The 57,671-nt window shown below is 41.4% G+C and carries 53 protein-coding genes (1 of these 53 running past the window's edge); 25 read left to right on the top strand and 28 right to left on the bottom strand.

Annotated elements, in window-relative coordinates; translation table 11 throughout:
* Window positions 1-553, top strand: the 3' portion of a protein-coding gene (locus tag ACTHN6_RS03275; RefSeq protein WP_440434281.1) for a hypothetical protein. Its footprint begins 257 nt before the window's first position; only the last 553 of its 810 coding nucleotides appear in the window; its start codon lies off the left edge, out of view; it ends in the stop codon at window positions 551-553.
* A gap of 234 nt (window positions 554-787) precedes the next feature.
* On the opposite strand, the gene ACTHN6_RS03270 is transcribed toward ACTHN6_RS03275, so the two are convergent.
* Together ACTHN6_RS03270 and ACTHN6_RS03265 are read right to left on the bottom strand one after the other, a co-directional pair.
* The gene (locus ACTHN6_RS03270; RefSeq protein ID WP_440434280.1) at window positions 788-1,675 is read right to left on the bottom strand and encodes a DNA cytosine methyltransferase; all 888 of its coding nucleotides are present in this window, start codon (window positions 1,673-1,675) and stop codon (window positions 788-790) included.
* Window positions 1,676-2,227: 552 nt separating this feature from the next.
* Window positions 2,228-3,001 (bottom strand): HNH endonuclease, encoded by a 774-nt coding sequence (locus tag ACTHN6_RS03265; protein ID WP_440434279.1) that lies wholly within the window; start codon window positions 2,999-3,001, stop codon window positions 2,228-2,230.
* A gap of 498 nt (window positions 3,002-3,499) precedes the next feature.
* On the opposite strand from ACTHN6_RS03265, the gene ACTHN6_RS03260 reads away from it, so the two are divergent.
* Genes ACTHN6_RS03260 through ACTHN6_RS03250 form a run of 3 tightly spaced genes read left to right on the top strand, consistent with a single transcriptional unit; the run spans window position 3,500 to window position 5,306 of the window.
* Window positions 3,500-4,399, top strand: coding sequence for a hypothetical protein (locus ACTHN6_RS03260; RefSeq protein ID WP_440434278.1), 900 nt, complete (start codon window positions 3,500-3,502; stop codon window positions 4,397-4,399).
* 59 nt (window positions 4,400-4,458) lie between these two features.
* Window positions 4,459-4,851: a VOC family protein gene (locus ACTHN6_RS03255; protein ID WP_440434277.1), complete on the top strand. Its 393-nt coding sequence runs from the start codon at window positions 4,459-4,461 to the stop codon at window positions 4,849-4,851.
* Between the two features lie 41 nt (window positions 4,852-4,892).
* Window positions 4,893-5,306: an N-acetyltransferase family protein gene (locus ACTHN6_RS03250; protein WP_440434276.1), complete on the top strand. Its 414-nt coding sequence runs from the start codon at window positions 4,893-4,895 to the stop codon at window positions 5,304-5,306.
* 203 nt (window positions 5,307-5,509) lie between these two features.
* On the opposite strand, the gene ACTHN6_RS03245 is transcribed toward ACTHN6_RS03250, so the two are convergent.
* Window positions 5,510-5,617 carry an ORF6N domain-containing protein gene (locus ACTHN6_RS03245; RefSeq protein WP_440434275.1) on the bottom strand — a complete coding sequence of 36 codons (108 nt, stop codon included), beginning with the start codon at window positions 5,615-5,617 and terminating at the stop codon, window positions 5,510-5,512.
* 218 nt (window positions 5,618-5,835) lie between these two features.
* Here ACTHN6_RS03245 and ACTHN6_RS03240 point away from each other — a divergent pair, with 218 nt between their 5' ends.
* From ACTHN6_RS03240 to ACTHN6_RS03220, 5 genes are read left to right on the top strand one after another with little or no spacing between them, the layout of a single operon-like run.
* Window positions 5,836-6,162 carry a hypothetical protein gene (locus ACTHN6_RS03240; RefSeq protein ID WP_440434274.1) on the top strand — a complete coding sequence of 109 codons (327 nt, stop codon included), beginning with the start codon at window positions 5,836-5,838 and terminating at the stop codon, window positions 6,160-6,162.
* A gap of 4 nt (window positions 6,163-6,166) precedes the next feature.
* On the top strand, window positions 6,167-6,817 hold the full coding sequence (locus ACTHN6_RS03235; protein ID WP_440434273.1) for a hypothetical protein: 651 nt from the start codon (window positions 6,167-6,169) through the stop codon (window positions 6,815-6,817).
* Window positions 6,778-7,533: a sensor histidine kinase gene (locus ACTHN6_RS03230; protein WP_440434272.1), complete on the top strand. Its 756-nt coding sequence runs from the start codon at window positions 6,778-6,780 to the stop codon at window positions 7,531-7,533. The genes ACTHN6_RS03235 and ACTHN6_RS03230 overlap by 40 nt, the downstream gene beginning before the upstream one ends.
* Window positions 7,520-8,200 carry a response regulator gene (locus tag ACTHN6_RS03225; RefSeq protein ID WP_440434271.1) on the top strand — a complete coding sequence of 227 codons (681 nt, stop codon included), beginning with the start codon at window positions 7,520-7,522 and terminating at the stop codon, window positions 8,198-8,200. Before ACTHN6_RS03230 ends, ACTHN6_RS03225 begins: the two co-directional genes overlap by 14 nt.
* Window positions 8,201-8,245: 45 nt before the next feature.
* A complete protein-coding gene (locus ACTHN6_RS03220; RefSeq protein ID WP_440434270.1) occupies window positions 8,246-9,325 on the top strand; it encodes a hypothetical protein in 1,080 nt (359 codons plus the stop codon).
* A 55-nt stretch (window positions 9,326-9,380) separates the two neighbouring features.
* Here ACTHN6_RS03220 and ACTHN6_RS03215 read toward each other — a convergent pair whose 3' ends face one another.
* Window positions 9,381-12,275: a T9SS type B sorting domain-containing protein gene (locus tag ACTHN6_RS03215; protein ID WP_440434269.1), complete on the bottom strand. Its 2,895-nt coding sequence runs from the start codon at window positions 12,273-12,275 to the stop codon at window positions 9,381-9,383.
* Between the two features lie 422 nt (window positions 12,276-12,697).
* Between ACTHN6_RS03215 and ACTHN6_RS03210 the strand changes: the two genes are divergently transcribed.
* Window positions 12,698-13,453 carry a hypothetical protein gene (locus tag ACTHN6_RS03210; RefSeq protein ID WP_440434268.1) on the top strand — a complete coding sequence of 252 codons (756 nt, stop codon included), beginning with the start codon at window positions 12,698-12,700 and terminating at the stop codon, window positions 13,451-13,453.
* A 10-nt stretch (window positions 13,454-13,463) separates the two neighbouring features.
* The gene (locus ACTHN6_RS03205; RefSeq protein ID WP_440434267.1) at window positions 13,464-13,706 is read left to right on the top strand and encodes a hypothetical protein; all 243 of its coding nucleotides are present in this window, start codon (window positions 13,464-13,466) and stop codon (window positions 13,704-13,706) included.
* 199 nt (window positions 13,707-13,905) lie between these two features.
* On the opposite strand, the gene ACTHN6_RS03200 is transcribed toward ACTHN6_RS03205, so the two are convergent.
* The 4 genes from ACTHN6_RS03200 to ACTHN6_RS03185 form a co-directional block, all read right to left on the bottom strand.
* Window positions 13,906-14,442, bottom strand: a complete 537-nt coding sequence (locus tag ACTHN6_RS03200; RefSeq protein WP_440434266.1) for an ORF6N domain-containing protein — start codon at window positions 14,440-14,442, stop codon at window positions 13,906-13,908.
* Window positions 14,443-14,693: 251 nt separating this feature from the next.
* A complete protein-coding gene (locus ACTHN6_RS03195; protein ID WP_440434265.1) occupies window positions 14,694-15,509 on the bottom strand; it encodes a helix-turn-helix domain-containing protein in 816 nt (271 codons plus the stop codon).
* 138 nt (window positions 15,510-15,647) lie between these two features.
* Window positions 15,648-16,610 (bottom strand): aldo/keto reductase, encoded by a 963-nt coding sequence (locus ACTHN6_RS03190; RefSeq protein ID WP_440434264.1) that lies wholly within the window; start codon window positions 16,608-16,610, stop codon window positions 15,648-15,650.
* Between the two features lie 217 nt (window positions 16,611-16,827).
* A complete protein-coding gene (locus ACTHN6_RS03185; protein WP_440434263.1) occupies window positions 16,828-18,069 on the bottom strand; it encodes a multidrug effflux MFS transporter in 1,242 nt (413 codons plus the stop codon).
* Between the two features lie 678 nt (window positions 18,070-18,747).
* Here ACTHN6_RS03185 and ACTHN6_RS03180 point away from each other — a divergent pair.
* A complete protein-coding gene (locus ACTHN6_RS03180; protein ID WP_440434354.1) occupies window positions 18,748-19,023 on the top strand; it encodes a CPBP family intramembrane glutamic endopeptidase in 276 nt (91 codons plus the stop codon).
* 141 nt (window positions 19,024-19,164) lie between these two features.
* Here the strand turns inward: ACTHN6_RS03180 and ACTHN6_RS03175 are convergent, their stop codons facing one another.
* The gene (locus tag ACTHN6_RS03175) at window positions 19,165-19,536 is read right to left on the bottom strand and encodes a DoxX family protein (RefSeq protein WP_440434262.1); all 372 of its coding nucleotides are present in this window, start codon (window positions 19,534-19,536) and stop codon (window positions 19,165-19,167) included.
* A 125-nt stretch (window positions 19,537-19,661) separates the two neighbouring features.
* On the opposite strand from ACTHN6_RS03175, the gene ACTHN6_RS03170 reads away from it, so the two are divergent.
* The 3 genes from ACTHN6_RS03170 to ACTHN6_RS03160 all read left to right on the top strand — a co-directional run bounded on the left by ACTHN6_RS03170 (window position 19,662) and on the right by ACTHN6_RS03160 (window position 21,682).
* Window positions 19,662-20,021 (top strand): winged helix-turn-helix transcriptional regulator, encoded by a 360-nt coding sequence (locus ACTHN6_RS03170; RefSeq protein ID WP_440434261.1) that lies wholly within the window; start codon window positions 19,662-19,664, stop codon window positions 20,019-20,021.
* Between the two features lie 94 nt (window positions 20,022-20,115).
* A complete protein-coding gene (locus tag ACTHN6_RS03165; protein ID WP_440434260.1) occupies window positions 20,116-21,018 on the top strand; it encodes a bifunctional 5,10-methylenetetrahydrofolate dehydrogenase/5,10-methenyltetrahydrofolate cyclohydrolase in 903 nt (300 codons plus the stop codon).
* A gap of 61 nt (window positions 21,019-21,079) precedes the next feature.
* Complete coding sequence (locus tag ACTHN6_RS03160) at window positions 21,080-21,682, top strand: 7-carboxy-7-deazaguanine synthase QueE (RefSeq protein WP_440434353.1); 603 nt, start codon at window positions 21,080-21,082, stop codon at window positions 21,680-21,682.
* A 20-nt stretch (window positions 21,683-21,702) separates the two neighbouring features.
* Here the strand turns inward: ACTHN6_RS03160 and ACTHN6_RS03155 are convergent, their stop codons facing one another.
* The 7 genes from ACTHN6_RS03155 to ACTHN6_RS03125 form a co-directional block, all read right to left on the bottom strand.
* On the bottom strand, window positions 21,703-22,389 hold the full coding sequence (locus ACTHN6_RS03155) for a Type 1 glutamine amidotransferase-like domain-containing protein (RefSeq protein ID WP_440434259.1): 687 nt from the start codon (window positions 22,387-22,389) through the stop codon (window positions 21,703-21,705).
* A gap of 136 nt (window positions 22,390-22,525) precedes the next feature.
* Window positions 22,526-22,774: a DUF4342 domain-containing protein gene (locus ACTHN6_RS03150; RefSeq protein WP_440434258.1), complete on the bottom strand. Its 249-nt coding sequence runs from the start codon at window positions 22,772-22,774 to the stop codon at window positions 22,526-22,528.
* A gap of 95 nt (window positions 22,775-22,869) precedes the next feature.
* Window positions 22,870-23,565 (bottom strand): toll/interleukin-1 receptor domain-containing protein, encoded by a 696-nt coding sequence (locus ACTHN6_RS03145; protein ID WP_440434257.1) that lies wholly within the window; start codon window positions 23,563-23,565, stop codon window positions 22,870-22,872.
* Window positions 23,566-23,662: 97 nt separating this feature from the next.
* On the bottom strand, window positions 23,663-24,550 hold the full coding sequence (gene dapA / locus ACTHN6_RS03140) for a 4-hydroxy-tetrahydrodipicolinate synthase (protein WP_440434256.1): 888 nt from the start codon (window positions 24,548-24,550) through the stop codon (window positions 23,663-23,665).
* A 111-nt stretch (window positions 24,551-24,661) separates the two neighbouring features.
* Window positions 24,662-25,384, bottom strand: a complete 723-nt coding sequence (locus ACTHN6_RS03135; protein WP_440434255.1) for a YebC/PmpR family DNA-binding transcriptional regulator — start codon at window positions 25,382-25,384, stop codon at window positions 24,662-24,664.
* 165 nt (window positions 25,385-25,549) lie between these two features.
* The gene (gene rlmN, locus ACTHN6_RS03130) at window positions 25,550-26,626 is read right to left on the bottom strand and encodes a 23S rRNA (adenine(2503)-C(2))-methyltransferase RlmN (RefSeq protein WP_440434254.1); all 1,077 of its coding nucleotides are present in this window, start codon (window positions 26,624-26,626) and stop codon (window positions 25,550-25,552) included.
* A gap of 227 nt (window positions 26,627-26,853) precedes the next feature.
* Window positions 26,854-27,363, bottom strand: a complete 510-nt coding sequence (locus ACTHN6_RS03125; RefSeq protein WP_440434253.1) for a DUF4968 domain-containing protein — start codon at window positions 27,361-27,363, stop codon at window positions 26,854-26,856.
* Window positions 27,364-27,492: 129 nt separating this feature from the next.
* Between ACTHN6_RS03125 and ACTHN6_RS03120 the strand changes: the two genes are divergently transcribed.
* The 7 genes from ACTHN6_RS03120 to uvrC all read left to right on the top strand — a co-directional run bounded on the left by ACTHN6_RS03120 (window position 27,493) and on the right by uvrC (window position 38,462).
* On the top strand, window positions 27,493-28,686 hold the full coding sequence (locus ACTHN6_RS03120; protein ID WP_440434252.1) for a thiolase family protein: 1,194 nt from the start codon (window positions 27,493-27,495) through the stop codon (window positions 28,684-28,686).
* A gap of 168 nt (window positions 28,687-28,854) precedes the next feature.
* On the top strand, window positions 28,855-31,245 hold the full coding sequence (lon, locus tag ACTHN6_RS03115; RefSeq protein ID WP_440434251.1) for an endopeptidase La: 2,391 nt from the start codon (window positions 28,855-28,857) through the stop codon (window positions 31,243-31,245).
* 282 nt (window positions 31,246-31,527) lie between these two features.
* The gene (locus ACTHN6_RS03110; protein ID WP_440434250.1) at window positions 31,528-32,115 is read left to right on the top strand and encodes a hypothetical protein; all 588 of its coding nucleotides are present in this window, start codon (window positions 31,528-31,530) and stop codon (window positions 32,113-32,115) included.
* Between the two features lie 249 nt (window positions 32,116-32,364).
* Window positions 32,365-34,176, top strand: a complete 1,812-nt coding sequence (locus tag ACTHN6_RS03105) for an ABC transporter ATP-binding protein (RefSeq protein ID WP_440434249.1) — start codon at window positions 32,365-32,367, stop codon at window positions 34,174-34,176.
* A gap of 291 nt (window positions 34,177-34,467) precedes the next feature.
* Complete coding sequence (locus ACTHN6_RS03100; protein ID WP_440434248.1) at window positions 34,468-35,043, top strand: RNA polymerase sigma factor; 576 nt, start codon at window positions 34,468-34,470, stop codon at window positions 35,041-35,043.
* Between the two features lie 23 nt (window positions 35,044-35,066).
* Window positions 35,067-36,560, top strand: a complete 1,494-nt coding sequence (locus ACTHN6_RS03095) for a hypothetical protein (protein ID WP_440434247.1) — start codon at window positions 35,067-35,069, stop codon at window positions 36,558-36,560.
* A gap of 105 nt (window positions 36,561-36,665) precedes the next feature.
* Window positions 36,666-38,462 carry an excinuclease ABC subunit UvrC gene (uvrC, locus tag ACTHN6_RS03090; protein WP_440434246.1) on the top strand — a complete coding sequence of 599 codons (1,797 nt, stop codon included), beginning with the start codon at window positions 36,666-36,668 and terminating at the stop codon, window positions 38,460-38,462.
* 123 nt (window positions 38,463-38,585) lie between these two features.
* On the opposite strand, the gene gldN is transcribed toward uvrC, so the two are convergent.
* The 7 genes from gldN to ACTHN6_RS03055 all read right to left on the bottom strand — a co-directional run bounded on the left by gldN (window position 38,586) and on the right by ACTHN6_RS03055 (window position 47,663).
* A complete protein-coding gene (gldN, locus tag ACTHN6_RS03085) occupies window positions 38,586-39,656 on the bottom strand; it encodes a type IX secretion system protein PorN/GldN (protein ID WP_440434245.1) in 1,071 nt (356 codons plus the stop codon).
* Between the two features lie 27 nt (window positions 39,657-39,683).
* A complete protein-coding gene (gene gldM, locus ACTHN6_RS03080; protein ID WP_440434244.1) occupies window positions 39,684-41,216 on the bottom strand; it encodes a type IX secretion system protein PorM/GldM in 1,533 nt (510 codons plus the stop codon).
* Window positions 41,217-41,255: 39 nt separating this feature from the next.
* The gene (gldL, locus tag ACTHN6_RS03075) at window positions 41,256-42,032 is read right to left on the bottom strand and encodes a T9SS inner membrane protein PorL/GldL (protein WP_440434243.1); all 777 of its coding nucleotides are present in this window, start codon (window positions 42,030-42,032) and stop codon (window positions 41,256-41,258) included.
* A 52-nt stretch (window positions 42,033-42,084) separates the two neighbouring features.
* The gene (locus tag ACTHN6_RS03070; protein WP_440434242.1) at window positions 42,085-43,365 is read right to left on the bottom strand and encodes an SUMF1/EgtB/PvdO family nonheme iron enzyme; all 1,281 of its coding nucleotides are present in this window, start codon (window positions 43,363-43,365) and stop codon (window positions 42,085-42,087) included.
* 132 nt (window positions 43,366-43,497) lie between these two features.
* Complete coding sequence (locus ACTHN6_RS03065) at window positions 43,498-45,552, bottom strand: thioredoxin domain-containing protein (protein WP_440434241.1); 2,055 nt, start codon at window positions 45,550-45,552, stop codon at window positions 43,498-43,500.
* Window positions 45,553-45,726: 174 nt separating this feature from the next.
* Window positions 45,727-46,521 (bottom strand): uroporphyrinogen-III synthase, encoded by a 795-nt coding sequence (locus ACTHN6_RS03060; RefSeq protein ID WP_440434240.1) that lies wholly within the window; start codon window positions 46,519-46,521, stop codon window positions 45,727-45,729.
* 26 nt (window positions 46,522-46,547) lie between these two features.
* Window positions 46,548-47,663 (bottom strand): DUF4271 domain-containing protein, encoded by a 1,116-nt coding sequence (locus ACTHN6_RS03055; protein WP_440434239.1) that lies wholly within the window; start codon window positions 47,661-47,663, stop codon window positions 46,548-46,550.
* Window positions 47,664-47,785: 122 nt separating this feature from the next.
* Here ACTHN6_RS03055 and hemW point away from each other — a divergent pair, with 122 nt between their 5' ends.
* Window positions 47,786-48,907, top strand: a complete 1,122-nt coding sequence (gene hemW / locus ACTHN6_RS03050; protein WP_440434238.1) for a radical SAM family heme chaperone HemW — start codon at window positions 47,786-47,788, stop codon at window positions 48,905-48,907.
* A 5-nt stretch (window positions 48,908-48,912) separates the two neighbouring features.
* On the opposite strand, the gene ACTHN6_RS03045 is transcribed toward hemW, so the two are convergent.
* Both ACTHN6_RS03045 and ACTHN6_RS03040 read right to left on the bottom strand, forming a co-directional pair.
* Window positions 48,913-50,043 (bottom strand): acyloxyacyl hydrolase, encoded by a 1,131-nt coding sequence (locus ACTHN6_RS03045; protein ID WP_440434237.1) that lies wholly within the window; start codon window positions 50,041-50,043, stop codon window positions 48,913-48,915.
* A 29-nt stretch (window positions 50,044-50,072) separates the two neighbouring features.
* A complete protein-coding gene (locus ACTHN6_RS03040; RefSeq protein ID WP_440434236.1) occupies window positions 50,073-50,816 on the bottom strand; it encodes a menaquinone biosynthetic enzyme MqnA/MqnD family protein in 744 nt (247 codons plus the stop codon).
* 112 nt (window positions 50,817-50,928) lie between these two features.
* Here ACTHN6_RS03040 and purB point away from each other — a divergent pair, with 112 nt between their 5' ends.
* Entirely contained in the window at window positions 50,929-52,260 is a 1,332-nt protein-coding gene (purB, locus tag ACTHN6_RS03035) for an adenylosuccinate lyase (RefSeq protein WP_440434235.1), read from the top strand.
* 25 nt (window positions 52,261-52,285) lie between these two features.
* On the opposite strand, the gene ACTHN6_RS03030 is transcribed toward purB, so the two are convergent.
* The 3 genes from ACTHN6_RS03030 to ACTHN6_RS03020 form a co-directional block, all read right to left on the bottom strand.
* A complete protein-coding gene (locus tag ACTHN6_RS03030; RefSeq protein WP_440434234.1) occupies window positions 52,286-52,504 on the bottom strand; it encodes a hypothetical protein in 219 nt (72 codons plus the stop codon).
* 406 nt (window positions 52,505-52,910) lie between these two features.
* Window positions 52,911-55,547, bottom strand: coding sequence for a DNA translocase FtsK (locus tag ACTHN6_RS03025; RefSeq protein WP_440434233.1), 2,637 nt, complete (start codon window positions 55,545-55,547; stop codon window positions 52,911-52,913).
* Between the two features lie 169 nt (window positions 55,548-55,716).
* The gene (locus ACTHN6_RS03020; RefSeq protein WP_440434232.1) at window positions 55,717-57,132 is read right to left on the bottom strand and encodes an undecaprenyl-phosphate glucose phosphotransferase; all 1,416 of its coding nucleotides are present in this window, start codon (window positions 57,130-57,132) and stop codon (window positions 55,717-55,719) included.
* A 335-nt stretch (window positions 57,133-57,467) separates the two neighbouring features.
* On the opposite strand from ACTHN6_RS03020, the gene ACTHN6_RS03015 reads away from it, so the two are divergent.
* On the top strand, window positions 57,468-57,671 hold a 204-nt coding region (locus ACTHN6_RS03015), incomplete at its 3' end, for a GDP-mannose 4,6-dehydratase (protein WP_440434231.1).

The raw sequence follows: 57,671 nt of genomic DNA, 5'->3' as shown, positions 1-57,671 counted from the left end.
GGCAATCCAGACTAAACTAAAGGCCGAAACCGTCATTTTTGTTCCTGACACATATGTCTCTTTACAAAGTTCAGAAGCTATAACTAATGCATGCGGTGACTTCATGGAAGCATTAGGTTTTGAACTAGAGACGGAAGACGAACCTGTTTTTGGGTCGTTTTTCAAAAAACTTAAATATATTTTTTCGTCAACGATTGGCGAAGAAGATTTAACGAAGTTATACGAAAAAGGCAAAAAAGCACTTGAACTAAAACACATTGATCTTCCTACAGCAGAGCAAACAGAAAAACTTGCAAATGCAGCTGACAAGTTAGTATCCTCTTTGAATGGCATTGACGAAGGGGTAATACGATGCGGAGCATTAATTGTGCTTAAAAAGATCATAAATGGAAAACCCAGATTGATTATTCAACAATTGTCTTCAGAAATGATTGTCCTTTTAGATAAATATCCCAAGTTAATATTTAATGTAAATACCATTTACGAACTACTTACTGGAGATGTGAAAAATGATATTGATGATTCAGATTCCGAGGTCATAAAAATTGCATAACAAAATGTTCCCCCTCAAGACGCTCATTCGGACCTAATGGTGTAGGGCTTAAGTTATCTAATTTCCTAGCGCTTGATCCGTCCTATAAAGGAAAGGGTATGCAAGCTTATTCAAATTTGGATGCAGCCTCATTTGACAAATATTCTAATAATATTCCTCTATTGAAAGAGGATGCGCTTAAGATAAAAAGAGCGTTGAAAGCAAAATAAGATCAAGATTTATTTTGCTGTTAGATCAATTAAAATACCGCACCACCACTTCACCCACCCATTTGCCCATCTGCACCGGTACGGCATTGCCAATAAGCTTATAAGAAGAACGTTTCTTCTCAAAATAGAAATCATCGGGAAAGCCTTGCAGTCTTGCATATTCGCGGATGGAAAACGGTCTTACACCATATTGCGCCTGTTTATCTTTTACCAATCTTGTACTGAGGTCTTTGGCATAATGTGCTACACAGGTTGGTGCAAAAGCATTAGGATTATCGGCATCTATAATTATTGGCAAATCCCTGTATTTTCCCGTAATCCTTTTTATAACATAAGCAGGCATTTCAACCTGCGGGTTCCTTTCCAAGATATCTTTTATTCTTGGGCGGTTATTGATCGCTTTTGGCTCACTAATATTAAAAGGCTTTCTTGTTCCAATCAGTATTAAACGTTTTCTTCTTTGGGGTAACCAATTCAATGCATCTACCGGGCAAAATACATGCACATAATAATCCGGCAGCTTGGTCATAGCTTCCATTACCACCTTAAACTTCTTCATGCCCGGCACGTTTTCCACTATATACATTTCAGGTTTTTCAATAGCTATATGCCGAAAGAAATGCAGGAACAAATCATCTCCGGTACGGGTACCATGTATATCGGCAATAGGTGAATACTTAGTGCAAGGGTACGTACCGATGATGATATCGGAACGGGGTTGTTCCAATACTGTTTTATCTTTTATATCGGCAGTGAGAATGGTATGGCCGAAATAGTGTTGGTTGGCCTGCATGCACGCGGTAGCTTCCGCATCTAAATCGAGCGATTGTATAATGCTGACGCCGGCTTGCTGCATGCCAAGTTCCATGCCGCCGCAACCGGAAAAATAGCCTTTAGCTGTGGGTTGGTACATGAGTAAGGTTTATTTCATTTTAATTTTAAATAAATTGATATTTAACGTGAGTTCGGGATAAGAATTGAAGATGTTTGCGAATTGAACAGGGACTTGCATCGTCATGTCGAGGTAACGAGACATCTCTTGAAATTCAGGCTGGTTGAATGCTAAGAGATTTCTCCTGTCGTCGAAATGACGTTCGAAGCGTACTATATTTTGCAATCAGTTTTCAATTTCATAACATAACACCTCACATACGCTTATCCCGAACTCATGTTATTTACTTTTTCGCTTGATGAAAAAAGTAACAAAAAGATCAAGCAAGGATGATATTGCGGCAATTATCTCGGGCATATCTTTTTTAATTGCCGCGATGAATGCTTCGCATTTCGTGCACACGCCTTGATATAGCTATAGTTGTAATGCCTTTGCAACAGTTGAGTCTTGATGCTTAAGTCCCGGCTGGTTACTTAAGTCTTTAATCCCTCAACATTTTATTTCTCAAGCATCTTGTCATTCTTTGGCATAAATCCCCGAGGGTTTTAAAAACCCTCGGGGATTTTTAAAACATCATCCTTTAAAAATCTCATCCATGTGGTATTGAAGAAACTTTATACCAGGTTGATATTTTTTAGGCATTACAATTTTTGAACCTTGCAGCGAAGCAAAATGCATTTGATGATAGCCTTCATTTTGTTTCTTCTTTAATTCATTTGATAAAACAATCTCATATTTTTCAGTAATGCCAATATAGCCTTTATCGTAAGCTTTATCGTACAAAGGCGAAAGACAAATCCCATTTTCGGGGTTCAACCTTTCTTTTTCATTTTTTGACCAAGGCAATATATGGCTGGCTAACAAAAGATCGGGGATATCAATACCTGTAATGGCGCAGCGGCCATTATAGTTGGCAAGAACTATCTGCCGGAAAACATTTTGGTTTATCCTTGTTTTAACTTCCCTAAGCTTATATTCACCTTTTAAATGGCTGATATCCTTTAAGTCTGGGGAATATTTATTTTCTATTGATGTATGTTCTTTTTCAGCCAATATCTTTTCGCTTTCAAATAGCAGTTCGTCTTTGTTATCCATGAACTCATTCCAAATTGGTTCCACTTGCTTTATGCCGCCGGTTAAACCAACAATACCGCGTTGCCGGTGATAAGGGTCAACCGCCGCAAAGTTATTTAAGCGCATAGCTACTGCGCTTGCTGTTCTTTCAATAAGATTGGCCAAGTGAATTATTTCCGGCGTTTTGGAATGCAGCTTTCCAAATGGCAGTTTAAGATAAAGATTTAAGGCAAGTACCAGTTCATCCCTTGTCCAAAGTTTTCGTTCAGCCATCTTTAATGGGTTTTAAACAAAGCTAATTTTATGGTTGGATTTTCTTGTGTACTATGAGTCACGTTGCATAAGATGTGGATAGTTGGCAGGTAGCGAATGAGATATAAAAGGTAAACGGCAGGGCATGGATGCTTGCCGATAGCTCACGGCTGATAGCTGACAGCTCATGGTTCTTGAAACCTTATAGGTTTTACCGGTGATAATGCACCAGCATTTCAGGCTTTGTGTTTTTGCGTTGATGACAACCATCCGCCACGGCGGGCAAGTTGTTTTTACCACGTATTACTTTGCTATGCGCACCGGCCATTTTGCGAAGATAACGGTGCGGCTTTAGCTATTAGCTGCAGGCGGGTTTAAGGGATTTTAAATTCACTGGTTATTGGATTAGATTATTTAAGAATGAAACTGTTTATTATAGAAATAATTATATATAAATTGCGGATACCACGCCTTCAGCAATGCTGTAACGTTTGTGCGTAAACTTTATCAAACCTGAATATGTATAGTTCTAAAAGATGCATAGTAGACAATTGGTCGCTGGAACAGGCAGGAAGTCTTTTAAACGGAGACTTTGAACAATACACCTTTACAGATGAACTCTTTATAGAAAGTTTAGGCGGTCTGTCAAATTATATTAATGCCATTCTTTTATATGATGAAGCAAAATTCATAGCCAACGGCCTTCAGACAAATTGGTATAGATTTTCCTGGTTTCTTAAAAATACCCGTCTATACTTTGAACCATTTTTACCTACAGGTAATTTAGTTGACTGGAATAGTCATATTAGTTTACCTGACCTTGGCGCACAAAACTATTTACTTACTTCAAAATATTTAGACGCAGATTTGTTTATTAGCCCGGAAAGGGCAGGAAAAATCATTGAAAAAGGAAGTCCAAAGATGGATGATAATTTCATTGCTACATTAAAGAAAATTGATGAGGAAATAATGTCAGGAAAAGAAAGCTCCTGGTATAACAATGTGAAGATTGGTATTGAGCATAACTTTTCTTTTCCATCGCTTACGCATTATGTTTTAGCGGAAGCTACGAACACAAATGACCTGTTAACCGTTATTATGCAGTTAAAAGCTTCAGGAGAAATTAAAAAAATTAAAGAGGAGATAAATGAATTGACAAAAACAACCAAAGGTGCTTATAAATTGAAAAATCAAACACAAAATATTATAAATAGTTACTTCCACAACAGCAGTTTAGGCGACAATTCCTGGTCTGTAAATCTGAATATTTTATTTCTGACAATAACTAAAACGTTTAGCCTCGGCATTCCAGCTAGAAAAAGCTATTTTACCTTCCTTAAAGATGTTATTGCTTGCAGGGCGGAAGCATTTAGCTTAAAAAACCAGGTTGAAAGAGTTTTTAAAAGAAAGGTTACTTAAGAGAAAAAGCTGCAGGTGCATTTGCAATACCTAAACTTTAAGTTTAAAAGTTACCAAAAATGGCAAATACCATACCTCCAAATTTCCGCATAGAAAATGTAGCTCCTGTTCTGTATGTGAAAGACATGGCTCTTACCTTATCATTTTACGTTGACATCCTGGGCTTTAAAAATGCTGATTGGGGAGATGACAACTTCACAAGTATCAATCGCGACAATACAGGTCTTTATTTATGCAGGGGTGGGCAAGGGCTTCCCGGTACATGGGTCTGGATAGGTTTTGATGGAGACATTTTTTCGTTACACGAAAACCTGAAAGAAAAAGGAGTAATAATTAAGCTGCCGCCAACTAATTTTTCCTGGGCGTATGAAATGCAAATTGAAGACCCAAATGGGCACGTTTTGAGATTTGGAACTGATCCGCGCAACAGTGAAGCTTTTGCTGACAGATAAAATGAATTGGTTACCGGGAACATACCAACAAAGCGTATAGAATGAATATATTCAGTGCGAATGAAGCTGACATCGAAGAACTGACACAAGTAGAGATTGAAAGCAAGCGACAATCTATCCCGGAATGTGTAGAAGACTATGAGATTGATGTTGATTCCAGGCGTCAACGTTGGCAAACATATTTTAAAGGGCAGTCTCCACAAACTTCAAAACCACAAAGGATAGTGCTTAAAGCTGTAACTAATGGAAAAATAGCAGGCTACCTCGCTGGGCATCTTACAACACGCTATAATTTCGGTGCAGAAATTCAGTCGTTTTATATCCTGAAATCAGCTCAAAACAAAAAGATAGGAACAGAACTGTTGATCTCCTTTGTACACTGGTTAACCGGACGGATGCAAAAAGTTTATGTGTTGGTATTAATCCGGAAAATAGATACAAAAGGTTCTATTTAAAATATGGTGGAGAATATTTTAATGCGCATTGGATTTACTGGAATGATCTGACTCGGCTGTTGCAAAGATTAACCCAAGAGAAGACTTAAACAAAAACATGACTGCAGCCAACATGGCATCCTTTATGTCGTGCATCGTCTCGCAGGGCGGACGATGCATTTAATCAGCATTCACCTTCTTATACGCAAGATGTTCCCCGGCGGTTAACTGTAACATAAAATCGGCGGAAACCGCTTAAGATTTCTTTTTACCTGTTCATTTAACCGCTTTGTGAAAACACCATATAAAGCAGCAATACCCTTGTCTCCCACAGTTCATAGCTCAAAGCTCGCCGCTTGAGGCTTGTAGCTTGCCGCTTGCAGCCTTCTTCCACATCCTCGTCAATAGCTGCCCTTGCTCACAGCTCAAAGCTCACAGCCATAGCAGACAGCTCTCCGCTCCCCCCAAAAATGGCATCAATACCATCCACTTCTGGTATCAGTACCATTGCCTGCATAAACAGCCCTGCCTATTTTGCAAATAAAAATTTATGCCCACCACACACGAAATCACACTGCAGCAGGCCGTTGACCTAACCACCCGCTACCGCAACAACAAACCCTCCAATTTACCCCTGAGCGAAACATTTGAAGTGGCAGCCATTACCAGGCTGCTCTCCACAGCAGGCTGCAGCTACCTGCGCATTTATTACGGTATGAAAGAAGATGGGAATACTGTTGCTATATTAGTGGCTGCAAATGAGGAAAATGAGGACATGCTGCCTGCAGGTACTGCCTTAACCGGTGATGCCGTTATTGTGGAAGAAGGTATTATCTGCCCGCCTATATGCCCGCCACCCTCGCCCCTGAATACTTAAACCCATGAATATATTCAATATAAGCATTGTTTTAAGCTTTTCGGTTTTCCTGCCGGTATGCGCCGTTATTTACAGGTGGAACTATATAGAAAAAGTGTTCCGGCCATTTACATGGCTGTTATGGCTTGGCCTGCTCAACGATACACTTAGTCTTGTTTTTGCCTATACCCTCAAAACCACGGCCATCAACACCAATATTTATGTGCTGCTGGAGTATTTGCTGGTATTATACCAGTTTGGCCGCTGGAATAATGCAGCTATAAAAGCCTGCATCTCCTTTGCGGCACTGGGCTTAATCGTATGGAGCGCAGATAACCTGCTAATGCACCCCCTCGATAACCGTAATGGGGCATTCAGAATATTTTATTCCTTCATTATCATTTTTTTTAGCATAAATGAAGTAAATAAACTCATCGTGTACGAGCGGAGAAGCCTTTTAAAAAACCCGGTATTTTTAATTTGTTTTACATTTTTGGCTTATTACAGCTATAAGGCATTTGTAGAGGTATTTATTGCATTCGGTCTCAACCTGGGCAACAGCTTTACCCAGCATGTTTTTATGGTGCTTATTATTACGAATTTTATTTCCAATATTTTATACACAATTGCCGTTTTATGCATTCCCCCGAAACTCGAGTTTACACTGCCATACTAACCGGCCTTGCCGCATTGGCGGTTATACTGATTTTTTTCCTGGTTACCATTATTCGTTTCCAGCGTAAGAAAACCAGCCTTTACCGCAACCGGCTTGCTGCTGAGATCGCCACCATAGAACAGGAACGATCACGTATTGCCAGGGACCTGCACGATGACCTTGGCTCTGCACTTGCCGCCATAAAACTGAAACTGCATTGCCTTGAACCCGAACGGCACGAAAATATGGCCATTGCCGAACAGTCGGGCGCCTTTGTAGATGAGGCTATGCGGAGGCTCAGGTCTATATCTTTCAATATCATGCCCGGGGTGCTGCAGCGCAATGGCCTTAAACCCGCACTGGACGAACTGTTTAAAACCATGCAGTCCGGCAAAATTAAAATAAATGCCAGCTTTGATATTCCCCTGCCCGGAAGCAGCCGTGATATTCACATCTACCGCATTATACAGGAAATTATAACCAACAGCCTTAAGCATGCAAATGCCACTTTAATAACCCTCACAATGAAAAGGCATAATGGCTTTTTGCTCCTGCACATAACCGACAACGGTACCGGTTTTAATCAAAGGAAAGTGTTGAAACAAGGCAGGGGGCAGGGGCTGCAGAATATTATATCAAGGGCCGGCCTGCTGGATGCAGCTGTTTTTTTAACCGCCGGGCCGGGCAAAGGAGTTGATTATGAAATTAAAATACCAGAATACCATGAACAACTGTAATAAAATAACCGTAGTAATTGCCGACGACCAGGATATATACCTCGAGGGGCTCGCCGGTTTATTAAACAGGGAACCCGGTATTAAATTGCTGGGCGGGGCAGCCGGTGGAAAAGAATTGGTGCGGCTTGTGGAGCAATTAAAACCCGACGTGGTGCTTACCGACCTTAAAATGCCGGGGATGGATGGCGTGCAGGCTATAAAAGAAATTAAAGCTTCAAATGCCTCAACACAGTGCATCGTACTTTCTGTTTTCGACAGCGACCAGCTTATAATAGAAGCGCTGGAGGCAGGGGCTATGGGATATATCGTAAAAAATGCAGCAAAAGGTGAAATAGTGGAAGCCGTGCATACGGTGTACAGGCAACGCCCTTACTATTGCGGAACCACCACCATGGCACTGGCCCGGAAAATCTCCGGCAGCAGCCATAATCCTTATCCCAGGACCGCCCCGGAGCCTGTTTTTGATGAAAGGGAGATAAATATAATAAACGGGCTTTGCCGCGAATTAACCAGTGAGGAAATTGCCAGGGAACTCTTCTTAAGCAGGAAAGTGGTTGATGTTACCCGCAGCAAAATATTACAGAAATTAGATGTGAAAACAACTATAGGAATTGTATTGTATGCCATGAAGCATGGCATTTGCAGCGAAGAAAACAGGAGCCGGTAACGCAGCTCCGGCAATATATTTCTAATACCCCAAACCATTCTGAAAATGCAAACCGAAATGAAAAAACTGGTGGTGCTGGCAGAGCTTGCACTGCATAAAAACACCTTGATACCCGTTACCCAAACAGAATTCCTGCACACCTTGAACCGGCTGGAAACAGCCCTCGACAAACAACCCTTTTCCAATATCAGCCCCCGGGCCGTCAAAAACAACCTGTTGTACACCTCAGAGGTATTGGCCGGGCTGGTATATAACCTCAGCCATCATGCATGCTGCAATTACTGCGGCAAACCGGGTATGGTTATAACGAGGGCAACAATGCTGCAGAAGAAGATCGATAATGCACTTGAATGGTATTGTTATCATCACCACAACCATCTTAATCTCTTACCTGTAAAAGCCCTCACAAAGGCCTTGCTGGAAGCAGAAATACGCCTGGAACAAAACACGCAGCTGGCAGGCCTGTACGCCGTAATTAAACCCGAAATAACAAACCTCAAAAGCACCAGGATCTGGCCTTATCACCGGTGGCTTTGGTGGTCCCGGTTTTTAACAGCACTGCCCGGTATGCCGGAGGCAGACACAGCCAGCCTCGAAAACCTCCTGGTGTGTTTAAACTTTAATATTCCCGGCTTCATCAGCAGGCTTTGTGTAAACCTGCAGCAGGCCATAGATAACAGTGAAACACAGGAGGCAAAAATAAGGCTGGTTACCGCCGAGCTTTCAAAATACAGCCTGATGGCTGCAACCGCCCATACCTATGTACCTGCTGAAAAACCGGTAAAACAAATAATGCTTACCCTGCTGCGGCAACATGCTTTTTATTTAAGTCACGCGCCTGCTGCCGGTGGCGCCGGCAAACAGCAGCCAGCTTGCAGGCTCAGTACCACGCTGTCAGTTCCCCAACTGGCGCTTTTCGTCCGCCTGCTTACAGATGCCCGGATCATCAGTGAAACAAACCAGTCGGCTTTATTAAAGAATGTTGCAGCCATTGTTTCCACTGCCAGAACCGCATCCATCTCACCCGAAAGCCTGCGCGTAAATTATTATACACCCGGCCTCGCTGCCAAAAACATTGTAAAAGATCACCTCATTAATATGATCAATCTCCTGCGGAAATATTAGCAGGGATGACTTGTAATGTTGCATGGGGATACCTTTTTTAAAGGGCGGTTTATTGCTAATGTAAAAGCAATATGGTGCCGCGTATGGTAAGCGGCTCACCGGTTTGCAACTGGTAGCTGCAGGTAAAAACATAGGTACCTGTATTTTGGGGCTGCCCCTTTACCAGCCCGTCCCAACCCCCGGCCGCATTGGCCGACGAAAACACCAGTTGGCCAAAACGGTTGTAAATGGCCAGCCTGTAATAGCGCAGGCTGCCGTAAACCTTTGGTCTGAATACATCATTAAGCCCGTCGCTGTTAGGCGTAAATGCGGCCGGGAAGTACAGCGCATTGTAACATTGCTTTTCAGTTACTGTGGTGTATTCCTTATTGATGCACCCGTTATCATCTGTCACTTCCAGCCAGTAGCTGCCCGCATTCGTCACATTGACTGTAGCTGAGGCGGCGCCTGTTGACCAGGCATAACTGTTATAGGGATAATTACTTTTCAGTAAAACCGTATCATAGCTGCATTTTTCAACGCCGGGTTGCAGGAAACCCGATGGCAAAGCGGCAATTTTTGTAATGACTGTTGAATCTGTATTGGAACATCCATGATTGTCTGTTACCATTACCCGGTAAATATCAACCGTATCTGCCATTATTGCCTGCGCTGTACTGCCGGTATTCCAGCCATAGGAGGTATAACCCGGCCCTGCATCCAGTTTTAGCTGCCCTCCCGAACAAATAACAGCTTTCTCCGGCAGGTTTAATACCGGGAGTGCGAAAACATCTGTAACCCGTAAACTGTCTGTGGAAACACAACCGTTTTGTGCTGTAGCCCTGAGTATATACAGGCCCGGCTTTGTAACCGCTACCTCCGGGACGCTGCTGCCGGTATTCCAGTTATAATATTCAAATCCGCTAACCGTAAGAATAACGCTGTCTCCATTGCAAAAACTGGTATCGTTACCAATGAATAATGGTAAGGGCATTTTAACGGCAACTTCAACGGTATCTTTTACCAGGCATCCGTAAGGAGTTAGCGCCTGGATAAAATAAACCGAACCTGCAGCTGGCTTCACTGTAAGCGTGTTTTGCGTTGAAAGCACCGCCGGGCTGCCGGGCATTGTCCACCTGTAACTGGTTAGCCCGTTGCCTGCTGCCAGTTGCAAAGAATCGCCCTCGCAAACCGAAGTATCGCTGCCGGCAGAAAAACTATAATCAGGGCTGGCAGATACCCCTATCGTATCAGCATACTGGTTATTACAGTAATCTGTAACCATAACATAGTACCTGCCCGGCTTTGTTACCGTATAATTTGAATCAGTTGATCCGTCTTGCCATTGATAGGCCTTAAATTGGCTACCGGCGTGAACAGTAAGCGGCTGGTTATTGCACAAAAAAGCATCATCGCCAATGTTAAGTGCGGCCCTGATATTTACATGAACAGCCAGGCTGTCTTTTAATTCGCCGCAGCCCGTGGCAATGGAAGTATAAACCACATAATTTCCGCTTTTGGTGAATGTTATAGCGGCAACACTATCATTTACAATACTGATGGCATTATCCCCGTGTGGCGATACGGACCAGTTTAGCCGGCTGCTGCATTCTTTATTTTTATGTCCTGTAAACTTCACCGGATGGTTATTGCATACAATGGTGTCCCCGGTAAGCAAAACACTGTTGCAGGTGGCTGTGCTTTCACAGGTTTTATTCACTTCCGGCGGGAATCTTTCAATAGTGGTAACGCATGGGCCCGTAGTGGCAGTTACCGGTATTATGGAATAAACATTATTTTTCTTTTCCTTAAAAACATAATCTGAAGTTTTTAGCTGTTTTAACGGCTGGCGTTCGCAATGCTGGTTACCGTTCAGGTCGCATTTCTCAATAAATATTTGACCATAGTCAGTGTTTGTGGCAACGCCGGTAAAATTAGAAGCGCCGGTTATGTATACGCCGTCATTATCTTCCTTTATATCCGATGGTCCGTCATAAAGATTGGGCATATCCTTCATCCATAATATAGTATCATCTTTATCCACCAGGCCAAGGCTGAGGTCAAAGGAAAGGCCGGCGGCAATATAAAATGAGCCGTCTTCATGGGGCGATAAAACAAAACTATAATTCCAGATACCTACCTGATAGCCTTTTATTCTTTTTGTTACCAGCAGGTTAAGTTCCTTATCAAACCGCATATATACATTTCTTCCGGCATCAGGATCAGCATAATTCAGGTAACCAAGCGCAATATAACCGTTGCCGCATTTATAAAGTTTGGTAATAGTACTCTCAGTTTCTTTGGTTGTATAACATCTTAATTGCAGAAGGTTGCCGGTAGCAGCATCAATACGGCAGATAAATGGATTGTTGCTGAAGATATATTCAGGGCTGAAACTGCCGGAAAGAATGATAGCATTATCGTCTGTAACAATGTTTGAAAAATAGGCATTGGAGAGGTTGATTTGTTGGGCCCATGTCACGCTGGAGAAATCGCTGCTGTACCTTGCCAGCAACCCGTTATCAAATCCTTCACTGAAGAATACCACGATATCATTGTTTGCCAGCAATGCCATATCACGGGGGAAAAAATTATCCACCTTTATAAGCCTGGATGATAAAATATTGCCGCCTGTGTCAAGCTTCATAAGGCTTTCGTTCATTAAAGCAATAATTTCATTTTTTTGATTAAGCATGACTTTACAGATACTGTTGCCATCAGTATCCGGCGTTTTATATACTTTATTCCATACAGTATCGCCATTGCTGTTCAGTTTAAGTAAAGTGCTGCCGTAATTGGTCTTGCTCATAATCATAATACTTCCTCCGGGCAGCAACAACAATTGTGCAGCACCATTGTTTCCTTCGTGCAAAAAGCTTGACTGGTAATATTTTACCGGCGGACAGCTTACCTGTCCTGTACTGCGGAGGCATATAAGTAAAAAAAGAATAACGAGGGTTGTGAGGCGCATATAAAAAAGCTGTGGAATAAATTATTCTGATTCCGGTAAGCAAACACCCTGTACCGGCAGCATTAAATAACTTATACAGTTAGTAATTTGTTTGGCAAATATATACACACAATCTCCCGGAACAATAATTTAAAACAGGCCACGCCCGAAACATTTTCGGGAGGTCACCCACAAAGCAATGAACGGCGCGGACCGCTCTCATTTCCTCCCGTCATCTCTCCCTGTTATCTGTCAACTATCATCTTTCTCGCGTCATCCGCCATCTATGATTAACTCCCCACTCTTTAATAATCAATCTCTTACACAGGATACCGCTACCCCTGCTACCCTTTTCGCCTGCCGGGCTGCAGTAAGTTGCACCCGGTTGCCAGGCATGCAGGCAATCATTCAATTGTATTAAATCACATTTAAAATTTTAAATCATGGCAAAGCAAAAAGGCCCTTCACCCATCCAGGGCACCATCGGCAATCTTACTTTCTTTAAATCACAGGATGGCTTTATGGTAAAAACCAAAAGTGAGGTATCAAGGTCAAAGATCCTCTCCGATCCCAAATTCCAGCGTACCCGCGAAAACATGGCCGAATTTGGCAGGGCGGGCAAGGCAGGCAAAATACTGCGTACCGCATTCAACAGCGTGTTGCAGCAATCTGCAGACAACCGTATGGTAAGCCGCCTGGCAGCACAAATGCTTAAGGTAATTCAATCTGATACGGTCGGTAAAAGAGGTCAGCGTTCCGTAACCAATGGCAATATAGCATTGCTCAGCGGTTTCGATTTCAATAACAAGGGCATTCTGAGCACCACCTTAATAAGCCCTTACGATATCGTTTATACAAGAACTTCCGGCGATCTCACCCTCAACCTGCCTTCCTTTATTCCGGCGCAGGGTATTGTGGCGCCACAGGGTGCCACGCATTACCAGTTGCAGCTGGCAGCGGCGCCGCTTGATTTCACCATTACAAAAAATATGGCGCTATCCACAGCATCTTCTGTTTTACCCTGGGATAATGTAGCCACAACGGCATTAACATTAACGCTGTCTCTGCCGGCAGCATCCGTGTTACCGGTGTTTGTTTTATTGCAGGTACAGTTTTTCATCCGGGTAAATGCAGACGATTACCCGCTTAATAATGGCGCTTATAATGCCTGCGCAATAATCGATATCAGCACACCATAAAATAAATACCATGGAACAGTTTAAAAACCGGCTACCCGGCATTGGGCGGTATTGTATTAAGCTTCATCGGCATCAGCAGTCAGGATATTGCAAAAACGATTGTTTTAGGAATTATTGGTACGGTGGTGAGCTTTTCGGTGTCGGCATTACTGGCCCGGTGGGCCGGCCGAAAGCGATAGCTCTTTATCAAAGAGGCTGTTTTCAGGAAACAGAACAGCCTCATTTTAATATCCCCTTGCTGGCGCAGGTATAAGTAGCATAGCTTTGAACATAGCTACTTGTGCCTTGCAACTTAAAACAGAAAAACGCCCCTCGCTTAGCGTAGCCTCCACGGCCACATCTGCATTATCAATTGCTGGCTTAAATCCTTCTCCTAAAACAACTAACGCCCCCACTCGTGGCTCAAAGCCCACAACTCATGGCTGGCACCTCATACCTCATACCCGTTCCGTTTACTCCCCCTGCTGTTTAAACCCGATCTGCCGGCGGGGCGGCTGCGGCGGATTAAGCAGTTCTTTAAGATGATCGAAGATGAGGGCGATATCATCGTCGTGGCGGGTGAGCTGGCGCTCTATTTTTTCAAGCTGGAGGAGCATATCTTTATGGGTGGAGAGCATGTCGCGCATCTTCACAAATATTTCAATAATGCGTATGCTCACATTCATGGCTGCCTGGGTTTTCAGTACATTGGCCAGCATCAGCACACCATGTTCCGTGAAGGCATACGGCAGTGCGCCACCCAGGTGCCGGCGGGATGGTATCGCATTTTGCGATACCATGGTTTCCACCTCCTCTTCCGTAAGCTGAAACATAAAGTTTGCCGGGAAACGGCCGTTGTTTCTTTTCACCTGCTCCCGCAGGCGTATGGGTTTTACACCATACAGGGCAGCGAGGTCGCGGTCAAGCATTATTTTCTGGCTGCGGAGCAAATAGATTTTGCACATAATAAGCTCATCCTGAACGGCAGGCGTTTTAGCAATTTTTGGCATAGCTTAAGATTGAACAGGGAAGATAAGATTGTTACAGGGAATTTAAAAAGAAAACCATGGCAGGAACTATGAGCTGGAGCAGAGCTCTGGTTTTAAATCTTCCCCAATGGTCTGCTCACAGCTCAAAGCTCGAAGCTTGAGGCTTGCAGCTTGCAGCCTTCTTCACCCGCCATTGTTTATGGCCTGTTGTGTGTTGACCTTTCTTCTGTCATCTGCCCACAGTCCCGCTTTAAAACTTTATGAGCATCTCCTTAATCCAGCCATTCGGTTGGCGCCTTGCCATACTTCTTTTTAAAGGAACGGGAGAAATGTGCAAGGCTTTCAAAACCCAGGTCAAGATAGATGGCAGAGGGTTTCTGTTTGCCTTTTTCAATCAGGCGGCGGGCTTCCGATAACCTTTTCTCCTGCAGCCAGTGCCTTGGTGGCATATCGAATGTTTTTTGAAAATCCCGTTTAAACCCGGCCAGGCTCCTGCCTGTAAGCTGTGCAAACTTTTCAACAGGGAGGTTATAATGAAAGTGGCTGAGCATGAACGCCTGCAGGTCGGTTTTATGGGGTTCTGAAAAGTCAAACAGGAGGCTTTCGAGCTGCGGCATCGCCTGCAGTATAAGCTTTACCGCCTCCTTAACTTTCAGCAGGCCCATACCGGCGGATATATCCGCCTGCGGGTTGCGCACATACGGCACAATAGACTGAAAATACCCTTTGAGAAAATCTCCGGGCGGAAGGAGTACGTTCAGCGGGCCGGTATATTTTTGTTTGATTTCAATATGTTCTTCGAGGGCAATCTCCCGCAACAGGTGTTCCTGTAAAGAAATAACGATGGTTTCATACATTTCTTCGCCCGGCAGCGGGGTTTTGGTAATGGTGCCTAACTGGTTTTTACCAATCAGCAGCATTTGCCCTTTTGTCATGGAAATTTCCCCGGCTGCCGTTTCCAGCCTGAAATGACCCGACACCTGGAGCACCAGGGTATTATGTTTCAGGAAGCCCACCTTATCTTTCCTGGTAGCCGACAGGTAAGCATAAAAAATAACGCCCGGTATTATTTCTGCAGGATTTGTCACTGTGTAAAGATATTATATGAACCCGCCGGCAGCGTGAACTGTGTGTATAAAAATTGTGTATATGCGGTTACGAACAGGCGGGGCCTGTTCCATCGTTACATGCGGGCGGCGCTCCGCAGGCATGCTTTATTGGTTTAGTTACCGTTGCAGGTAAGTGCTGCCCAGTATGGCCCCGGGTGCAAACGTGGTATTGAGTGTTTGCATTTCGGCAGGTGTAAAATGCATGGCCATGGCCTGCATGTTCTCCGGCAGTCTTTGCCTGCTGCTCATGCTCACCAGCGGCATTATGTGTTCATCCTGCGCATTCACCCAGGCAATAGCCAGTTGTGCCGGCGTACAGTCTTTGGTTGCTGCCATTTGCTTTAACACTTCCACCTTTTCCAGGTTCTTTATAAAGTTCTCTCCCTGGAAACGCGTAAAATGATACCGGTAATCACCGGCGGCGAGGGGCGGCTTTATATTACCGGTAAGCAACCCTTCGGCCGTGTTGGCAAAAGCCACCACGCCTATACCCAGCTCTTTTGCGGCCGGCAACAGGTTGGCCTCTATCTGCCGGTCGGCCAGCGAATAACCAATTTCCAGCGCCGTTACCGGGTAAATGCTGTTGGCTGCACGCAGTTGCTCCGCCGTTATTTCAGATACGCCAAGGTACCTTACCTTACCTTCCTGAATAAGGTCTGCAATGGTGCCGATAACGTCTTCTGTGGGTACGCTGCCGTCGAGCCTGCAGGGCTGGTAGAGGTCAATGGTATCTGTGCCCAGGCGCACGAGGGAATAATTGATGAAGTTTTTGATGGAAGTGGGGCGAAGGTCGAGGCCAAGCAATTGGCCCTTGTAAAATATGGCGCCGAATTTTACACTGATGAATGCATCATCCCGCCTGCCTTTGATGGCCTTGCCCACGAGTAATTCATTATGGCCGGCGCCATAAAAATCGCCGGTGTTCAGGAAGTTAATGCCATTATCCAGCGCTGCCTGTATAGTAGCAATGCTTTCACTTTCATCTCTTGCCGGGCCACCCCAAACAGGCGACATGCGCATGCAGCCAAGTCCCAGTTTAGATACCAGCGGGCCATTATGGCCAAGGTTTACTTTTGTCATTTTAATTGTTGTTATTTAATGAGCTGCAAAGATGCTGCACAACCCGGCATTCCCTTTGCCTGTACAGCTCAATTTACTTGCCTGTATGGCTCGCCCGGCATAGCTTCCGCCACGCCGCCGTATTATCAAACACTTGTTAGAATTGTCCAACGCTCACCGCTCAAAGCCCGAAGCTCACAGCTTGCCGCTTGCGGCTCATACCTTGCAGCTTTCCTGTTCAGTGAAAAACATTGGCATCCGCTTCAGCTTCCACGGTATTGCTTACGCGGCCTGCTGTTGCCAGTAAAATAACGGCTGCAATAACCGAAGTAATAAGGATGAGCAGTGATGCAGGGAAGCTGCCTTTTATTTTTATAAGCCCCACAGCAGAGGATAACAGCCCGCCAATGCCCATTTGTATAAACCCAAGCAAAGCCGAAGCACTGCCTGCATTGTCTGCAAACGGCGCCAGTGCCACCGCAGCCGCATTCGGATAACTTAGCCCTGCACAGCCTAAAATGATAAACAGGAATACAAGTGTTGCCGCAAGGCCATACCAGTTATTGATAACCCCAATAAAAAACAGGGCAGCCGTCATAATTTGTACAACGATAACCGCCCTGAAAATCTTCTGGCTTTTATACCGCCGGGTTAATGCATGGTTGAGCTGGCTGGCGCCAATAAAACCTACCGACAATAAAGCAAAGATGCCGCCGTATATTTTTGCGCTTACCTTAAAGCCATCCATAAAGATGCCGGGCGAACCGGCCACATATACAAATAAAGCCGCAAAGGAAAATGTTCCGGCCAGGGTATAAACATAAAACTGCGGCCGCGATAAAATGTTTTTAAAATTGATGATAATCGGTTTTGGCCGGAGCGATATGGAAACATCCGGCGGTCTTGACTGTGGAAGAAAGATGAATACGAGGAGCATAACAATGAATGCAATGGATGCCAGGGTAATAAAAATGGAGCGCCATCCAAAAGCGGCTGCCACAAAACTTCCGGCGCTGGGTGCCAGCATAGGCGACAGGCTTATGATCAGAATAAGGAATGAGATGATAGAGGCGCTTTTTCCGGGCGGGTAAAAATCACGCACCATGGCCAGTGCCGCCACCGCGCCCACACTGCCGCTTAATGCCTGCAGGAAACGCATGCTGAGAAACACGGCAACGGAGCCGGATAAGCCGCAGGCAACCGTTGTAATGATGTAAGCGGCAAGGCCAATGTATAAAGGTTTTTTCCGGCCAAACCTGTCGAGCAGCGGCCCATACAATATCTGCCCTGCTGCAAACCCAAGGAAATAGGTGGACACAGACAGGGAAATGGTTTGAATGTTGGTATGCAGTTCACCGGCTATTTCGGGAAATGCAGGCAGGTACATGTCAATGGAAAAAGGCCCGATGGTATTCAATAAGCCAATTATAAAAATGAGGAAGAATTCCTGTAATTTACTACGGTTGTCAGCAGGTATCATGTACTATATTAATTAAAAGCTTTATTTTTTTTAAAAATGATAAACATAAGCAATAATAAAAAATGCAGGTACAGATGTATTACAGCCGGCCGGTAATATCATTGACAGCGGGCGCCGTAAACCTTGTCATTAAAAATCACCCTTTAACAAGAGAGCCTGTATCGCAATCCTTATGGGGAGCTTAAGGCGTTTGAGGTTATAACGCGGCAAGATAATTATAAATAGCTTACCCCGGTGTATATTTGAACTGCAACCACGGGTTTTTACTGACTCTCATTGCATATTGAAAAACCACGCCATGCACAAAACAGGTTATTTAAGAACAATAGCAGATAGCCTTGTAATCGCCTTCCTTATTTTGTTCCCGCATTTTGTGGCCCTGCCGTTTTATTCTTATGCTGTTGTTTGCTTTGCGTTAATACTGTTATATAAGTCAAAATAAAAAACTTGCTGACCTTGGGCTTAAACGCAAAGGTTTATCAGTTCACACTTTTATCGTTGGACTTCTTTCAGCAATGCTTTGGATGGCCTTTATCAAATTTCTTTACTTTCCTTTTATCAATCATTTCTTTAAAAATTATATCCGTGCCTATACGGAATATGATTTTATAAAAAACAATATCAGGAACCTGCTTATTATAACCACAGCAGCCTGGATAGTGGGAGGTTTATGAAGAAATCGTTTTCAGGGGTTTTATTCAAAGGATTATACAAAAATGGTTTTCAAAGTATAAGCCTTCCTTCCGGATAGCAGGGGTTTTTACAAGTTTACTATTTGGTTTATATCATTGGCAACAAGGTATTTTTGGTGTAATACCTGCTGCGCCTGGTGGTTTCTACCGGACACGCCTGCTTAAACAATACAATGGAAACCTGTGGTATCCTGTTGTATCCCACGCTTTCTATGATACGATAGCTTTGACGATGATTTATTTAAGCAGGCTAAACAACTAAGAACAACTGCGCCTGCAACGGGTTTCATAAAACTTAACGCTCTCCTTTCGGGAAGTTTCTCTTATCTAATTTAATAAACCAGCATTTCGCCATCTGAGAATAGTCACAGCTATAATATTGGATTTATATTCATGACCGTAATCAGCTCTTTTCAGAAAACAGGACCCAGGCAACAACCAACGACAAAACAAATGCAATAACAATCATTGGCAATACCTTATACTCCTGCTTATTGAAATGAATTATAAATGCGCCAATCATTACTATGGCAAAGCACACTGCTGTAATTGGGGTTAAAACAGGGAGCAGGCCTGTAAGACGAGGAACAATAATGCCAACAATTCCTAATAATTCCAGAAAACCCAGAACCCTGATTGGAACCGGGTTTCCATCGGGTGGCAATTGTTTTGCCGCTATCATCTTTTCTTTTGAAATGGTGAGTTTCATGTAGGCAGGCATCATAAACCATAATGCCAGGAGAATTTGAAAAACCCAGATTATTTTGTAGTCCATTTTAATTTTTTAGCTTTTTACAAAAATTTGTTTGACGATGCAAACCTATCTACATTTGCTTTCCAAAGTATAGTACTATCCTGATGTATAGCACTATACCATAATATAGTATAGCCACCAATACAATGACAAAAAAGAAAGCAGAAGCGCACGATCATCAAACCTGCATGGCCACTATCCGCGCCGTTGCGGACGCTTTGGAAATTTTGAACGGTAAATGGAAGCTGCCCATCCTGATTTCGCTCCTTGCAGGCAAAAAGCGTTTTAAACAAATTGCCAAAGAGGTAAACGGCATAACAGATAAGATGCTTTCCAAGGAATTAAAGGACCTGGAAGTAAACCAGTTGGTAAAGCGGGAAGTTTATGACAGTTTTCCGCCGGCAGTTGAATACTCTGTTACAGCGCATGGAAAGACGCTTCAGAAAGTAATCGCGGAATTAAGAGACTGGGGAATGATGCACAGAAGAAAGATAATCGGGAAATAATGAAACAGCCGCTGATACCCATACCCGTTAACCTGTAAGCTTATAAGCTTCTTAAATTCATACCGGTTATCCTGCAATTGAATATTTTTGCAGCATGATACTACTCGAGGGCAAGCCCGCAGCCGCAGCCATTAAAGCTGGTTTACAGAAACAGGTAAGCGTACTCACTCAAAAAAACATGCGTGCCCCACACCTGGTAGCCATACTAATTGGCAATAACGGCGCCAGTGAAACCTATGTGGCGAGCAAAATAAAAAACTGTGAAGAAATTGGTTTCATATCTTCTCTCATACGATTTGAGACATCTGTGCCGGAAGACGTTTTACTGCAAAAGCTGGAAGAACTGAATAATGACGATACGGTTGACGGCATCCTGGTACAGCTTCCTCTTCCAAAGCATATCAGCGAGGAAAAGGTGATTAATGCAATCACGCCCGGCAAAGATGTGGATGGTTTTCACCCGGTAAACCTTGGCAAACTGGCCCAGGGCACGCCTACCTTTATTCCTGCAACGCCTTATGGCATCATCCTGCTCATGCAGCATTTTGGCATAAGCGCCAAGGGAAAACATGCCGTGGTTATTGGCCGCAGCAATATCGTGGGCCGGCCGGTGAGCATTCTTTTAAGTAGCAACCAGCCTTATGGCAATGCCACGGTAACCATCTGCCATTCCCACACACCCATTTTAAAAGAACTAAGTTTGCAGGCCGATATCCTGGTGGCCGCCCTCGGTAAACCGGGTTTTGTAAAAGCTGATATGGTAAAGGAAGGCGCCGTGGTAATTGATGTGGGCATTACAAGGGTGGAAGATCCCTCAGCCAAAAAAGGCTTCCGCATAAAGGGCGATGTAAGTTTTGATGAGGTTGCCGCAAAAACATCTTACATAACACCGGTTCCGGGCGGGGTGGGCTTAATGACCATTGCTGCCTTATTAAAAAATACCATGACCGCCTATTTAAAACGGCATGGTTTAAGCGAATCCATTTTTAGTGAATAGTTTTCAAACCACATATAAACCTGTTTTAAACGGTGAAAGCAATACCGCAACGCTGCCCGTTATGGAAGCTTTTTATACTTTACAGGGAGAAGGCTTTCACCAGGGAAAGGCTGCCTATTTTATCCGCTTAGGCGGCTGCGATGTGGGTTGCTTCTGGTGCGATGTAAAGGAAAGCTGGGACGCAGCTGTACATCCGCAAAAAACAGTAGCGCAGCTTATTGCAGAAGCCAAGGCGGCAATCGGCTTTCAGCCTGCAGCAGTTAGCCCCATTTTTGTTATCACCGGCGGCGAGCCTTTACTGCACAACCTCGATGAGCTTACCCTCAGCTTAAAAAAGGAAGGTTTTAAAACCAATATAGAAACTTCCGGCTCCTCATCGCTTTCAGGCTATTGGGACTGGATTTGCCTTTCGCCTAAAAAATTTAAAAAACCTTTACCGGAAGTGTTTGCCGCCGCCAATGAACTGAAAGTGGTGGTATATAATAAATCAGACTTTAAATGGGCGGAAGAAAATGCGGCACAGGTTTCGGCAGGTTGTAAACTTTACCTGCAGCCCGAGTGGAGCAAAGCCGCAGCAATAACACCGTTAATAATAGATTATATCAAACAACATCCCCGGTGGCAGCTAAGCCTGCAGGTGCATAAATACCTCAACATTCCATAAGGGCCAGGCAACCGGTTTCTTTACAATACCTGCTCATGAATTGGCGGGATAAACAATTTCCAATTCCCTTCGGATATCACTTCTATATTACCATCAACAACCTGAATCGCTGTCTGGTCATCAATCAGGTAAGACGGAACAGGTAAAGTTTGTGCTAATTTTTCCAGGTTTGTCAAAGAATTACCGGGAAACTGTTCATGATCAAGATGCGGGTGTATGGCAAAATCAACCATTCCCAAACACTTGTCAGTATTCTTTGGTAAAGTATGATGGCCATAAGTGGTTCCAAAGCGTGTCATAATCATACTTCCGGCGCTTAAACCCACATAAACAATTTTGTGCAGCAGGGAAGGCAACATTGCTGCCAGCCCGGATTGCTGCATCCAGTAACAGAGATACTGGCAATCGCCACCGCCCACAAGCAATGCATCTGTCTTCTCAAGCACTGGCACCCAAAGTTCTCTTTTCATGGTAGGCAGCGCCGTAAGCTCCAGCAACCCTAAAGATTTCCAGCCAGCTTCGCAAAAAGGGTCGCCCAAAGTCCCGCAAATTACTTTTCTTATAATTTCGGCGCCGCCGGGTATACCGTAAATAGCCGTAGGAATAAAGAGCGCTGTTGATGCTTCAATGGGCTTGCCCAGCAGGCCGGCCAGTGCGTTGCGGATGCTTTGATTACTTATACCGGCAGAAGTGAGCAGCAGCTTCATACGCTTTTGTTTGTTATCATCATGACCTTCCAATGAAAATATTGTTAAGCCGGCGAATGCAATAGTTATAATGGCTGCAATATAATCAGCATATTTTTATGCGGGATCGTAATAGCAACCGGCAGCCGGGCATGTGCTATTCTTTTGCTTCATCCCTTTCCACCTTTATGGTGCATTCGCCCACCAATGCTGCAACGGCGCCGATAGCCGCCAGCACAGGCGCCACCAGGGCGCCCACTACGCCAATCGTTAATGGAAAGCTCATTAACTCTTTACCATCTTTATCAATAATGGTGATCTTTCTTATGTTGCCCTCTTCTATTAATTCCTTCACTTTTTTAAGCAGGTTTTCGCCATGTACTTTAAAGGATTCCTGGAAACTCATGGTATTTGTTTTATAGGTTATTAAATAATATTAGCCGATAATGAAATTAATACAAATGTTCAGCTTTTAGAAGTAAGCCTATGCGGGCTTAACTCTTAATGGCTTATATGGACCTTTTTTACAAAGGCAAGCTCTTTTGTATTCCACAGGTACAGCATAACGAAAATGGTAAAATGATATTTGGTCTCAAATTCCACGGCAAATTTCTTCTTTAGATTGCTTTTGGTGCAGTTAACTGTAATAAGGCTTGCATCAGGCGACCACCCGTAATCAAACCTGTACTCTGCCATTTGTATTTTTTCTAAAAACTGTTCAGGCGCTTCAATCCATATTTTGCCTTTGTACCAGTATTCATCTTCCAGCATAATCTCATATTCTACGTTGTAAAAGGAATTCTCGGCAAGAACGCCCTGCATCAGCCTGAAAAAATCTATGGTGAAATTATCAGTGCTGTCAAGAATCTGGTAGCTGGCTATTTCCGGTATTATCCCGGCATAGTTAAGCCGGTAAACAATCAGCTTGCGCATGCCGCTTTTTAGCTCAGATTCGCTTATCCATTTAAGCTCCTCTTTTACGTAAGGGGAATTGATTGAATTTTTGGAATGAATAAGTATGAAGAAATCGCAGCTTTTTATTTTGCGCTGTAATTCTGTTTTCCAGTTGGCGCCAACATGTATGGATTTTATATCGAGGAAAACATCATGGCCTGCATCAAGCTTGTAAATATGATTGCGGATGTTGTCTGCTACCGCAGCATCTTTTCGTGAGTAGGAAATAAAGAAGTTAGCCATAAATCGTATATGAATTTAAGCTAACATTTCTGAATTATAGCTGAAATGTTGACGCGATCTGATTAATGGAAACACACCCTTCTTACTTTTCAACCAATCAACCTTTAGAAAGAAATGCTTTCACCAGCATCTGGTATTTTTCGCTCAACGGAACCACCGGCAGGCGCAGGTAGTTTTCTATCAATCCCATTTCTGCCAGAAATGCTTTTACACCGGCAGGATTGTTTTCGGCAAACATTAATTCATATGCACCGGCCAGTTTATCGTTAATGGATTTTGCCGTTTTAAAATCATGCTTTAAGCTACTTCTTACCATTTCAGAAAATTCTTTTGGGAAAGCATTTCCCGCAACGCTGATAACGCCCTGCATACCGCAGGCAATTTGCGGCATACCCAAAGCATCATCGCCGCTTACCACCAAAAAGTCTTCCGGAGCATCCCGCAATACCTTTACGCATTGCGCAAAATCGCCGCCGGCTTCTTTAATGCCTTTAATATTTTCAACTTCCCGGGCAAGCCTGATGATCGTATCAGCTTCTACATTTTTAGATGTTCTGCCAGGCACATTATACAAGAGAATTGGTTTAGGCGATGCTTCCGCCAGGGTTTTATAATGCTGGTAAATGCCTTCCTGCGATGGTTTGCTGTAATACGGGGAAGCGCTTAAAACAGCAATTGATTCTTCCAGCGGAAATGTTTCCAGGTCGTGCACCAGTTCGGCTGTATTGTTGCCGCCGATACCTACTACTACAGGAACACGGTTTTTTACAACATCGTAAGAAAACTTAATGATGTCTTTCTTTTCTGCTGTATTTAAAGTGGGGGCTTCGCCGGTGGTACCCAATACAACAATATATTCCACATTGCCCTCAATTACATAATCAATCATTTTTTTGAAGGCATCGTAATCAATATCAAAATTTTTTTTGAAAGGAGTAACCAGCGCCACACCGGTACCGGTTAATGTATCTTTTAAAGAAGCCATGTTGCTTGTTTGTGAATTGTTGATATGTAGAAAGATTGATTGGTTAATGGTTGAAAAAGTTACCGGGGCGTTTTCCCAATCAACTTATCAACTGATGAACCCGTCAACCCCCTAACCCATATTATGAAATACTTTACTCACATCATCATCCTGTTCCAGGCGTTCGATGAGTTTACTCACATCTTCCGCCTGTTCTTCGGTAACAGGAACGGTGGTTGTTGGAATCCATTCCAGCTCCGCGCTTAAAGGCGTAATGCCCTTATCTTCCAAAGCCTTTTGGAGGTTGCCGAAATCAGTATAGGCAGAACGTAAAACAATTATATCGTTTCCGTTTTCATCCGTGCTTTCACCCATTTCTTCCAGGCCAAAATCGATGAGTTCCAATTCCAGTTCCTCCACATTCAGGCCTTCCGGCTTTAATTTAAAAACGCCCATTTTCTTAAACTGGAAACTCACGCTGCCATTATTGCCCAGCGTGCCGCCACCTTTATTAAAATGACTTTTTACGTTGGCCACTGTACGCACATGGTTATCAGTTGCTGTTTCTACCAGCAATGCCACACCGTGCGGCGCATACCCTTCGTATAAAATCTCCTCATAGTTATCCATTTCCTTGCCCATGGCCCGCTTTATGGCAGCTTCCACGCGGTCTTTCGGCATGTTTACACTCTTTGCATTCTGCATGCAGCGGCGCAATGCCGGGTTCGTGGCAGCATCCGGCCCGCCTGCCTTTACGGCAATGGCAATTTCCCTTCCTATGCGTGTAAACTGTTTAGCCATCCTGTCCCAGCGGGCAAACATGGTGGCTTTTCTAACTTCAAAAATTCTACCCATAACACTTTATATAAAAACTGAACTTTTCTTTAAGGGGCGTAAAGTAAATAAAACTTTGGCGGAGTTTTTTTATATCAGCAAAATTTCTGTTGTGCAAACAGGGAACTTTATCATAAGAAATGAAACGTAAGGAAATAATTACTGGTGAAGCTGTAACCCGAAATGCTAAAAACTATCCTTATTCGCCAGTTGCCCGCAGGCGGCATCAATATCTTTACCGCGGCTGCGGCGCAGCCTTGCATTTACACGATGGCTGTCAAGATAATGCATAAAAGCCCCTATTGTTTCTTCATCAGGCTTGGCAAAAGCGGCGCCGTCTATGGGATTATATTCAATTATATTCACGAGGTCGGCAGGCACCTGCCTGTAAATCTTTACCAATTCTTCTGCATCCTGCTGCGAGTCATTAAAATTCCTGAATAAGATATACTCAAACGTTACTTCATTCTTGGTTTGCTTATAGAAATAATTAAGCGCTTCAATGAGTGACTTTATATTGTTTGAATCGTTAATCGGCATTATTTCATGGCGCTTTTTATCGTTGGCCGCATGCAGCGATAAAGCCAGCTTAAAACGTACTTTATCATCGCCCAGCTTCCTGATCATCTTCGCAACGCCGGCAGTTGAAACCGTTATGCGGCGCGGGCTCATACCCAGGCCATCTTCTGCGGAAATTTTATCGATGGCTTTCAGCACATTATTATAATTGAGCAATGGTTCGCCCATGCCCATAAAAACAATATTGCTTAACCGCTTGTTGTATATCCTTTCTGTTTGTTCATTTATCAGCGCTACCTGGTCGAAAATTTCATCGAAGGTTAAGTTGCGCTCCCGCTCCATTTTGCCGGTAGCGCAAAATTTGCAGCTTAAGCTGCAGCCGATCTGCGAAGAAACACAGGCCGTTTTTCTTTCTTCCGTTGGAATTAAAACACCTTCAACAAAATGATGGTCGAAGGTTTCGAAGCGGCTTTTCACCGTTCCGTCTGCACTGTATTGCGTGGCATTAATGGTTAGTGCTGGCAAGGAAAAATGATCAGCCAGCTTATTGCGCAAATCTTTGCTGATGTTTGTCATGGCATCAAAGCTGCCGGCATGTTTCTGCCACAGCCATTCATATACCTGTTTTGCACGAAACTTCTTTTCATCCATTTCGGCAAAATAATTTACGAGTTCGCTTAAACTTAAATTCCTGATGTTGTTTTGCTGTGCAGAAAGCATTTTGCAAAGATAAGCTGAAGGCAATAGCTAAATTTACAATACCATCATACAAAAAGATAAAATTGGCGGCAAAGGAATTACGCTTTTTGTTCTCTCAAGCAAAACAATTGTCAGGCTTTACTGTGGTACTGTTAAATTTTAGAAGTGCTTGTTAAATGCTGTTTCAGACCCCTGTGTCTAAATACAATTATTACCGGCATAATGTTCTTGCCATCCGGTCTTTTTAGCTGCAGTTTATTTGATAGCGGAGGCTATCGGTTTATATAATGAACTGGTAAGAGATTCCTTATCAGTTCATCTTCACATTTACTTTGCCTGGTGTTATAAAAAGGTTCGCCGTCAAACACAGCAGGCACAAGGCTTCTGCTATCGTTTTGCTTTTCCTGCAAAATGGTTTTTCCATTAAGATCATAAAATGCAACAGCGCCGGTTTGTTTATTGATGGAGGCGATAAGCGCATTGGTTTTAAGCTGAACAACATCATTCGAATCATCAACTGTAAAATTTATTTTTTGTGAGGATGGATCATTTAAAATGATTAAGCTTTCGTTCCGAAAATTATTTGTTGCGCTGGCTGCAACTCTTATAATCCTGTCATTTACTACCTGCAGCTTTACAGCCTGCACGTTACCGGAATAATTTTGATTTGGATAAACAATAATGCCATCATCCGTTTTTGTAAATTTTTGGGCAGAGGCATTTGTGGAAATGAAAATAAGTGATAAGCAAGCACCGGTAAAATAGCTGGCAAGTTTATACATCGATAAAAATTAAATGATCAATTCAGGTAAAAGTAAATCAGTTCAACAAATGAAAAATATCAAATGCCTGTACTTTTTTGCAACAGGCAAAAGCATAAAAGCAAAGTATATTTGCCGCCTTATTAAATCATGATGAACGATTGTTATATAGTTGATGCAGTAAGAACACCTATAGGCAAGTATGGCGGCAGGCTAAGCTCCATTCGCCCGGACGATTTACTGGCGCATGTTATAACGGCTTTACTCAACCGCAACCCGGTTGACCCGCGGGATATAGAAGATGTAATTGCCGGTGATGCCAACCAGGCCGGTGAAGATAACCGCAATGTGGCAAGAATGGCAGCGCTGCTGGCAGGTTTGCCGGTTACCGTAGCAGGCTGCACCGTAAACCGTTTATGCGCCAGTGGCCTTGATTCTATTATGCATGCGGCACGGGCCATTATGTGCGGCGAGGGCATGCTGTACATTGCCGGCGGCGTGGAAAGCATGAGCAGGGCGCCGTTTGTGATGGCTAAGGCCGAAGGCGCTTTTCAGCGTAAGCAGGAGATGCATGATTCTACCATTGGCTGGCGGTTCACCAATAAGCAACTGGCAAAATTATACCCGCCTTATTCCATGGGCGAAACTGCGGAGAATGTTGCTTACCAGTTTAAAATAAACCGCGAAGCACAGGATGAATTTGCCCTGCATTCGCAGGAAAAATATTTTAAGGCTCTGGAAGAAAATAAATGGGAAGATGAAATTGTGGCGGTAGAAATGATTGCCGATAAATTGATAACCTGGTTTTCGCAGGATGAACATCCACGCAAAACATCGCTTGAAAAACTGGCGGCATTAAAACCTGCATTTGCTAAAGACGGGTCAGTAACGGCGGGCAATTCATCCGGTATTAATGATGGCGCTGCCGCTTTACTGCTGGCAAGCGAAGAAGCGCTGAAACTCTTTAACCTTGAACCATTAGCCAAAGTTGTAAGCATGGGTGTTGCCGGTGTTGATCCGTCTATCATGGGTATTGGCCCGGTGCCCGCTACGCAAAAAGCCTTAATAAGAGCCGATCTCAAAGTAGCTGACCTGGATTTGATTGAACTGAATGAAGCTTTTGCAGCCCAATCACTGGCCTGTATCAATGAGCTGGAATTAGATATCAATAAAGTAAATGTAAATGGCGGATCCATCGCCGTTGGCCACCCGCTGGGCTGCAGCGGCTCCCGCATTTCTGCCACTTTATTGCACGAAATGAAAAGACAAAATCTGAAATATGGCTTGGCAACTATGTGCGTAGGCGTGGGCCAGGGCGCTGCCATTATTTATGAAGGATTGTAAGTATTTTGTTTTTTACATACATAATTTCAGCCCGGGGCTTTCAAATTTCTACAAGTTTGTCTTAAATTAATGCCATTAAACGCCAATTCTGGTTGTGGCATTTTAATTGAACGTATCTACCTTCGCTTTTTTAGCGCTATTAAATGACAAACTGACTTTGAAAGGAATATGAATAAATTTATGCTTAGTGATGAAGATGCAGATTTTTTGCCCATCATACCCATCAACGAAAATGACGACCAGGATAAAAACCTGGTAGTTCCAGATACGCTTCCGCTTTTACCCTTAAGAAATACAGTATTATTTCCGGGTGTTGTGCTGCCGATAACCGTGGGCCGGGATAAAAGTATCAAAGCCGTAAACGAAGCTTACAAGGGTGATAAGTTAATTGGTGTGCTTTCTCAGAAAGATGCCAACGTGGAAGAACCCGGACCGGAGGATATGTGTGAAATTGGCACCGTAGCTAAAATTGTGAAGCTGATAAAAATGCCCGATGGCGGCACTACTATTATTATCCAGGGAAAGAAGAGGTTCAGCGTAACCAGCATTATCCAAACCGAACCTTATTATACAGCCTCCATCCGGGTTTTAGCGGAAAACGAAGTTGCGCCTGAAGAAAATTTTGATGCCCACCTGGCATCTATTAAAGACCTTGCGGCACAGATAATACAGATTTCGCCCAATATGCCGGCGGAAGCAGCGATCATTTTAAAGAATATAGAAAGCCCGTCTTTTCTTATCAATTTTGTAAGCAGCAATTTAAACAGCGATGTTATTGAAAAACAAAACCTGCTTGAAATTGATGACCTCACACTTCGCGCAGAAAAGCTGATAGAATTGTTACATAAAGAACTGCAATTTGCAGAACTAAAAAATAAAGTAACCACTAAAACACGCACAGAGATTGATAAACAGCAACGCGAATATTTTTTACAGCAGCAGTTAAAAAGCATCAAAGATGAACTGGGCGGCGATACCAACGAACGGGAAATTGCCGAAATGAAGAAAAAAGCGGAGAATAAAAAGTGGAGTGACGCGGCAAGAGAAATGTTTAAAAGCAACATTGCCAAGCTGGAAAGAATGCATCCTACAACACCGGATTATTCTGTTATTTATAATCACCTCGACTTATTGCTTGACCTGCCATGGCAGGAATATACAAAAGATAATTACGACCTGAAACGTGCCGCCAAAGTGCTGGATGCAGACCATTATGGCATGAAGAAAATTAAAGAGCGCATTCTTGAATATATCGCCGTGCTTAAACTAAAAGGCGATATGAAAAGCCCGATACTTTGCTTTACCGGCGCACCAGGTATAGGCAAAACATCGCTGGGCAAAAGCATTGCGCATGCCATTGGCAGAAAGTATGTGCGGGTAAGTTTAGGTGGTTTGCATGATGAAAGTGAAATACGCGGCCACCGCAAAACTTATATTGGCGCTATGCCCGGCCGTATTATTCAAAACATCAGAAAGATAAAATCGTCCAATCCTTTAATGGTACTGGATGAAATTGATAAAGTTGGCGCTGATTTCCGCGGCGATCCATCTTCCGCTCTGCTGGAAGTTTTAGATCCTGAACAGAATAATACTTTTTATGATAACTATCTTGAACTGGAATACGATCTGAGCAAAGTCTTATTCATTGCCACCGCCAATAATGTTCAAAACATACAGCCGGCGTTACGCGATCGTTTGGAGATAATTGACCTGAGCGGTTATGCCATAGAAGAGAAGATCCAGATAGCCCAGCGCCATCTTGTGCCCAAGCAAAAGGAGGCGCATGGTTTAGGCAAATCCAAACTTAAAATAAGCGATAAGGTTTTACAAAAGGTTATAGAAAACTATACAAGGGAAAGCGGTGTGCGTGAATTAGACAGGCAACTGGCGGCCATTATGCGCAACAAGGCAAAAGAATTTTCATTGCGGGGCAGGGTTTCGCCCACCATCTCTTTAAATGATATTGAGAAGATTTTAGGCACGCAGAAATACAGCAATGAAATTTATAAAACAGCCAATATGCCGGGTGTGGCAGTGGGCCTTGCCTGGACATATGTGGGCGGCGATATTCTTTTTATTGAATCTATTTTAAGCGATGGCAAAGGCGAATTAAAGCTTACAGGTAATCTTGGTAATGTGATGAAGGAAAGCGCTGCAACAGCTTTTAGTTACCTGCAGGCCAACGCCAAAAAATATGGTATTGATGCAACTATTTTCAGCAAGAAAAACATTCATATACATGTGCCTGAAGGCGCGGTTCCGAAAGACGGCCCCAGTGCCGGCGTTACCATGTTAAGTTCACTTGCATCTGCATTTACAGGCCGTAAAATAAAACCGTATCTCGCCATGACAGGTGAGATTACCTTACGCGGCCAGGTGCTGCCTGTGGGGGGTATAAAAGAGAAAGTGCTTGCGGCAAAACGTGCAGGCCTGCGTGAAATTTTAATGTGCTATCTTAATGAAAAAGATGTAAAGGAAATTGACAGCAATTTTATAAAAGGCATCACGTTTCATTATGTGAAAAACATGCAGCAGGTGCTTGATATTGCATTGGTATGATGATGAGTTGCGGGTAAATGTCTTTTACTTAAGGTTTAATTTTTGAAATATACAATAATCAATATTCAATTTTCAGAGGTTTCATAATAGAACATTGTTTTGTTCTGCCCGACTGATTCGGGTGAGGCGGGGAACATTGAGTATTTTCTTAAATCACCGAAATTGAGTTGCGCATAGTGAATGGTGAGTAGCATAAAGCACATATCCGCTAATTAACATGCGCCTCAACCTGACAGGCTTGACACTGCCAGTTTTTTGCAAAAAATTTTTAATAAAAACTATATGAAAAAATTATATGCTAAACGTTCATTTGTTTTTTTAATTATGATCATATATTTTTTGGGTGCAGCAGCGCAAACAAATCCGGGCACTGTTAATAAAAAAAAGCAACCGGTTGTCCGCGATGGCCAACATGATTTTGATTTTGAAATTGGCACCTGGAAAACAGATCTTAAAGTTTTGCTTAACCCTCTAACCGATTCCGCCAAATGGGTAAGCTTTAAAGGCACAAGCGTGGTGCGGAAAATTTTAAATGGCAAAGCCAATGTTGTAGAACTTACAGTAAGCGGGCAAGCAGGCAGCATTGAGGGTCTTAGCCTGCGCTTGTACAATCCACATGCGCACCAATGGAGCCTTAATTTTTCTAATATACGCAGCGGCATATTAAGTACTGCTGCCATTGGCGAATTTATTAATGGCCGCGGAGAATTTTATAATCAGGAAACGATTAACAGCCGTGCTGTTTTGGTAAAGTTTATTATTTCACCGGTTAATTCAGATACCTGCCGTTTTGAGCAATCTTATTCTGACGACGGAGGTAAAACATGGGAAACAAACTGGATTGCTGTTGATACGCGTTTAAAAGAGTAAATAAAAACAGTTTATCAAAAATGTAAATGATTGCTAACTTATTTTTCTGATAATTTCAAACTTTTTGAATTTCAATTCTTCGTAAGGATAAACCTGATTTATAAACCGGTTTGTGAACTTTTATTTAAAAATAAATTTGTAAAAATATTGGTTTATGAGAGCAGCAAAATCTGTAAACAAAAAAAGAGAACGCAATGCCTGCACAACTAAATGTGCATTTATAAACTGATTATTTTAAATTTTACTTCAATGAAAATTTTACTTCAATATTTAAAACCATATAAATGGCTGGTTGCATTAGCGCTGTTGCTGGCAGCTATCAACCAAAGCTTCTCCATGCTCGATCCCTATTTCTTCGGGAAATTCTTTGATAAATTTCTTACGCATCCGTTCGATATAGGATACTTTGATGCGAAGAAAAACTTTATTAAAACCGCCACAAGAACCACCGATCAGTTTATATGGGGCGTAGTTGGCTTTCTCGGAATATTTATTGGCGTGGCAATGGTATCAAGAATTGCAAAAGCCTTCCAGGATTATTTTACCAATGTTATTGTTCAAAAATTCGGTGCAAAGATTTTTACAGATGGATTAAAACATTCCATGCTGCTGCCTTACCAGGATTTTGAAGACCAGCGCAGCGGCGAAACACTTTCCATCTTAACTAAAGTAAGGGCCGATACGGAAAAGTTTATTATCTCATTTATCAATGTTTTATTCGCAATAATTGTAGGCGTTATTTTCGTAAGCGTTTATGCTTTCAGTTTGCACTGGTCTATCATGCCCATTTATACACTTGGCATTGCTGCACTTGCATGGCTTACGAGTTTTTTAAGCAGGAAAATAAAACTCATACAAAAAAATATTGTTACAGAAACCAATGCGCTGGCTGGTTCCACTACAGAATCGCTGCGCAATATTGAACTGGTTAAAAGCCTTGGCTTAACCAACCAGGAAGTTGACCGGCTGAATAAAAACACTTATAAAATTCTTGGGCTTGAATTACGCAAAGTGAAAAGCATAAGAACGCTCAGTTTTATACAAGGCACTTTTGTAAATTTTTTGCGGCAGGTGATTATGTTTACGTTGGCCTGGCTTGTTTTCAGAGGGCAATTAACTGCTGGCCAGGTGATGACACTGACCTTTTACTCATTCTTCATCTTTGGCCCACTACAGGAAATTGGCAACATTATTATGGCTTACCGCGAAGCCGAAGCTTCACTGATGAATTTTGATAATGTAATGAAAAGGCCTGCCGAAAGAATGCCCGTTTCACCGGTGCATATTGGCAACCTTGAAAGATTGAGTTTTAAAGATGTTTCATTTAAACATCAAACAGCGCAGTACAAAGCGCTTGACCATATAAGTTTTAATGCAGAAAAGGGCGAAACTATTGCATTTGTTGGCCCTTCAGGTGCCGGTAAAAGCACCCTGGTAAAAATGCTGGTTGGCTTATATCACCCGCAAACCGGCAATGTGTTTTATAATGGTGTTGACAGTAATGATATAGCACTTGAAGATTTGAGAAAGCAAATTGGTTTCGTAACACAGGATACGCAATTGTTTGCGGGTACCATAAAAGAAAACCTTTTATTCGTAAACCCCGGTGCAGGCGATGAGGATTTACTGGATGCGCTTTACAAAGCCAGTTGCCAGAATTTACTGGAGCGGGCTGATAACGGCATTAATACCATAATTGGTGAAGGCGGATTAAAATTAAGTGGTGGCGAAAAACAAAGATTAAGCATTGCACGCTCTTTATTGCGCAAACCGCATTTGCTGATATTTGATGAGGCAACTTCTTCACTGGATTCAATAACAGAAGAAGAAATAACATCTACCATAAAACAGATATCGGAGATGAAAGAACAGGTAACTGTTTTAATTGCACACAGGCTAAGCACCATTATGCATGCCGACAGAATTTATGTGCTTGAAAAAGGCCGTATAGTTGAAACCGGCTCCCACTATGATTTGCTGGAAGAAAAAGGTTTATATTATGCCATGTGGCGCCAGCAGATCGGAGAAAGAAAATTTGCTGCTTCAAAACAGCCTGCCTAACTTGTGTTAGCATTTCATGAAAATAGTTGTTGAATAAAAAAATTTATACAATAATCAGACGATAATGAAGAGTAAAGATCTGCAGATGAAGTAATGCAACTTACCCGTGCTTAATCTTACTCACTTTATTGCATGGGTGGTAATGAGACAGGTGAAACTTACTATTCAAACAACTTTCAGAAATTCAAAAAATTCTTTACTAAAAACCATCGCGATAGGCATTAAGATTTTTGATTTGCAGCATTTTGCATTTATAATTTGTCTATCTTGGTGGGTAATTAAATTACCTGCATGACCGAACAATCTATTTTAACCGGCTGTTTAAATAATGACCCGGTTGCACAGCGGGAGTTGTATAACCGGTACAGCCCCAAAATGCTTTCGGTTTGTTATCGTTTCGCACAAAAACGGGAAGATGCTGAAGACATGCTGCAGGAAGGTTTTATAAGGGTGTTTACACAAATAAAGTCTTTCCGCAATTCAGGCTCTTTTGAAGGATGGATAAGAAGAATAATAGTTCATACCTGCATCAATTTTTTGAAAAAGCATAAGAAGTTCAATGAAAGCCTCGATCTTGCTTATGTTACAGATGTGCAGGTTAAAGAAGAAACTGTTCCTTCTTTAATGATGGTGCGCCAGGTGGTAGAATGTATAAGACTGTTGCCAATTGGTTACAGAACTGTTTTAAACCTTTATGCAATTGAGGGTTACAGCCATAAAGAAATTGCACAAATGCTGGATATAGAAGAAAGCACAAGCCGCAGCCAATGCACCAGGGCCAAAACAATGCTGGAAACAATTCTTATTAAAAAGAAGATTATTGAAAAGCCTGCTGAAGCTTATTCTCTAACCGCAGCTTTCAAGTAATACAGAACATTATAAAAGGAGCAATGCACGACTCTAACGATAGGGACGATTTTGAAGAATATCTTAAAAATCAGGTGAGCAGCCACAGGATGTATCCTTCTGACCGTGTTTGGCAAAACATACGCGGCAAAGTGCATACACCTAAAAAATGGCCTGCGCTTTCTGTTTTTACCGTACTGATAATTTCAGGGCTTGTATTAGGTACGCTTCTTAATAAACCTGCTCCTGATGTCATAACGCCAAACTTTGCATTTTCATTGCAAAGCCCGCAGGATGAAATAAGCAAAGCAAATGATCAGGCAAAAGATAACACTCAACTCGCCAACAACTATGCTGTAGATCAGCTTACTGCCCGCTCTATAAATACCGTTGCAGAAAAAATAAGGATTGATAATGCCATTGCTTTGCAATTGGCCGCAATTGAAGATCAGGTAAAAATAACGGGGAGCAATATTACAGTTGCCAACCCTCAACATACTAATACTTACTCAACGCCTGAAACTTCGGGAAGCGTAAAGCCTGTAATCATTGCTGAAAGAAACAGTATTGCAGTAAACGCCGGTGCAGCCGAAGCTTCGCCTTCATTTACATTCAGGAATATTGATAATTACTTTTTCAATGTTACTTCAAGGTTAAGAGGCATACTAAATTCAGAACCTTTGCATGCTTCCACAGGCGGTGCTGCATTCTTCCTGTCCGGCAAAAATGATTTTAATTACGATTATCTTGATTTAAGGGTTTTGCCGGAACATAAAGACCTGCTGCCTTCCTTAAAAGATCTTGGCAAAGGCTCATCAAAATTTGATTTCAGGTTTTACATAACACCTGCTGTAAGCTACCGCAGAATTAAAGAAAACAGGGAGCCCGTTAAGCAAAGTTCAAGCGCTTCTTTACAGTCTGATCTTCGCATTGATCCTTCGATTGCTATTAACCATAGCCCCGCTCTTGGTTATGAAACAGGGTTAGGCCTTGGTTATAAGCTGAATAATAAATTTACACTCACAGGAGGCTTTCAGTTTAATATAAGCCAGTATAAGATAAACGCATTCTCCTATAAAGATGAACCTGCGGCCGTTGTATTGGATGAAGGCGCATATTCCAGTACGGTTAATACGGTATCCAGCTTAAGAAGTGTATCAGGCACCAGGCCGCTTACTATTAAAAACCGTTATTTCCAATTATCAATGCCTGTAGGTATAGAATGGAATATTTTGAACCGCGGCAGGTTTAGCTGGGGCTTGGGAACTGCTGTTCAGCCAACCTATACTTTCGATAAACAACCGCTTATAATTTCTTCCAATTATAAAAATTATACTGACGGGTCTCCTTATGTGCGTAACTGGAATGTAAATGCCAACCTTGAAACATTTCTCGGCTATACTACCGGCAGTTACCGCTGGCAAATTGGACCTCAGTTGCGTTATCAAATGTTGCCTTCCCTTGTTGACAAATATCCTAACAAGGAATACCTGCTTAACTATGGTGTGAAGATTGGTGTTGTGAAACAACTTAAATAGTTACCTGCGATTTCCCCGTCAAAATTCTTAATATACTTAATTGCATTCAAGCCTTAACAATGCCTGTTGCATTATTCTTTATTGAGTGAATTACTTTTGCAAACTATGGATGCAAAAGCATTTCAGGCAATTTCATCGTCACTCCCCAACAAGCCGGGTATTTATAAATACTTCGGCAACGATAATGAATTACTGTATGTGGGGAAAGCAAAAAATATAAGAAAAAGGGTAAGCTCTTATTTCAATAAAACATTTACCAGTTATAAAACGCATGAACTTGTAAACCGTATTCATCGTATAGAATTTACAATTGTTCATTCCGAGCAGGATGCTTTTTTGCTGGAGAACTCACTGATAAAAGAATTTCAGCCAAGATTTAATATCAACTTAAAAGATGATAAATCTTACCCTTATATCATTATAAAAAAAGAACCTTTTCCCCGCATCTTTCTTACAAGAAAAAAGATAAACGATGGTTCTGAATATTTGGGGCCGTTTACTTCAGCAGGCAAGGTAAGAGAACTTATAAGCTTTATACGGCAATACATTCCGTTGCGTACCTGCAAGCTTAATCTTACCCAACAAAATATAGAAAGAAAAAAATTTAAAGTTTGCCTGGAGTATCATTTAGGCAATTGCAAAGGGCCTTGTGAGGGATTGCAATCGCAGGAAGATTATACCGAAAGCCTTATGCAGGTGCGCCAGTTACTTAAGGGAAATATGGCGCCTGTAATTTCAAAATACAAAACCATTATGAATGAATATTCGGCTAACCTTGATTTTGAAAAAGCCGAAATGATCCGTAAGAAAATTGACCATCTTGAAAAATACCAGGCACGCTCTGTTGTAGTAAGCAGGCATTTAACCAATGTGGATGTGTTCAGCATAGTTAAAGAAGCAGACGTTGCCTTTGTAAATTACCTGATGGTTCAGAACGGAACAATTATTCAAACACATACGGTAGAATTACAAACAAGGCTTGAAGAAACAGAAAGCGATATTTTGGTTTTTGCCATTGCCCAGTTAAGAGAAAACTTCAACAGTACAGCGGCTGAAATAGTGATTCCGTTTGCAATTGATTATCCTGAAGAAGATACGATTATAACAGTGCCTAAAGGTGGTGATAAACTTAAACTTATTGAACTGTCGCAAACAAATGTTCAATATTTCAGGCAGGAATTGAGAAGGCAAAAAACGTTGCACCTCGAACAAAGCAATGAAGCACAGCATAAAGTTTTGCTCGAGCTGCAGCAAGGCCTTGGCTTAAAAGAATTGCCTGCACACATTGAATGCTTTGATAATTCCAACTTCCAGGGAAGTTATCCTGTATCTGCAATGGTTTGTTTTAAAAACGGGTTGCCAAGTAAAAAAGATTACAGGCATTTTAATGTAAAAACAGTAACAGGCATTAATGACTTTGCAACCATGAAAGAGGTTGTTTTAAGAAGATATAAACGTTTGGTAAATGAAGAGCAGCCCTTACCGCAACTGGTTATTATTGATGGTGGCAAAGGACAGTTAAGCGCCGCTATGGAAAGCATTCACGAATTAAACCTTGAAGGAAAACTTACTGTAGTGGGACTTGCTAAAAATGAAGAAGAGATCTTTTTCCCCGGCGATACAGAATCTATAAAACTTTCATGGAATAGTGAAGGCCTTAATCTTATCAGAAGAATTCGTGATGAAGTGCACCGCTTTGGTATTACATTTCATCGCAACAAACGTTCAAAAGGAACCTTTAAAAATGAACTGGAAAACATTGAAGGCATCGGTGAAAAAACAGCAACATTGCTGCTACAGCAATTTAAATCAGTAAAGAAAATAAAAGAAGCATCGTTTGATGAATTGCAAAACGCCGTGGGCAAATCGAAAGCAGAAATTATTAAAGCTTATTTTAATTAAAGGGGGCCGGATGAAAATCCGGCCCCGGTTTAAAATCCAATATCCTATGAAAAACCGTTACAAATGTATGTAACAACTTTCTCTTTTATCAAATTTTTTTATAATAAGATTTAATTTATTTTATTAGTAACTCCAAAGCGATTGTTCGTAGTTAAATATTTTATCCTTAATTTTTTCGCCCTGCAATAACCTGAACAAAGTATTGTTTGGATATACAGCAGATAAAGGCAGGTTATAGGGATTATCAATAGTAGATTGAACAATATAACTGGTGAACAACCTGCTTTCAAACAATTCTTCCCATGTCATGCCTGCACTCATATTCTTAGCATTATACACGTTATACTTGGCAAGTATTGGCCTGAGATCGGGATAGTAAACCCACCAAACCGGCCTGTCACTGTTGGCAATTATATCACCGGTTGAAAGCTTGTAGGGGATTACAGGAGCAATTCCAATAATCCTTACATATAACTTACTGCTTTCTTTATCAAACACCCATTCTTCTTTCAGCCGGAATTTATAAATAGAATCGGGATCGGTTGCCTTTGCACGTACCTGGTAGCCTTTAACGTTACCATCATCATCATAAACTTTTACTGTATCAGAACCGCCGCCAAAAGCATTGATGGCATCATCTGCTGTAATGGGTGTTGTAAACCTGTCGTCATCTGCACTAAATGCAGTTACGGTACCATCTTTTATAGCTTTTAAAAGAATAGAAATAAAACGTTGGCTGCCATTATCTTCAACGCCTGCATACCGGAATGTCTGGTTCATTTTTTCCCTTGCATCAATTTCACGCCAAACCCTTACCACATAAACAGCATCATCTTCCCTTATATTCTCATAAGCAAGCGGTATTCTTTCCCGGATAAGGTTTTTCTCAAAAATGCCATCCGTACGCAAGGACATCTTGGTACTATCCATCAATCCGTTATTGGTGCTTTGTATAACCTCCATAGGTAATGTAGTGTCGATACCAACACCGGCATTGTTATCAGGATTGCCATAATTGGAGGGAGTTTGATTATTCCCGTTTATACTGGTATCCGGATCAGGATTATTCTGCTGATTCGTTTGCTGCTGCGGAGCACCATAATTATTCCTGCGTTGAACCGGCCTTTGTGCATCAGCATAATTAGCTGCACAAAGCGTAAACGCCAACAACAATATAACTGCAATACGCTTCATAATATCTTTATTAATATAAAATCTTTATTAATATAAATTAAACACAATAGGCGGCAATATTCTCGTTCCGCCCGGGCCTGCAGCGGCAATGTTATCAATCGTAACAGTTGATCCCGGCCTGCATTTCTCAATAAGATCTTGTATGGAAGAAAAACTTGCGCCCTTTACATCCCTGAACTGCAACTGCGGGAACCCGGCTCCGGTTAAAACAATTGTATATCCTGTAACATTAAATTTCACACCTTCAAATACAAAGTTTTCCAAATCTGCACGAACACCAGGTTGTGCTTTAAAATCATTTACGCGCATGCGTCCGCCCTTATTTATTCCTACCTTACCAACTGGGTCAGGCACATCTTTTACTTTAAATTCAAAGGTGCTGGCTTTCCCATCTGCATTAACGGTTACAACCGCAGGTGTGCCGGCCCGGCCGGGACGAACAACATATTTACCGGCGCCTGTTTTCGTCAAAGTGCCATTAGTCATGCTCACATGCACTTTTTCATCACCCACATTGCCACCACTTACGCTTATAGGATTCTCTAAGCCAACATAAAAAACTTTTACTGCATCTGCACTAACGCTGGCGCCTGTTGGAGAGCCAACCGTAATGGGTATATCATAAGCTGCCTGCTCCTGTTTGCCTGTGGCCTGGTTAAAATAAGAAATTACGACATGCTTTGTGTAAGAGCCTGCTCCACCTGCCGTAAATTTATATTCGGCAACACCATTTGCATTTAAAGGAGCAGTAACACCATCAATTGTTACAGTAGGTTTAGCATCTGCATTATAGGCGCCAATACCTGCCGTAAGCGTTATTTCCTGTCCGGGCATAGCATAACTTGAGCTTTGTCCAACCAGCGGCTGGTAGGTATTGAAAACCTGTTTTACAGCACCAACCTGCTGGTAAAAATAATCCACTATCATAGCTTCACTGTTCTTAACGTCATTCTCAAATTTGCTGAGAATGGTTCTGGCAGCAACCGCCGGTGTCATATAAAAATAAGAGGCAGACCAATCTTTCTGGTTGGCCTTATTGTTTGTTTTAAAGATAGTGGTATCAATAGGCAATGAGGCCTCAAATGTTTTCCTGGCATCGGGGTCTTTAATCATGCTCAATAAATCAGACCTTAATTTACCCAACTCAATATGCAATGAATCGCCAGCCTTTCCGGGATCCGTCATTACCCTTGTAGCTGCTTCCAAATCATCTTCTTTAAAAGTACTGTCTTCCGGGTTCCATTCTGCTGCCTGCAACACTCTTTCTTTCAGGCTCCTGATATAAGCTATAACGCCCTCTGAGCGGGTCTGAGCCTGCTTCGCCAGTGGTAGCCATTCTGCTGCGCGGTCTTTTGTACTTGCATCCTTTAAAGCTTCATTAAAGGCTGCAAATATGTTCCTGTTTTTTTGCTCTATTGTTGCACTTGCAGCCGTTAAGCTATGGTCAACTGTTTTAAAGGCATTCAAAATCTCAGCCGATACATTTAGCGCCAGCAATGCTGTGAGCACGATGTACATCAGGTTGATCATTTTTTGCCGTGGCTCTTTAGGTAATGCCATAAAAAATCAGTATCTGTAATTTATTTAAAGTTGAAATTATTATGCTTTTGCACCCTGCATTGCGCTAATCATGTTTCCGTATATCTGGTTCAGCCTGCCAAGGTTATTTGCCAGCGTTGCAATTTGCTCTTTCGCTTTTATTGCATCAGTTGCTGTTGTATTCATGGCATTGGAAGCTTCATTCAGCTTTCCGTAAAACTGGTTAAGCGCTTTAAGATGATTATTGCTTTCCTGTAATTCCAACTCGTAAATTGTATTTAAAGAAGACAGGTTCTTCGTTAAAACCTGAATTTGTTCATGAAATACCTTAGCACCTTCAGAAGCATTATTGAATGAGTTGGCTGAATTAGCCATGCCAGAATATGCGCTTTTAACTTCATCGAGTGCCTGCGCTGCTTCTTTTGTTTTCTGAGTATAATCGCCGGTGGCTTTTACTACGTCGCTTATTTCACCCATTTTTTCAACGGTAGTGCCCAGTTTTTGAAAACCGGCGCTGAGCTTGCCCAGGTTGGCAGGTGTAATATCTGCTTCTTCAAGCATTTTTTCCATTGTTTTTAATGCAGGGTTTCCCTGTGGCATCGCTGCCGCAGCACCTGCCAGTTTTACCTGGTGATCATCTATAGCCGGGTAATACATATATAATATGCCATATACCAGGAATACAGCAGCTTCAGTGCCTAAACCCAGTTTCAGGAAAAAATCTGCTGATGCGCTATGTAATAATTTTTGTAATGCGCCCCATATAACAACTGCTGCTGCTATGGATACAAAGATGTCTACGACTCTGCTAACTTTTGGAGGAATTGCGGCTGCCATAACTTAATTTTTATTGAAGGGTTTTACCTTTTTATATGATATTGAATTTTTACTATTTCCTGTATTGTGCCGGAAGGTCGATAACACACCTGAACCCTATATAAGATTTGGTGGTATCCTGGTATTCATACTGGCGGGTGCTGGTTTGTAGATAAAACCCAACATCCTTCCAGCTTCCGCCCCTGATTACCTTGCGTTTCATGCTTGGAGGATCGGTATCCAGCGCATTCCACTGAACATCCGGGTTCATATCATGCTGAAAATTATATGAACCTTCATAAAACAAAGAATTCGTCCATTCAGAAACATTACCGGCCATGTTATACAAGCCAAAATCGTTTGGCCAATAGCTATCAGCCCTGACTGTATAAAAACCACCATCTTCCGGATAATTGCCGCGGCCAGGTTTAAAATTGGCCAGCAAACATCCTTTCTTATTTCTTAAATAATAATTACCCCAGGGAAACATAGATTGCGTGCGGCCACCTCTTGCTGCATATTCCCACTCGGCTTCTGAGGGCAGGCGAAAATCGCTTTCCGGCGCTTTTTTATGCCCCTCCAGATAACTGTTGAGATAATGAGTACGCCAGTGGCAAAAAGCATTCGCCTGTTTCCAGTTTACACCTACTACCGGGTACTCGCCAAAAGAAGGGTGGGCGAAATATCTTTTGGTCATCGGTTCATTATAAGAATAAGAGAAATCCCTCATCCAGCATAATGTATCGGGGTAAACTTTTTGATTATAGCGATAGATAAAATCTTTGCGGGCGCGACCGGCATTTTCCCTTTTGGCTGCTTCTTTTAAATTAAAACCCTGAACATTGTAAACAATCATATCAGGGTCTATATCCATTTTACCGTATAACCTGTTATCAGGAGTAAGAATAAGGTCGTTCAGTTTTTCAAGGGTTCCTTTATCGCCCCATTTAATGGAAGCGGCTCTTTTCCAATCAATTGCAGTATCGCCGCCTGTTCCTGTTTTCATAAAACCTAAACGAACGGCAGCAAGCGAATCCCGTACCCAGTAAACAAACCGGCGGTATTCATTATTGGTGATTTCCGTTTTATCCATCCAAAACCCACTGATAGAAACCTGTTTATTGCGTGCAGTGAAATTATAATTTACATCTTCGTCGCTGGGACCCATGTGAAAGGTACCCGGCGGAATATAAGACATGCCAAGCGGCCGCGTCATGCTGCTCCTTGCAGCAGGGGCCACACCATGCAACTGACCATCACCAGCGATTGATTTAGACTTTCCCGATTTATTACAACTAACCACAGCTGTTGATAAAGCAGCAAGAAGTAATATTACAAAGCTTTGGTTTTTCATCCGTTTTCCTTGTTTCTGGCAAATTTTTGAATATGATTATCAATTGCAGATGTTAAAAATATTTTATCCGGCTCTGCATAAGAAATATCAACGCTCAATAACACAAATTATTTTGTTGGTTGAAACTTTTTGTTATAAATCTTTAATTAACTGATTTTTAAACTCCTCAAAGCTGCCTGCAGGTTGAAGACAATTATAATCTTCACAAATATATATTTTAGTTTGATTTGGTAAAATTAGTTTTCCCTGAAGCAAAGGCCACGCTTCATCCGGCTTGCCGGCAGCCTGTATAACCTTTAAAGGAATGTATTCCTGCAAGATTTTCTGTACCAAAGAAGCGTAATTGTCAGCCATTACCACAATTTCCTTCAAACCATATACCAATAAAAGCATATTTAAATTCCATCTCCCGAAAGAAACCGGGTATTTCCCGGCGAAGTTGCCTATATACAAAATCATATCTTCCGACCGCTGTCTCCATTCAGGTATATCAAAATAAACAGAAAGCTTCAGCAGGTTTTCGGCCATCAATGCATTGCCCGAAGGTGTAGCACCATCGTATAATTCAATTTTTCGGAGCAGTACATCTTCCTGGTTATTGGGAGTAAAATAAAAAAAGCGGTTATCACTATCACTAAAAAGCTCAATGCATTTTTCACATAAGGCTTTGGCTTTCAATAAATAATCATTATTTGTAGTTGCCTGCGCCAGCAAGATGTATGCTTTTATAAGCGCAGCATAATCATCTGCAAAAGCCTGCTGCGGGTTGGCCCTTTTATTCCAGCTATGCAATAAAATGCCGGAGTTTGAATGAAACAGGTATTTTTCTACAAAAGCAATATTGCTTTTGGCAAGATTTAGATAAGCTTCGTTGCCAAATGCAGCATAGGCCTTGCATAAAGCAGACAACATCAGGGCATTCCATGATAACAGTACTTTATTATCGAGCCCTGGTTTTATGCGGTTTTGCCTTGCCTTTAATAGAGTTTCTTTAGCTTTTTCAAGTAAAAGCGCAAACTCCTCTTTATTTATTCCCAGCGAAGATGCCACGGATTCAGGGGCTTCAGGCTGCCACAAAATATTGGTATCTTCCCAATTACCGGTTTCTGACACATTAAATACCCGGCAAAATACCTCACTCTCTTTCCCGAGAAGTTGGTCAATTTCCTGTTTGCTCCATACATAATATTTCCCTTCAACGCCCTCACTGTCTGCATCAAGAGCGCTATAAAACCCACCTTCAGGATCAGTTAATTCAGTTTCAACAAAACTGATCGTTTCGGCAACAACCTTTGCATAGGTATTATTTTTTGTGATTTGATAAGCTTCTGTATAAACATCAAGCAGCAAAGCATTATCATAGAGCATTTTTTCAAAATGCGGAATTTGCCAGCGCCTGTCGGTACTGTACCGGCAAAAGCCCCCGCCCAGGTGATCGTATATGCCGCCCATCATCATTTTATCCAGGGATAATAATGCTGTTTTTAACGACCGCTCATTTCCGGAAAAGAAATAATGCCGGAGCAAAAACAATATGGAAAATGTTTGCGGAAATTTTGGCGCCTGCCCAAAACCACCCCACGCTTCATCTGCAACTTTTATAAGGTTTTCAGCAATTGCATTTGTTGTTGCTTTATCTATGGGAGGGGCTCCGGCATGTAAATCCAGAATATTGGCTTTCTGCAAATGCTGTGTAAGTGTTTCTGCCTGTTTGGTTATATCATCGCTTCTTTCATTATAAGCTTTAGCAATAGCCAGTAACACCTGTTGCCAGCTATTGCGGTTCATCATTGGCTTTGGCGGAAAATATGTTCCTCCGTAGAACGGCTTCAGGTCCGGCGTTAAAAAAACATTCAATGGCCATCCGCCGCTGCCCGTAAGCGCCTGCACAGCATCCATATAAATATGGTCGATGTCCGGCCTTTCCTCCCTGTCTATCTTAATATTAATAAAGTTTTCATTCATTATCTGCGCTGTGGCTTCATCTTCAAAGCTTTCGCGTTCCATAACATGGCACCAATGACAGGCAGAATAACCAATGCTAACCAGTACCGGTTTGTTTTCTGCTTTTGCTCTTGTAAGCGCTTCTTCACCCCAGGCATACCAGTTTACAGGATTGTGCGCATGCTGCAGCAGATAAGGACTGGTTTCCTTTATAAGGTTATTGGTGTATTTATGCTGAGTCATGTTAAATCTGTTTCTGCTAAAAATAAAAAATCCCGCTTTAACGGGATTGCTTTACTAATTATTTAGAACCTGTTGGAGTTAATGTATACCGCTCTGACGCCTTTAAAGTTATAAATCTTGATAAGGGGAGAGCCGAAGCGGCTGACCGTTAATTCAAACAGCTCCTTAAGCGGTTTACTTCTTTTTTGATTTGGAAGAAAGATAATTGTCCAAAGCAGAGATCATGCTGGGCGTTTGTGGCGCCGGGGCTTTAATTTCAACCTCCAAACCCGCCGCTTCACCGGCTTTAACCGTATTGTTTCCAAAGGCCCCTATCAGAGTTCCGTTTTGCATAAACTTTGGGTAATTATCAAAAAGGCTGCGGATACCGCTTGGCGTGAAAAAGCAGATAATATCAAAACTATTAGAGTCCATCACCACACGAACATCGTTACTTACAGAGCGGTACATGAATGCCAACTGAAAATCGCAGTTATTATTTTTCAACCAGGTTACAATTTCATTGTCCTGCTGGTTTTCACTGCACACATACAAAAATTTTTCGTTCTCTTTATGTTTATTAATTACATCAAACATGCTTTTATTGGTACCATCGGTGCCATAAAAAACCTTGCGTTTGCGGTAAAGAATAAATTTTTGAAGGTAGAGCGCCACAGCCTCGGTAATACAGAAATACTTATTGTCCTGGCTAATAGAAACCTTCATTTCATCACACATTCTGAAAAAATGATCTATAGCATTGCGGCTTGTAAATATTACTGCTGAATATAGATTTATATCAATCTTCTGTTTGCGAAATTCCCTTGCTGAAATAGCTTCAAGTTTTATAAATGGATGGAAGGTTAACTTAATTGCATACTTGCGTTCCAATTCAAAGTAGGGAGATTTTTCGCTCTCGGGCTTTGGCTGAGTAATTAAAACTTGTACGGATCCTTTACCAGTAGATTTCTTTTCACCGTTTTTAATCATGCGTAGTGCTCGATTTATATAATAATTTATCTAATGCTGGTTTGCTGAAATAAAACCTTGTAAATGACAAGCAACGGTATTATTTCCACAGCGCAAAGGTAAACAAAAAAGTGAAATGCGGTTACACTAAGGTTTTTGCGGATACGGGCTAATGAAACAATGTATCTTACAGCCAGCGAAAAAACTACCAGGCATAAAACTATTGTTATGGCTATGCTTTTTATTCTATCATTAGAATAGGCAATTAAAAATAAAAGCGGTATAACCAAGATGCCAAGCAGCTTGTTTACAAGAAAAACAACAAACCTGTATTCGGTGGCTGCTTCCTTTGCATTAAATACCCAGCCTGTAAAACTTATAACAAGATATTTTACGCTGTATGCTAATAACAAAATGCCTGTTGAATAAACAAATAATTCCCAAAAAGGCAGCGATGACCATTTTTCAGACCCGGCATATAAAGTAATAAAAACGCCCCCGCATAATGCAAACAGTATATTTAGCATAAATGCCGGGAAAAAGTTTTGCGCCATTTGCTCCCGCGTTTGTGTTTGCCGGAAAGTTGCCTGGAAAGACAATGTAAAAAGGCTATCGAAATATTTGGGAAATGCGGCTTTTATAAGTGAGAGGAAGAACAGGATAAAAATGAGGATATAAAAAATTTCATCAGTGTTGGTTGCAGCTTTTTCTACGCCGGGCATTAATTTAATTTTTTTAGCAGCCAAAGAATCTCTTTTTGCAGCAGCTGTTGCAGCAAGCCTTATCGAATCGTGTTTAAGCGAATCGCTTTGCAACGAATCCCGCTGTAATGAATCTGCAATATTTGGTTTTACTATTAATACACGCGTTGAATCTTTAACTGAATCAATTTTCTTAACAGTAGCTTTGGCGCCTGAATCTTTAAGCGTTGCAACATTCTTTTTTATTTGGCCTGCCTGTATTGTATCATTCAGCTTTTTTTGAATACCTGTATCATTCTTTTTTTTGCGAATGCCGGTATCCGTCAATTTGCCGGGAATAATGGTGTCATGCAATGCCCTGCGGGCATTGGTGTCATTAATTTTCTTACGGCTTCCTGTATCCTGTGCCAACAGGAAAACAGGCAGTATCAGAAAAAATAATATAACGGATAAGTGTTTCAACAGAATGCGCAAAAGTAATTTACCCAAACAAACAAGCATACACATTTATACTTTCAACGCCTAAATTTTTATTAAACTATTTTTGCAGCGGGCATTTACCCTGAACAACTTTATTAAACACAATGGCAGGCATTTATATTCATATTCCTTTTTGCAGAAAAGCCTGTCATTACTGCAATTTTCATTTCTCTGTTTCTCAAAAGCTGCTGCCGCAAACTATAAATGCCATGGCACATGAAATGATATTAAGGCGTGACTACCTGAATGAAAAAATTGAAACGGTTTATTTCGGTGGCGGAACACCCTCGCTGTTGCATCCTGATGATATTAATTTATTAATGGATAAAATGTTTTCAATTTTTGATGTTGTGCCTGATGCAGAAATCACACTGGAAGCGAATCCTGATGATATAACTGCACAAAAATTATTGTTTTGGAAAAGCGCCGGTATAAACCGCCTGAGCATTGGTACACAAAGTTTTTCAGAAGCCGATCTGCAATGGATGAACCGCGCCCACAATGCACAACAGGCTTATAAAAGTATTGAGCTTGCCGTGCAAACCGGGTTTAGCAATATATCAACGGATTTTATTTACGGCACGCCTGATTTAACCAATGAACAGTGGCTGCAAAACCTCGAAACGGCGCATGAATTAAACATTCCGCACCTTTCCTGTTATGCACTTACAGTGGAGCCAAATACAGCATTGAAAAAGATGATTGATTTGCAGAAAAAGGAAGATGTGGATGCAGAAAAACAAAGCATTCAATTTGAACTGCTCATGCAATGGGCGGCTGATAAAGGGTATGAACATTATGAAATTTCAAACTTTGCGAAACCCGGTTTCAGAAGCAGGCACAACAGCAGTTACTGGCAGGGAAAACAGTACCTGGGTTTAGGGCCTTCGGCACATTCATTCAATGGCAATACAAGGCAGTGGAACATTTCAAATAATGCACTCTATATTGAAAGCATTAATAAAAATATTGTGCCGTTTGAAAAAGAAGAGCTTTCATCAACCCAAAAAATTAATGAATACTTAATGACAGCGCTAAGAACGAATGAAGGCATTGTGTTGCATCATCTTGAACTGTTGTCAGGAAAAGAAATTACGGCCGGTATTATAAAAGATGCAAACAGGTTTATTCGGCAACATTTGCTGGAAAGAAAAAATGATGCATTAATACTTACATCAAAAGGAAAGTTGTTTGCAGATGGCATTGCGGCAGATCTGTTCAGGTAAAACATTTATTTCAACCTGTATATAAGCCTTCCGTCAATAAAATCAGCTACCTGTTTATGCGCCAAAAGGTTTACACCTATAGACCACCTGTTTTTTATGTTATAGCTCAGGCCCCAGCGATGATAGATGGTATGATACAAGTCGCGGTAAGTTGTATTATACACTTTTGTTTGCTTATGAATATAAAAACCCAGCTCCTGGCTAAATGTGAACCTGTTTAATAAAAACCGGTGACCAATCAATAACCCTGCAAACGTGTTGGAAGAAGTATCGCCCACAATATATTCTTTTGTGCTGCGCAAACCGCCATCATAATAAATTTCTGCACCGGCTGTAAGTGCATCAATATTGCTTATTTGCTTTATAGCGGTTACGGATGTGCCTATTAAAAAATTTCTTGCAACAGACGTATCTCTTTTATACCCGCTTTTCGGCGAATAAAATATTGCTGCTTCAAAATGCATTGGCTGATGACGCCACGAAGTATCACTCCCATGATTATATACGGGCAGCCGCGTGGAATAGGCATAGTATTGCAATCCTATGGATGCGTTTATATAGTTTACACCAGCGTTGGGCTCTTTAAACCCTGCATTTGAAGCATGAAAAAAACCGCCCATTCCATATAAGGCAAAATGCTTGCTTAAAGGATAAGAAAGGCCAAGATCTAACTGGAGATAACTGTTAATATGCGTGCTGTAACTATGATTAGAAGGGTTTTTTATGGCATCATAAGGATTGGTAAAATAAGCAAGTCCACCGCTGGCACGTAGTAATAATTTTAAATTGTTACCTACACGGAAATTTGGTTCAACAAAATAAGATAGGGCATACGCCTGTCCTAAAAAATTGCGGTTATAATTTGTGTAAGTAAAGCTGAAGCCGGTGCGCGGATAAGAATTATATTTGTTTTTTATGTCACTGCCGGTACGTAAATGTGAATATTCCAGTTCAAAACCATAAGGGTTTATACCCTTTACATTTTCCACGTGCACACTGTGGGCAAACATAAATCCAAAATGATAGCGGGCTGCTAAAACAACCTGCTTTAAACTATCAGTATTATATCTCTTTTGTGCATTAGTATTTATGAATGCAGCAAGTAAAAAAAACAGTAACAGTTTTCGTAGAACCATAGGCGAGTGGCTTCAAATGTAAAAAACAATTAAAGTTTTTGCAACAGTTCAAGAAATAAACGCATTCCTTTTAATTTTTCTTCTGAAATTTTATAAGAAATATTCTGTGTGAAATATGCACGCAGGTTATAGAAATCACAGGAAACGTTTTGCAGCACAGCCTCAATGTTATTAATGCCTTCTGCGTTTTTCGCATTGAACAACTCAAGAAAATCTGCAGGAAGTTCCTTGTTAGCTATCCAGGCTGCAAATACAAAAGGTAAACCTGTCATGGTTATCCATTCGCCGGCAAGATCATAAATAAATTTTGATTTATTTCTTTGCTTTAATGCCCTGTCACCAATTAATACACCTGCTGTGGTGCCCTTAATATCTTCTGAAAAATCTTTTTGGGCATCTTCCAGCACAATATTTTTTTTCCAATGATTTTTCAGCAATACTTTAAAAAGGTTAACCGAAGTTCTGCTTTGATAATCCAGCAAAACTTTTTCAACCTTATCTATTTCAACATCACTGAACAAACAAACGGAAGCCACATTGCCTTCGGCGCCAATACAATAATCAGAAACAATGTAATGTTCCTTTAGCTGCGGTATTATGGCTACGGGCACAAGCCCCACATCAATATCGCCGTCAATTAATTGTTTTGCTATTTTGGAAGGATAATCTTTTAAGAGTTCAATTTGCTGCATTAATTCGGCGGAACGTTCTACTCCAAATAATAAAGGCTTTGTATTAAGATAACTTACTGCCCCAACTTTAATCTTCTTCAATTGTTTAAATTAATTTTGCGTGCAAAAATAAACAGTCGGCAGTCGATAGTCAACAGTCAATAGTTAAAAAGATGCTGTGGACCATTGGCTATTGACGATGGACTGACAAATTATGGAACTTAATAATCTTACCGCCATTTCCCCGGTTGATGGCCGCTATCGCAGGCAGGTTGCGCAACTTGACGAATATTTTTCAGAGTATGCTTTAATTAAATACCGCGTGCTTATTGAAGTGCATTATTTTATTTTCCTGGCTGAAAAAAAATTTTTTAAGCTTGATACAAAAGCCAAACAAAAGCTAAATGCCATTGCAGAAAATTTTAGTTTAACCGATGCTGAGCAGGTAAAGCAAATTGAAACTGTTACCAATCACGATGTGAAAGCAGTTGAATATTTCCTGAAACAGGAAATGGAAAAGGCAGGCATTGCGGCTGAAAAAGAATGGGTGCACTTCGGGCTTACTTCGCAAGACATTAATAATACGGCCATCCCGCTAAGCTGGAAAAACTGTCTGGAACAGGAATACCTGCCTGCTGTTATTAATCTTCAGAAAAAAATAAATACACTTGCTGAAAGCTGGAAAGATATTCCCATGCTGGCCCACACACACGGGCAGCCTGCATCGCCAACAAAGCTGGGAAAAGAGCTGATGGTTTTTGTTGAACGTTTACAAAACCAGGTGCAGTTATTATCTGAAATTCCTGTTGCAGCAAAATTTGGCGGCGCCACCGGCAATTTCAATGCGCATAAAATTGCGTTTCCAAAAACTGACTGGCTAAAATTTGGCAATGAATTTATAGAAAGCCTCGGCATGCAGCGTCTTCAGCACACCACCCAAATTGAACACTATGATTATTTCGCTGCTTATTTCGATGGCATAAAGCGCATTAATAATATCTTAATTGATTTATGCCGCGATATGTGGATGTATATAAGCATGGAATATTTTAAGCAGAAAGTAAAGAAGAATGAAGTAGGCTCGTCGGCCATGCCACATAAAGTAAATCCGATTGATTTTGAAAATGCAGAAGGAAACCTTGGAATGGCCAATGCCATATTTGAACATTTTGCTGCAAAGCTGCCCGTAAGCCGTTTGCAAAGAGACCTTACGGATTCTACTGTTTTAAGAAATCTTGGTGTTCCGGTGGCACACACACTTATTTCAATACGGTCAATTGAAAAAGGATTGGATAAACTGCTGCTGAATGAACGAAAGCTGAATGAAGACCTTGAAGACAACTGGGCAGTTGTGGCTGAAGCTATTCAGACCATTTTAAGAAGGGAAAATTATCCAAATCCTTACGAGGCACTGAAAGCACTAACACGCGGTAATGCAACGATCGATAAAGCATCTATTCATAAATTTATTGACGGGCTTAAAATAAGCGCTTCAATAAAAAAAGAACTAAAAAAAATTACGCCGCAAAATTATACAGGCATATAGCGTTTTGCGAAGGCTAACACCTGTATTAAACAAAAGCTTCCTGGCTTATTGTTTTGGTAAACATTAATCCTTCTTTAAAGACCTCCGGTCTTTTCAAAGATTCGATGGCTTCGTTTGCCAGGCTGTTCAAAAGCTGTTTGTCTGCCTGTTTGTTTTGCTGTATAAGCCTCCTGGTTACTACAATCCGCAACAAAGTAGAAAGTTCCACTTTATGTTGCATCTGGTTTCTTTTTCTGTGAATCATAATAGTATTTTTATAGGTTATTAATTACAGCGCAAAATTGAGCGTTATTGCAATGAATAAAAAGCTTATTAAGGCAGAATGCAATTTTTAAGTAACCGGGTGCTGAAAAATGAGTTTAAATTGAAAAGATGGTGGCCGGGAATGGCGCAATTATTAAACCTGATAAATAGTGTTTAAACCAATTGCTGTTCAAATAATTTTTACTATTAGCTTTTAGCATTTATTTTTGCCGAAAATTAAATCTGATGGCTGAGCATAAATCTTCTGCAAACTATTGGCTTCGTTTTGTTGGATGGTTAGTAGTTTTAGCTTTGTTTATTATCTTCTACCCCCAGTTATTGTGGATGTCTTTTCCGGGTATTGTAACCAATTTCGTGCTCGCACTTGGTTTAATGGATCTATAATTTTATCCCATTAAATCAAGCAGTTCCTGTAATTCTCCATCTGTTTTTATTAATACATCCCTGGCTTTGCTGCCAAGGTTAGGCCCTACCACACCTGCCTGCTCCAGTTGATCCATCAACCTTCCTGCGCGGTTATAGCCTAATTTCATCCTGCGTTGTATAAGCGAAGTGCTTCCCATCTGGTTTTGAACAATCAGTCGTGCTGCATCTTCAAACAACGGATCCCGGTCGCTGAGATCAAAATCTTTTCCTTCCATCTCTTTTTCATCGGTGTATTCCGGTAGCTGGAAGGCTTGCGGGTAAGCCTGCTGCTCACCAATAAATTCGCATACTTTTTCAACTTCGGGTGTATCAACAAAAGCGCACTGCAAACGCGTAAGCTCACCGTTATAACTGATTAGCATATCACCTTTGCCAATTAATTGTTCCGCACCGCCTGTATCAAGAATAGTGCGGCTATCAATTTTAGATGAAACCTTAAATGCAATACGCGCAGGGAAGTTAGCCTTGATAGTGCCGGTAATAATATTTACAGAAGGGCGTTGTGTTGCAATGATTAAGTGAATACCCACGGCACGCGCTAACTGCGCCAAACGTGCAATCGGCATTTCAATTTCCTTGCCTGCGGTCATAATTAAATCAGCAAATTCATCAATGACCAACACAATAAATGGTAAAAATTCATGCCCTTTTTTGGGGTTGAGCTTGCGGTTAACAAATTTTTCGTTGTACTCTTTAATGTTGCGGCAACTGGCTTCCTTCAGCAAATCGTACCGTATATCCATTAAAGTTGCCAATGCATTTAAAGTATGAACCACTTTTTTTGTATCGGTGATGATAGGCTCTTCCTCACCGGGAAGCTTAGCCAGAAAATGGCGCTCAATAACGCGGTATAAACTCAACTCTACTTTCTTGGGATCAACCAAAATAAACTTTAGCTGCGATGGATGTTTTTTATATAGCAGTGAAACAAGCAGCGTATTAATACCAACTGATTTTCCTTGCCCTGTTGCGCCTGCCATCAATAAATGCGGCATGGCAGCCAAATCAACAATGAAGTTCTCATTGTCAATTTTTTTACCAAGCGCAATGGGCAGCGAGTAATTATTGTTTTTAAATTTTTCACTGTTCAGTAAGGTTTTCATGCTCACAATCGTCTTCTTCAGATTGGGCACTTCAATACCAACTGTGCCACGGCCGGGTATTGGAGCGATGATACGAATACCCAGTGCTGCAAGACTTAAAGCAATATCATCTTCCAGGTTTTTAATGCGGCTGATGCGTACACCCGGCGCCGGAACAATTTCATATAAAGTTACAGTGGGGCCTACCGTTGCCGCGATGCGCTGTATCAGAATATCATAGTTTTTTAGCGTATCTATAATTTGGTTCTTATTGGCTTCCAGCTCTGCGGGATCATGTACAATTTTTTCACTGCCGTGTGTTTCCAATAAACTTAATTCCGGGTAATTATAATTGCGCAAATCTAAAGTGGGGTCATAATTAACGGTTGCTAATTCATCGCTTCTTATTTCCAAAGCATGATCATCAATCTGAATTTCTTTTGGTTCTTCAACAATCTGTTCATCATCTTCCTCTCCATCTTCAATAATCTCTTTTATTTCAAGCTCCATTTCAGTTGGCTGCAACGGCTTTTTCTGTTTCTGGTTATCTTTTACAGGCCTTTCCTTTTCGCCTGAATTTTCTATATGAATCAGCGGTGTTCCTATTTCCGCGCCATTATCAGCCTCATTTTTCTCTATTAAACCCAGGCCGGATGATTCTTCATTTGCTTCGGGCATAATAACAACGATGTTCCCATCTTCATGCATACCAGGCCCATCCGTTTTAAGCTTGTTATTATTGGTTAAAACATCATTTGTTTCAGCAGCATACCTTTCATTTATGGAAACAGATTCTTCAGGCGTATAATAAATATCCTCATATTCTTTGTTGAAAATATTTTTATCATCCTTATGAAGCGGCATGGCGTCTTCAGTTGGGATTAGCTGTTGCCTTACTTTCCTTTCGGGCAGCTTAAAGCTGGGATTAAATCTCCAGATAACATAGGCCAGAAAAACAACAATTAGCAAAGCGGCCGTACCCAAATTACCAATTAACCGTACAAGCCCGTCCACCATCAGGTCGCCGGCGGAGCCACCCCAGGCAAAATTTCTGCCGAAGAAAAAGGAAAATACAACGCTTAAAACGATAAGGCCGGCAATAAGATAACGCAGGTTACGGGCAAGATTAAAAACCTTCTTTCCAAATAAAAGGTTTACGCCTAACACGAAAAAAAAGGTGCAAAATAAAAAGGAAGCGATGCCGAAGCCGTCATTCATAAATAAGTCGGAAGCATAAGCACCAAGTACACCCAGCAGGTTATCTACATGCACATTGTCGCGCACAAAAACGCTTAATCCCGTTGCCACTTCATCCTGATCCTGTTGCCATGTAAAAAAGTAAGAAAGAAAAGCTATGGTAAGAAATGCACAAATAAGCAGGCTTACTGCACCGGCTATTTTCGAAGTACGTTCATCCTTTACAACTTCTTTTATTGTTACTTCCTGCTCTTTATCAGGATTAAGTTTTTCAGCGCTGGGCGCTTTACTATTTTTCTTTTTTAACCTGTTAGCCATACCTCAATACAACAACAAATATAACGGAGTTAAATAAAGGCTTATTATCCTTTGGCAGGAGTGTGCGTAATTACTAAAGCAAAAATAGTTTTCAACAATGATACAAATATGGCTTATAATGACTATAGCCTAACAGTTTTACACAGGAATAAATAATGCGGGTATGATATTAATAAGCGTTCTTTTCCCCTTTAAATATATTGAATATGGTAAGAAAGATTATTCTTATGTCGAGCATTAACGACCAGTTTTCCATATACCATATATCATGTTCTACCCTTTTTTCCATTAATATGGGGTTTGAAGTTTCACCGCGGTAACCATTTATTTGCGCCCAGCCTGTTACACCAGGCTTTAAGAAATGGCGAATCATATATTGCTCAATTAATTTGCTGTATTCTTCTGTATGTCTCAGCATGTGAGGGCGCGGCCCGCAAAGGCTCATATCCCCCATGAACACATTAAAAAACTGCGGAAATTCATCAAGGCTTGTTTTTCGCATGAAAGCCCCGATTTTAGTAATGCGGCTATCGTTCTTTTGCGCTTGTTTATAATCGCTGTCTTTATTAACGGCCATACTGCGAAACTTCATACAGCGAAAAGTTTTATTATCCTTACCGGAACGTTCCTGTATAAAGAAAACCGGGCCCCTTGAAGATAATTTAATCAGTATGCCCAATAAAGGTGTAAGCCATGACATTATGAAGATGATAACCAAACTGCTCACAACAATATCAAAAGCCCTTTTCTTAACGCGGTTAAAGAAAATATCCAGCGGCTCATTTCGTAAAGCCATAATGGACATCTGGTTTAACTTGTCAATTTCCACCAGGTTATAAATGGCGTTCGCTGGCGAAGCACCTGCGGCAACAAAACGAAGACGCACCATATTTGCTTCGGCCCTTTTTACCAGTTCAGGCAGTTCAGGATGTTCTGAAGGCAAAACAGTGGAGTAAATTTCCCGCACTTTATTTTCAACGGCGTAATTCACACAATCTTTTATAGGGAAGAAGGGGTCTTTTGTATTAGGCTGTTTAACGCCGGTTCCATCAGAAAAAAAAGCAAGCAACTCATAAAACTTATCATTCTTATGAAAATATTCGGCCAGTTGCTGGGCTTTATCATTATAACCTATAATTGCTATTCGCCTTGGCGGTACTGTTTTAACAGTTATGTTTTTTAAGAAAAATTCAGCTAAATAAGTTTGAAAGAAACGGCTTATTAAAACGAAAAAACCTGCTGTTATAAAATAAACAATGGCCGTGCGGTTAAGAAATTCCAGTTTAAAGAAGCTATAGTTTATGAGCTGCATCAAACCATATAAAAAAAGTATTTGCACCGCGAATACGCGCCATGATTGGCGATAAGTTCTTTCAATTTCGGAAATTATATTATAAGTGTATAACCTGAAAAAATAAGCAATGCTAAGCCAGGATACATTAACGGTTACAATAGACAAAACAAGAAAAGAAACGTTGTAATAATCATAAGATATTAAAATACTTACTGTAGCAGCAAGGTTTATAAGCACAAAATCAGTAAGCAATAATACGGAACGTAAAAATTGAAATTCTTTGTTGCCCATTTTAATAAATTAATTAATCTTTCATAGGGGGCATTAGTTCTAACCTTAGGCTAGAACTCACAAAAATAGTGGATTAATGGTTAAGTAAACACAGAAATATGTAAGTTTCAAGTTCAATCCCTGTTTTTATGCAAAGAAAAAACAGGATTAGATACCTGGCACAACAATAACATTACTAAAATATTATTATCTATCATATACCGGCTTGGAGTAAAAATCATAGCATACTTATATTTTTAACTCACGTTATAAGAATTAAATAAAAAGATTCTATATAGGCTATCTTTATCAAACCAAATAATTGCTTAATCAACTCTTTTCAACTAAAAACATCTATGTCTAAAAAAGCTTTAATTACCGGTATTACCGGCCAGGATGGCGCTTACCTTACCGAGTTATTGTTATCAAAAGGGTATGAAGTGCATGGTATAAAACGAAGAAGTTCTTTATTTAACACCGACCGCATAGACCATCTGTACCAGGATCCACACGATAAGAATGTAATGCTTAAACTGCATTATGGCGACCTCACAGATTCA

Origin of the sequence: Parafilimonas sp. (genome assembly GCF_051953455.1) — a bacterium.
Lineage (GTDB): Bacteria > Bacteroidota > Bacteroidia > Chitinophagales > Chitinophagaceae > Parafilimonas.
This window is presented reverse-complemented; position numbering and strand designations above follow the sequence as displayed.

What these genes read in the sequence shown, in the direction of transcription:
- ACTHN6_RS03235 (WP_440434273.1), top strand. Translation starts at nt 6,167, where the DNA reads ATGAATATATTCAATATAAGCATTGTTTTAAGCTTTTCGGTTTTCCTG.
- ACTHN6_RS03155 (WP_440434259.1), bottom strand. Translation starts at nt 22,389, where the DNA reads ATGAAGCTGCTGCTCACTTCTGCCGGTATAAGTAATCAAAGCATCCGC.
- gldN (WP_440434245.1), bottom strand. Translation starts at nt 39,656, where the DNA reads ATGAAGCGTATTGCAGTTATATTGTTGTTGGCGTTTACGCTTTGTGCA.
- ACTHN6_RS03030 (WP_440434234.1), bottom strand. Translation starts at nt 52,504, where the DNA reads ATGATTCACAGAAAAAGAAACCAGATGCAACATAAAGTGGAACTTTCT.
- ACTHN6_RS03230 (WP_440434272.1), top strand. Translation starts at nt 6,778, where the DNA reads ATGCATTCCCCCGAAACTCGAGTTTACACTGCCATACTAACCGGCCTT.
- ACTHN6_RS03095 (WP_440434247.1), top strand. Translation starts at nt 35,067, where the DNA reads ATGCACGACTCTAACGATAGGGACGATTTTGAAGAATATCTTAAAAAT.
- ACTHN6_RS03225 (WP_440434271.1), top strand. Translation starts at nt 7,520, where the DNA reads ATGAACAACTGTAATAAAATAACCGTAGTAATTGCCGACGACCAGGAT.
- ACTHN6_RS03255 (WP_440434277.1), top strand. Translation starts at nt 4,459, where the DNA reads ATGGCAAATACCATACCTCCAAATTTCCGCATAGAAAATGTAGCTCCT.
- ACTHN6_RS03060 (WP_440434240.1), bottom strand. Translation starts at nt 46,521, where the DNA reads ATGATTAAAAACGGTGAAAAGAAATCTACTGGTAAAGGATCCGTACAA.
- ACTHN6_RS03150 (WP_440434258.1), bottom strand. Translation starts at nt 22,774, where the DNA reads ATGAGTTTCCAGGAATCCTTTAAAGTACATGGCGAAAACCTGCTTAAA.
- ACTHN6_RS03270 (WP_440434280.1), bottom strand. Translation starts at nt 1,675, where the DNA reads ATGTACCAACCCACAGCTAAAGGCTATTTTTCCGGTTGCGGCGGCATG.
- ACTHN6_RS03120 (WP_440434252.1), top strand. Translation starts at nt 27,493, where the DNA reads ATGATGAACGATTGTTATATAGTTGATGCAGTAAGAACACCTATAGGC.
- ACTHN6_RS03240 (WP_440434274.1), top strand. Translation starts at nt 5,836, where the DNA reads ATGCCCACCACACACGAAATCACACTGCAGCAGGCCGTTGACCTAACC.
- ACTHN6_RS03265 (WP_440434279.1), bottom strand. Translation starts at nt 3,001, where the DNA reads ATGGCTGAACGAAAACTTTGGACAAGGGATGAACTGGTACTTGCCTTA.
- ACTHN6_RS03170 (WP_440434261.1), top strand. Translation starts at nt 19,662, where the DNA reads ATGACAAAAAAGAAAGCAGAAGCGCACGATCATCAAACCTGCATGGCC.
- ACTHN6_RS03110 (WP_440434250.1), top strand. Translation starts at nt 31,528, where the DNA reads ATGAAAAAATTATATGCTAAACGTTCATTTGTTTTTTTAATTATGATC.
- ACTHN6_RS03220 (WP_440434270.1), top strand. Translation starts at nt 8,246, where the DNA reads ATGCAAACCGAAATGAAAAAACTGGTGGTGCTGGCAGAGCTTGCACTG.
- ACTHN6_RS03125 (WP_440434253.1), bottom strand. Translation starts at nt 27,363, where the DNA reads ATGTATAAACTTGCCAGCTATTTTACCGGTGCTTGCTTATCACTTATT.
- ACTHN6_RS03135 (WP_440434255.1), bottom strand. Translation starts at nt 25,384, where the DNA reads ATGGGTAGAATTTTTGAAGTTAGAAAAGCCACCATGTTTGCCCGCTGG.
- ACTHN6_RS03210 (WP_440434268.1), top strand. Translation starts at nt 12,698, where the DNA reads ATGGCAAAGCAAAAAGGCCCTTCACCCATCCAGGGCACCATCGGCAAT.
- ACTHN6_RS03105 (WP_440434249.1), top strand. Translation starts at nt 32,365, where the DNA reads ATGAAAATTTTACTTCAATATTTAAAACCATATAAATGGCTGGTTGCA.
- ACTHN6_RS03215 (WP_440434269.1), bottom strand. Translation starts at nt 12,275, where the DNA reads ATGCGCCTCACAACCCTCGTTATTCTTTTTTTACTTATATGCCTCCGC.
- ACTHN6_RS03100 (WP_440434248.1), top strand. Translation starts at nt 34,468, where the DNA reads ATGACCGAACAATCTATTTTAACCGGCTGTTTAAATAATGACCCGGTT.
- uvrC (WP_440434246.1), top strand. Translation starts at nt 36,666, where the DNA reads ATGGATGCAAAAGCATTTCAGGCAATTTCATCGTCACTCCCCAACAAG.
- ACTHN6_RS03065 (WP_440434241.1), bottom strand. Translation starts at nt 45,552, where the DNA reads ATGACTCAGCATAAATACACCAATAACCTTATAAAGGAAACCAGTCCT.
- ACTHN6_RS03175 (WP_440434262.1), bottom strand. Translation starts at nt 19,536, where the DNA reads ATGGACTACAAAATAATCTGGGTTTTTCAAATTCTCCTGGCATTATGG.
- ACTHN6_RS03145 (WP_440434257.1), bottom strand. Translation starts at nt 23,565, where the DNA reads ATGGCTAACTTCTTTATTTCCTACTCACGAAAAGATGCTGCGGTAGCA.
- ACTHN6_RS03025 (WP_440434233.1), bottom strand. Translation starts at nt 55,547, where the DNA reads ATGGCTAACAGGTTAAAAAAGAAAAATAGTAAAGCGCCCAGCGCTGAA.
- hemW (WP_440434238.1), top strand. Translation starts at nt 47,786, where the DNA reads ATGGCAGGCATTTATATTCATATTCCTTTTTGCAGAAAAGCCTGTCAT.
- ACTHN6_RS03260 (WP_440434278.1), top strand. Translation starts at nt 3,500, where the DNA reads ATGTATAGTTCTAAAAGATGCATAGTAGACAATTGGTCGCTGGAACAG.
- ACTHN6_RS03070 (WP_440434242.1), bottom strand. Translation starts at nt 43,365, where the DNA reads ATGAAAAACCAAAGCTTTGTAATATTACTTCTTGCTGCTTTATCAACA.
- lon (WP_440434251.1), top strand. Translation starts at nt 28,855, where the DNA reads ATGAATAAATTTATGCTTAGTGATGAAGATGCAGATTTTTTGCCCATC.
- ACTHN6_RS03205 (WP_440434267.1), top strand. Translation starts at nt 13,464, where the DNA reads ATGGAACAGTTTAAAAACCGGCTACCCGGCATTGGGCGGTATTGTATT.
- ACTHN6_RS03020 (WP_440434232.1), bottom strand. Translation starts at nt 57,132, where the DNA reads ATGGGCAACAAAGAATTTCAATTTTTACGTTCCGTATTATTGCTTACT.
- purB (WP_440434235.1), top strand. Translation starts at nt 50,929, where the DNA reads ATGGAACTTAATAATCTTACCGCCATTTCCCCGGTTGATGGCCGCTAT.
- ACTHN6_RS03045 (WP_440434237.1), bottom strand. Translation starts at nt 50,043, where the DNA reads ATGGTTCTACGAAAACTGTTACTGTTTTTTTTACTTGCTGCATTCATA.
- ACTHN6_RS03250 (WP_440434276.1), top strand. Translation starts at nt 4,893, where the DNA reads ATGAATATATTCAGTGCGAATGAAGCTGACATCGAAGAACTGACACAA.
- gldL (WP_440434243.1), bottom strand. Translation starts at nt 42,032, where the DNA reads ATGGCAGCCGCAATTCCTCCAAAAGTTAGCAGAGTCGTAGACATCTTT.
- ACTHN6_RS03200 (WP_440434266.1), bottom strand. Translation starts at nt 14,442, where the DNA reads ATGCCAAAAATTGCTAAAACGCCTGCCGTTCAGGATGAGCTTATTATG.
- dapA (WP_440434256.1), bottom strand. Translation starts at nt 24,550, where the DNA reads ATGGCTTCTTTAAAAGATACATTAACCGGTACCGGTGTGGCGCTGGTT.
- gldM (WP_440434244.1), bottom strand. Translation starts at nt 41,216, where the DNA reads ATGGCATTACCTAAAGAGCCACGGCAAAAAATGATCAACCTGATGTAC.
- ACTHN6_RS03165 (WP_440434260.1), top strand. Translation starts at nt 20,116, where the DNA reads ATGATACTACTCGAGGGCAAGCCCGCAGCCGCAGCCATTAAAGCTGGT.
- ACTHN6_RS03160 (WP_440434353.1), top strand. Translation starts at nt 21,080, where the DNA reads ATGGAAGCTTTTTATACTTTACAGGGAGAAGGCTTTCACCAGGGAAAG.
- ACTHN6_RS03190 (WP_440434264.1), bottom strand. Translation starts at nt 16,610, where the DNA reads ATGACAAAAGTAAACCTTGGCCATAATGGCCCGCTGGTATCTAAACTG.
- ACTHN6_RS03185 (WP_440434263.1), bottom strand. Translation starts at nt 18,069, where the DNA reads ATGATACCTGCTGACAACCGTAGTAAATTACAGGAATTCTTCCTCATT.